The 57,671-nt window shown below is 31.4% G+C and carries 52 protein-coding genes (2 of these 52 only partly in view); 12 read left to right on the forward strand and 40 right to left on the reverse strand.

What is annotated here, in order from left to right; genetic code table 11:
- On the forward strand, positions 1-37 hold the final stretch of the coding sequence (gene obgE / locus J8L88_RS11215) for a GTPase ObgE (protein ID WP_027392603.1). Its footprint begins 962 nt before the window's first position; only the last 37 of its 999 coding nucleotides appear in the window; the start codon falls outside the window, past its left edge; its stop codon occupies positions 35-37.
- Positions 38-43: 6 nt separating this feature from the next.
- Here the strand turns inward: obgE and J8L88_RS11220 are convergent, their stop codons facing one another.
- From J8L88_RS11220 to J8L88_RS11245, 6 genes are all read right to left on the reverse strand, one after another.
- Complete coding sequence (locus tag J8L88_RS11220) at positions 44-367, reverse strand: GNAT family N-acetyltransferase (RefSeq protein WP_027392602.1); 324 nt, start codon at positions 365-367, stop codon at positions 44-46.
- A gap of 99 nt (positions 368-466) precedes the next feature.
- Positions 467-883 (reverse strand): hypothetical protein, encoded by a 417-nt coding sequence (locus tag J8L88_RS11225; RefSeq protein WP_027392601.1) that lies wholly within the window; start codon positions 881-883, stop codon positions 467-469.
- Between the two features lie 21 nt (positions 884-904).
- On the reverse strand, positions 905-1,357 hold the full coding sequence (locus J8L88_RS11230) for a carboxymuconolactone decarboxylase family protein (RefSeq protein ID WP_118387207.1): 453 nt from the start codon (positions 1,355-1,357) through the stop codon (positions 905-907).
- 76 nt (positions 1,358-1,433) lie between these two features.
- A complete protein-coding gene (locus J8L88_RS11235; protein ID WP_027392599.1) occupies positions 1,434-2,009 on the reverse strand; it encodes a Crp/Fnr family transcriptional regulator in 576 nt (191 codons plus the stop codon).
- A 38-nt stretch (positions 2,010-2,047) separates the two neighbouring features.
- Positions 2,048-3,097, reverse strand: coding sequence for an SMP-30/gluconolactonase/LRE family protein (locus J8L88_RS11240; RefSeq protein WP_027392598.1), 1,050 nt, complete (start codon positions 3,095-3,097; stop codon positions 2,048-2,050).
- Positions 3,098-3,112: 15 nt separating this feature from the next.
- Complete coding sequence (locus J8L88_RS11245) at positions 3,113-4,561, reverse strand: amidohydrolase (RefSeq protein ID WP_211060777.1); 1,449 nt, start codon at positions 4,559-4,561, stop codon at positions 3,113-3,115.
- Positions 4,562-4,865: 304 nt separating this feature from the next.
- On the opposite strand from J8L88_RS11245, the gene J8L88_RS11250 reads away from it, so the two are divergent.
- Positions 4,866-5,462 (forward strand): fasciclin domain-containing protein, encoded by a 597-nt coding sequence (locus J8L88_RS11250; protein ID WP_027392596.1) that lies wholly within the window; start codon positions 4,866-4,868, stop codon positions 5,460-5,462.
- A gap of 71 nt (positions 5,463-5,533) precedes the next feature.
- On the opposite strand, the gene J8L88_RS11255 is transcribed toward J8L88_RS11250, so the two are convergent.
- From J8L88_RS11255 to J8L88_RS11365, 23 genes are all read right to left on the reverse strand, one after another.
- Entirely contained in the window at positions 5,534-6,469 is a 936-nt protein-coding gene (locus J8L88_RS11255) for a hypothetical protein (protein ID WP_118387201.1), read from the reverse strand.
- Positions 6,470-7,015: 546 nt separating this feature from the next.
- Positions 7,016-8,026 carry a transglutaminase domain-containing protein gene (locus J8L88_RS11260; RefSeq protein ID WP_027392594.1) on the reverse strand — a complete coding sequence of 337 codons (1,011 nt, stop codon included), beginning with the start codon at positions 8,024-8,026 and terminating at the stop codon, positions 7,016-7,018.
- A gap of 15 nt (positions 8,027-8,041) precedes the next feature.
- Entirely contained in the window at positions 8,042-8,719 is a 678-nt protein-coding gene (locus tag J8L88_RS11265) for a carboxypeptidase-like regulatory domain-containing protein (RefSeq protein ID WP_211060778.1), read from the reverse strand.
- Between the two features lie 581 nt (positions 8,720-9,300).
- Complete coding sequence (locus J8L88_RS11270) at positions 9,301-9,951, reverse strand: CPBP family intramembrane glutamic endopeptidase (protein WP_027392592.1); 651 nt, start codon at positions 9,949-9,951, stop codon at positions 9,301-9,303.
- Between the two features lie 115 nt (positions 9,952-10,066).
- Positions 10,067-10,906, reverse strand: a complete 840-nt coding sequence (locus tag J8L88_RS11275) for a LytTR family DNA-binding domain-containing protein (protein WP_027392591.1) — start codon at positions 10,904-10,906, stop codon at positions 10,067-10,069.
- Positions 10,907-10,956: 50 nt separating this feature from the next.
- Positions 10,957-11,718: a DJ-1/PfpI family protein gene (locus J8L88_RS11280; protein WP_118387190.1), complete on the reverse strand. Its 762-nt coding sequence runs from the start codon at positions 11,716-11,718 to the stop codon at positions 10,957-10,959.
- 194 nt (positions 11,719-11,912) lie between these two features.
- Entirely contained in the window at positions 11,913-12,488 is a 576-nt protein-coding gene (locus J8L88_RS11285) for a hypothetical protein (RefSeq protein ID WP_035084928.1), read from the reverse strand.
- A 306-nt stretch (positions 12,489-12,794) separates the two neighbouring features.
- Complete coding sequence (locus tag J8L88_RS11290; RefSeq protein WP_118387188.1) at positions 12,795-14,042, reverse strand: hypothetical protein; 1,248 nt, start codon at positions 14,040-14,042, stop codon at positions 12,795-12,797.
- Between the two features lie 151 nt (positions 14,043-14,193).
- Entirely contained in the window at positions 14,194-15,702 is a 1,509-nt protein-coding gene (locus tag J8L88_RS11295) for a serine hydrolase (RefSeq protein WP_162897361.1), read from the reverse strand.
- Positions 15,703-15,809: 107 nt separating this feature from the next.
- Complete coding sequence (locus J8L88_RS11300) at positions 15,810-16,334, reverse strand: helix-turn-helix domain-containing protein (RefSeq protein WP_118389965.1); 525 nt, start codon at positions 16,332-16,334, stop codon at positions 15,810-15,812.
- 653 nt (positions 16,335-16,987) lie between these two features.
- A complete protein-coding gene (locus J8L88_RS11305; RefSeq protein WP_118387184.1) occupies positions 16,988-18,202 on the reverse strand; it encodes an alpha/beta hydrolase-fold protein in 1,215 nt (404 codons plus the stop codon).
- 123 nt (positions 18,203-18,325) lie between these two features.
- A complete protein-coding gene (locus J8L88_RS11310) occupies positions 18,326-19,063 on the reverse strand; it encodes a LytTR family DNA-binding domain-containing protein (RefSeq protein ID WP_118387182.1) in 738 nt (245 codons plus the stop codon).
- Between the two features lie 357 nt (positions 19,064-19,420).
- Positions 19,421-19,861 carry a hypothetical protein gene (locus J8L88_RS11315; protein WP_120650534.1) on the reverse strand — a complete coding sequence of 147 codons (441 nt, stop codon included), beginning with the start codon at positions 19,859-19,861 and terminating at the stop codon, positions 19,421-19,423.
- A gap of 102 nt (positions 19,862-19,963) precedes the next feature.
- Positions 19,964-20,524, reverse strand: a complete 561-nt coding sequence (locus tag J8L88_RS11320; protein ID WP_118387178.1) for a DUF2004 domain-containing protein — start codon at positions 20,522-20,524, stop codon at positions 19,964-19,966.
- 233 nt (positions 20,525-20,757) lie between these two features.
- Positions 20,758-21,273: a hypothetical protein gene (locus J8L88_RS11325; protein ID WP_118387176.1), complete on the reverse strand. Its 516-nt coding sequence runs from the start codon at positions 21,271-21,273 to the stop codon at positions 20,758-20,760.
- 400 nt (positions 21,274-21,673) lie between these two features.
- Positions 21,674-22,609, reverse strand: coding sequence for a transglutaminase domain-containing protein (locus J8L88_RS11330; RefSeq protein WP_211060779.1), 936 nt, complete (start codon positions 22,607-22,609; stop codon positions 21,674-21,676).
- Between the two features lie 199 nt (positions 22,610-22,808).
- Positions 22,809-23,243, reverse strand: a complete 435-nt coding sequence (locus tag J8L88_RS11335) for a cupin domain-containing protein (protein ID WP_027392581.1) — start codon at positions 23,241-23,243, stop codon at positions 22,809-22,811.
- A 15-nt stretch (positions 23,244-23,258) separates the two neighbouring features.
- On the reverse strand, positions 23,259-23,792 hold the full coding sequence (locus tag J8L88_RS11340) for a cytochrome b/b6 domain-containing protein (RefSeq protein ID WP_211060780.1): 534 nt from the start codon (positions 23,790-23,792) through the stop codon (positions 23,259-23,261).
- A 5-nt stretch (positions 23,793-23,797) separates the two neighbouring features.
- Positions 23,798-24,415, reverse strand: coding sequence for an O-methyltransferase (locus J8L88_RS11345; protein WP_211060781.1), 618 nt, complete (start codon positions 24,413-24,415; stop codon positions 23,798-23,800).
- Positions 24,416-24,526: 111 nt separating this feature from the next.
- Positions 24,527-25,063: a hypothetical protein gene (locus J8L88_RS11350; protein ID WP_155839640.1), complete on the reverse strand. Its 537-nt coding sequence runs from the start codon at positions 25,061-25,063 to the stop codon at positions 24,527-24,529.
- Between the two features lie 61 nt (positions 25,064-25,124).
- The gene (locus tag J8L88_RS23540) at positions 25,125-26,579 is read right to left on the reverse strand and encodes a nuclear transport factor 2 family protein (protein WP_247666467.1); all 1,455 of its coding nucleotides are present in this window, start codon (positions 26,577-26,579) and stop codon (positions 25,125-25,127) included.
- A 105-nt stretch (positions 26,580-26,684) separates the two neighbouring features.
- Positions 26,685-27,563 carry a helix-turn-helix domain-containing protein gene (locus tag J8L88_RS23770; RefSeq protein ID WP_211060782.1) on the reverse strand — a complete coding sequence of 293 codons (879 nt, stop codon included), beginning with the start codon at positions 27,561-27,563 and terminating at the stop codon, positions 26,685-26,687.
- 62 nt (positions 27,564-27,625) lie between these two features.
- Positions 27,626-28,720, reverse strand: coding sequence for a serine hydrolase (locus J8L88_RS11365; RefSeq protein ID WP_211060783.1), 1,095 nt, complete (start codon positions 28,718-28,720; stop codon positions 27,626-27,628).
- Positions 28,721-28,858: 138 nt separating this feature from the next.
- Between J8L88_RS11365 and J8L88_RS11370 the strand changes: the two genes are divergently transcribed.
- A complete protein-coding gene (locus tag J8L88_RS11370) occupies positions 28,859-29,446 on the forward strand; it encodes a hypothetical protein (protein WP_211060784.1) in 588 nt (195 codons plus the stop codon).
- Between the two features lie 54 nt (positions 29,447-29,500).
- Here J8L88_RS11370 and J8L88_RS11375 read toward each other — a convergent pair whose 3' ends face one another.
- A complete protein-coding gene (locus tag J8L88_RS11375) occupies positions 29,501-30,223 on the reverse strand; it encodes a hypothetical protein (protein ID WP_211060785.1) in 723 nt (240 codons plus the stop codon).
- Positions 30,224-30,264: 41 nt separating this feature from the next.
- Positions 30,265-36,378 (reverse strand): alpha-2-macroglobulin, encoded by a 6,114-nt coding sequence (locus J8L88_RS11380; RefSeq protein ID WP_211060786.1) that lies wholly within the window; start codon positions 36,376-36,378, stop codon positions 30,265-30,267.
- A 482-nt stretch (positions 36,379-36,860) separates the two neighbouring features.
- On the opposite strand from J8L88_RS11380, the gene J8L88_RS11385 reads away from it, so the two are divergent.
- On the forward strand, positions 36,861-37,559 hold the full coding sequence (locus J8L88_RS11385; protein WP_118387156.1) for a peptidoglycan-binding protein: 699 nt from the start codon (positions 36,861-36,863) through the stop codon (positions 37,557-37,559).
- Between the two features lie 119 nt (positions 37,560-37,678).
- Positions 37,679-39,031, forward strand: coding sequence for a UDP-N-acetylmuramate--L-alanine ligase (gene murC, locus J8L88_RS11390; RefSeq protein ID WP_211060787.1), 1,353 nt, complete (start codon positions 37,679-37,681; stop codon positions 39,029-39,031).
- Position 39,032: 1 nt separating this feature from the next.
- On the opposite strand, the gene J8L88_RS11395 is transcribed toward murC, so the two are convergent.
- From J8L88_RS11395 to J8L88_RS11405, 3 genes are all read right to left on the reverse strand, one after another.
- Complete coding sequence (locus J8L88_RS11395; RefSeq protein WP_211060788.1) at positions 39,033-39,632, reverse strand: FMN-binding negative transcriptional regulator; 600 nt, start codon at positions 39,630-39,632, stop codon at positions 39,033-39,035.
- Positions 39,633-39,635: 3 nt separating this feature from the next.
- Positions 39,636-40,079 carry a DUF1569 domain-containing protein gene (locus tag J8L88_RS11400; protein ID WP_027392569.1) on the reverse strand — a complete coding sequence of 148 codons (444 nt, stop codon included), beginning with the start codon at positions 40,077-40,079 and terminating at the stop codon, positions 39,636-39,638.
- Between the two features lie 125 nt (positions 40,080-40,204).
- The gene (locus tag J8L88_RS11405; RefSeq protein ID WP_027392568.1) at positions 40,205-40,651 is read right to left on the reverse strand and encodes a hypothetical protein; all 447 of its coding nucleotides are present in this window, start codon (positions 40,649-40,651) and stop codon (positions 40,205-40,207) included.
- A gap of 228 nt (positions 40,652-40,879) precedes the next feature.
- On the opposite strand from J8L88_RS11405, the gene radC reads away from it, so the two are divergent.
- The 6 genes from radC to J8L88_RS11435 are packed head-to-tail and all read left to right on the forward strand — an operon-like array spanning position 40,880 to position 46,456.
- The gene (radC, locus tag J8L88_RS11410) at positions 40,880-41,578 is read left to right on the forward strand and encodes a DNA repair protein RadC (protein ID WP_211060789.1); all 699 of its coding nucleotides are present in this window, start codon (positions 40,880-40,882) and stop codon (positions 41,576-41,578) included.
- A gap of 8 nt (positions 41,579-41,586) precedes the next feature.
- Entirely contained in the window at positions 41,587-42,897 is a 1,311-nt protein-coding gene (locus J8L88_RS11415) for a polysaccharide deacetylase family protein (protein WP_118387148.1), read from the forward strand.
- The gene (locus J8L88_RS11420) at positions 42,878-43,567 is read left to right on the forward strand and encodes a YjjG family noncanonical pyrimidine nucleotidase (protein ID WP_027392565.1); all 690 of its coding nucleotides are present in this window, start codon (positions 42,878-42,880) and stop codon (positions 43,565-43,567) included. Before J8L88_RS11415 ends, J8L88_RS11420 begins: the two co-directional genes overlap by 20 nt.
- A gap of 47 nt (positions 43,568-43,614) precedes the next feature.
- The gene (locus J8L88_RS11425; protein WP_027392564.1) at positions 43,615-44,205 is read left to right on the forward strand and encodes a hypothetical protein; all 591 of its coding nucleotides are present in this window, start codon (positions 43,615-43,617) and stop codon (positions 44,203-44,205) included.
- A complete protein-coding gene (locus J8L88_RS11430) occupies positions 44,202-45,602 on the forward strand; it encodes a DUF5723 family protein (protein WP_211060790.1) in 1,401 nt (466 codons plus the stop codon). Before J8L88_RS11425 ends, J8L88_RS11430 begins: the two co-directional genes overlap by 4 nt.
- Positions 45,602-46,456 carry a hypothetical protein gene (locus tag J8L88_RS11435; protein WP_211060791.1) on the forward strand — a complete coding sequence of 285 codons (855 nt, stop codon included), beginning with the start codon at positions 45,602-45,604 and terminating at the stop codon, positions 46,454-46,456. The genes J8L88_RS11430 and J8L88_RS11435 overlap by 1 nt, the downstream gene beginning before the upstream one ends.
- Positions 46,457-46,458: 2 nt before the next feature.
- Here the strand turns inward: J8L88_RS11435 and J8L88_RS11440 are convergent, their stop codons facing one another.
- The 3 genes from J8L88_RS11440 to J8L88_RS11450 form a co-directional block, all read right to left on the reverse strand.
- Entirely contained in the window at positions 46,459-47,736 is a 1,278-nt protein-coding gene (locus tag J8L88_RS11440; RefSeq protein ID WP_027392562.1) for a replication-associated recombination protein A, read from the reverse strand.
- Between the two features lie 25 nt (positions 47,737-47,761).
- A complete protein-coding gene (locus J8L88_RS11445) occupies positions 47,762-49,414 on the reverse strand; it encodes an aryl-sulfate sulfotransferase (RefSeq protein WP_211060792.1) in 1,653 nt (550 codons plus the stop codon).
- Between the two features lie 181 nt (positions 49,415-49,595).
- The gene (locus J8L88_RS11450; protein WP_211060793.1) at positions 49,596-53,633 is read right to left on the reverse strand and encodes an FG-GAP-like repeat-containing protein; all 4,038 of its coding nucleotides are present in this window, start codon (positions 53,631-53,633) and stop codon (positions 49,596-49,598) included.
- A gap of 353 nt (positions 53,634-53,986) precedes the next feature.
- On the opposite strand from J8L88_RS11450, the gene J8L88_RS11455 reads away from it, so the two are divergent.
- Positions 53,987-54,712 carry a rhomboid family intramembrane serine protease gene (locus J8L88_RS11455; RefSeq protein ID WP_211060794.1) on the forward strand — a complete coding sequence of 242 codons (726 nt, stop codon included), beginning with the start codon at positions 53,987-53,989 and terminating at the stop codon, positions 54,710-54,712.
- A gap of 33 nt (positions 54,713-54,745) precedes the next feature.
- On the opposite strand, the gene rlmB is transcribed toward J8L88_RS11455, so the two are convergent.
- From rlmB to J8L88_RS11470, 3 genes are all read right to left on the reverse strand, one after another.
- Positions 54,746-55,480, reverse strand: a complete 735-nt coding sequence (gene rlmB, locus J8L88_RS11460; RefSeq protein ID WP_108802980.1) for a 23S rRNA (guanosine(2251)-2'-O)-methyltransferase RlmB — start codon at positions 55,478-55,480, stop codon at positions 54,746-54,748.
- A 112-nt stretch (positions 55,481-55,592) separates the two neighbouring features.
- Positions 55,593-56,474, reverse strand: a complete 882-nt coding sequence (locus J8L88_RS11465) for a hypothetical protein (protein ID WP_211060795.1) — start codon at positions 56,472-56,474, stop codon at positions 55,593-55,595.
- Between the two features lie 24 nt (positions 56,475-56,498).
- Positions 56,499-57,671 carry the 3' portion of a SusD/RagB family nutrient-binding outer membrane lipoprotein gene (locus tag J8L88_RS11470; RefSeq protein WP_211060796.1) on the reverse strand. It continues 459 nt past the right edge of the window, so the window shows 1,173 of its 1,632 coding nt (coding positions 460-1,632); its start codon lies off the right edge, out of view; its stop codon occupies positions 56,499-56,501.

Genomic DNA, 57,671 nt, shown 5'->3' on the forward strand with positions numbered 1-57,671 from the left:
GCTTAAAGATAGACTTTGGCAAATGCTAAATGACTGATATTTCTTATTTAATAGAATATCCATCTTTTAATATTCCATCTGCTTCTTTTGGATGCTTTTTAATATAAGCAGCTACGAATGGACAAAGTGGTATCATTTTATATTTTTTTTCTTGTATATATTGTAATGTCTTCTTTACAATAGTACTCCCTAACCCTTTTCCTTCCATTGATACAGGGACTTCAGTGTGGGTAAGGTATATAGAATTATCACTAGTAAGTATATATTCAATAAATATAGTTTCATTTTCGACCTTGAGTTCGAATCTCTTTTTAGGGTGATCAGTATTATTTATTAACTCTAGTTGTGACCAGTTATTCTTTTTCATAATTAATGATTGTAGTTATATTGTAAAGCTAAAATATAAAAAGACATCAATGACTTAATTAATGGTTAAAGCTACAATACCAAATTTTAATGTACTTCTTTAAAACAACTGATCAATTTCTAGATATTTTTCTTTTATTAAACTTAAACCAAATGCTGCTGCAGATGCAGAAAATACTGAGTAATCTAAAGGAGCCTTAATACCTAATGTAATTGTCATAGAAATTCCAAAGATTAGTAATAAAACTCCACTAACTTTAGCAAATAATGAAGTTTTGAATCCTATAAGTAAGAAGATTGACAATAATACCTCTGCTAGCGTGGCTATGATACCAATAACATTAATAATAGATTCGGGAGCCCAAGGATTTAGCAGTTTAGTGTATTCTAGAAAATTACCCCAAGTTCCCCAGGCAGAATTTTCTTTTGACCAAAATCCAAATCGGTCTGCTACTGCAGAAATAAAACCAATAGCGATACTAACTCTTAAAAAGAGTTTGATATAAATGATTTTCATAAGAAAATAACTAACGATTTTTTATTCTTGTGATGGTGCAGGGGTTAGCAATGTAGCAACTCCAATTCTATTCCAAGCATTGATTCCGCATATAGCCATAATGATATCGATTACTTTTTCTTCTCCAAATGTATTGATCGCTTTTTGATATAAGGTTTCTGATAATCCATTATTAGAAATAAGAGTAATTTCTTCAGTCATTGCTATAATGATTTGCTCTTCGGATGTAAAAAATGGAGAATCTCGCCATACAGGTAACGCGTGGATACGATATTGTTTTTCACCTTTTTCGATAGCTTCTTTTATGTGCATTTGTATACAATATGCACAACCATTGATTTGAGAAGCTCTTATTTCGATCAATAAAAACTCTAGATCTGTTAAGGTACTTTTTTTGCAATTTTTATGTAAATCAAACAATGGTTGGTACGCACTTGGTTTAATCTTACCGATATCTATTCTATCTGCTTTCATAAGTATGTTGTTATTTGTTTAAAGCAAAATTCAACATATGAAATGATGAAAAACTTAATCTAGATTAAGAAACATATTAAGAACGCTTTTTTGCTCTTATTTTACTTAAAAATTCTGGAGTAAATCCTAAATAAGAAGCTAACATGTACTGTGGAACTCGCTGTACAAACTCTGGATTATATTTATAAAAGGTGTTATATAATTCTTCTCCTGATAGGTTGAACATATATTGTATTCTTTTTTGATCGGCTATTCTAACTCGTTCTTGAATAATTCTAAAATATTTATTGATTTCCAAAGAGTTTTGTAATATACTATCTAGGTTAGATCTACTGATTTTTAAAATTACAGCATCTTCGGTAGCTTGGATATTAAGTTGTGTTTGAGTTTTATTAATAAAACTATCAAAATCCGTTAACCACCAATCTTCTATGCCGAAATTCACTGTTTTTTCTACCCCTTTTTTATTGACGAAAAATGATCTAAAACAGCCTTTTACAATGAAATGATTATGATTACAATGATTTCCTTCTTTTAAAATAAATTGTTTGGGAGCAATATTTTCAATTTCAACAAGGTTTATGAAATTAGTTATTTCTTTTTCTGATGGATGTACAAACCTTAGGATGTGATTTTTTAAAGATGCTGTCATTGTAGTGAATAAATAAATACATTGTTTAATGGAGTGATCTATTTTTTTACTTTTAAAATTAGAAAATGGTCGTCCATAACATTCCCAGTAATGATAAGATTTTTATAAGGTGTAGCCACAGTGGATCCAGACATTCCCGTTCCGTCATCTGTATATTGTTGTTTAATGGTATAGTCATTCTTTCCGTTGTAGGTGATTTTTATAATTTCTGAAGGAGAGGTTTCTTTTTTACCTTTAGCATAAGATCCAAAGCGCAATAGATTAGGATGGGCTCCTATCCACAGATTTCCTTCAGAATCAATTTCAATATTATCTACTCCTGTATTACAAGGAATGTCTTCTATGAATTCTAGCGTACCATCATCTTTTTTAGTATATGCTTTGACCAAAAAAGCTCTTGGAGACGCTACATATAATAAGTTACGCTTACGGTCAAAATTAATTCCGTTGGCATAGGCAATTCCGTCTGCAACTTCTATATAGTTTTCTCCATCATAGTACAAAACATTAGAAATAGAAAGTCCCAGATACTCCTCTAATATTTTACCAAATCCATCCGTATATTTATGATCGTTTGTTATATAGAATCGGTTTTCATCAATAAGAACTAGATCGTTTGGACTAATTAGTGAAGGATGCTTAAGAGTTTTTTTGTGAATCAGGTTTTTATCCTGCATAGAAAAAACTTCTATAGAATGCCCTTTTGGAGTATGATTAATAGCCATAATTGTATAGGTGCTATCTTTTTTAATCATCGATATACCGTGTGGAGCAAAAGGTTTATTAAAAGAAGAGGTAAGATTAGTTAAATTAAAACTATTGTCTTTGAGATCCATAAAATATAAAGCTCCTTTTTCTTCCATAATAGGAGGGTAGATTTCTCTATTGGTAGATGAAATTAGCGCAAAACCTTCTGATATATTTACCGTAATATCTTCGGCACCTTTGATAGAAATCTCTTTTAAAACTGTTCCTTCAAAATTGTTTTCTACAGACCTAAAAAAACCAGTTGATATTAGTATATGTACTACAAAAATTAGTAGTATTAGTAAAAGCGATAGTGTGATTCTTTTTGTCAAAAGTTTCATATGTTACCAGTCATATTATTTTTTACTGTTACTTGGCACCGGAGGAGGACCTTCGGGAACAATAGCTTCATAGACTTCATCTCCTTTACGTTCTTTGTATTCTGCTTTTACCTTTTCTAATGCTTCTGGATTTTCATAAAGATCTGTCATGGTCATTGCCATTGCTTTTGATGCATAAAGCATTCCTTTATGACCTATACTCATTCCGCCGCAAGCGACCACTGCCCACGAATGCCAAGGCGTGTCTTTTGGAGCAGTAGTTACTCCTAGATTAATATTAGGAACGTTCCAGCTTACATCTCCTACATCTGTAGAACCGCCTCCTGGATGTTCTTTAGTCTCTTCAAGAGGATTAATGGCACTGTCCATTCCTACTTGTTCTTTTTTAGTAACGTCTTGAATCTTTTTTCCAAAAGCAATTTCATCATTAGTATAAGTAATAGGCCCAAGAAGTTCTAGATTGTTTTGCATTAATTTCCCGCCTTCACGATTTACTAATACTTCATAAATACCTGATATTAAAGAGATTTTGTAGTCTACATTTGCCATAATTGCTGCACCTTCTGCCATTTTCTTTACTCGCTCATATACAGGCATCATTCCAGAACGCTTCGTGTCACGTACTCGCATCCATAACCTAGAATAATCGGGGACAACATTAACTACTTGTCCTCCATCCTGGATATGATAGTGCATACGAACTGTTGGTTTTACATGTTCTCTATAATAATTAATTCCAGTCGTATAAATTTCTAAGGCATCAGAAGCACTTCTACCATTCCATGGATCTGCAGATGCATGGGCTGCTTGTCCAAAAAATTCAATTTTAAAGTCTACAAGTGCTAATGAACTTTGCACATCTGCTTTGGTAGATGCAGAAGGGTGCCAGCTAATATTAGCGTCTACATCATTCCACAATCCTTCTCTTACCATCCATATCTTTCCAAAGTATTTTTCTTCACTTGGCGTACCAAAAAATTTCACGGTTCCTTTAATTTTTCCACTTTCTATCAATTCCTTTACAGCAATAGCTGCACCAAGACTTCCTGCTCCAAAAAGATTATGCCCGCAACCATGTCCTCCAGCTCCTTCTTTCAGTGGAGATTTGGTTGGTTGCGCTTTTTGTGAGATACCCGGTAATGCGTCAAATTCTCCTAACACACTTATTACAGGTTTTCCTGATCCATAAGTGGCAACAAAAGCTGTAGGCATTCCTGCTACTCCACGTTCTACAGTAAATCCTTGCTTTTCTGCATAATCAGCTAGTAGCTTGGAAGATTGATTTTCTTCGAAAGCAGTTTCTGCTAATGCCCAGATCTCATCGCTGATTTTAGTAAGCTCTTCTTGATGTTTTTCTATAGATTTTATAATAGCCTTTTTATTGTTGGAGAGTTTTTTTTGACTATAAATCGGAATAAATAATATAGAACATAAGAGAAGACTTAAAAAGTTATTTGGTTTCATAATGGCTTGAATTAAATGAGTTTGCTTAAGATGATCATGTTAAAAATAACATTTTTTAAGTTGATAGTATATTTTAGATTGTACTTATTAGCATTCATTTTAATTAGAAAACACTGGTTTTTATACTAATTACGGTACAACCACAAGGGTGTGAAAACGCATACTAATTAGCTTCTTACGAATACTCATTTATTAACATTTGTTAACGTTAATTACAATAGTTTTAACCCGTTATCAAGTAATACTTTGATTATAAAATTGTTATCAATAACTAATAATTACTCCATTAAAATCAATTTAGAACATGAAGATTAAAAGTCTATTTAACGTTTTTTCACTTATCTTAATAATCACGTTTGTTTCCTGTGAAGGACTTGTGGTTAAGAAAGAATCTAAATCCTTAGATGATAAGTTAATTGCGCAAGCGGATATTCCTACTGTAGAAACGAATACTTCAACAATTAAGGAATTGATATCTTATGATATCGCTTTTGAGGAATTGAATAAAATAGTTCAGTCTTCTGAATATGCTACGAAATTTAACGGAACCAAATCATATACTGTTTTTGCTCCATTAAATGGTGCTTTTAAAAAATTGCCTGAAGGAATAATAGAAAAGCTTATCGAAGAAAAAAATGAAGAAAAGCTTTCTGCTATTATGAATTGTCACATCATTTCTGGGACAATAAATGAAGAAGACATCATTAAGGCTATTAATGATGGTGGCGGAAGTGTAAAATTAAGAACTCTTGGAGGGACTAGATTAATAGCGAGTAGAAAAAGAGGAAAAATTTATTTAATAGATAAAAATGGTAATGCCGGTAGGTTAATGAAAACCGATATAGAGGCTTCTAACGGTATGATTCATACATTAGAAACTGTAATGTTACCAAAAAAATAGGAAGAGCATAATTTCAATGTGTTTGTTTAAAACCGGAAAACCTCACAAGAGATAGAGTTGTGAGGTTTTTTTTATGAAGCATCACTAAATGGTACTTCGGATAGCGAATTTTTAATAAGATACATAGTATTATTCCTGAAATCAAAAACGGTATTAAACCTTTTTAGTAATTCATTTCCTAAAATATGAGTTTTGATTCCTGCCGGGTTTTCTCTGTTTAAAAGTTGTGTCGGTAATTTATGTATGTGTTGTCCAGCAATCTTTAGAGTAGGAATCTCAACTACTTTGGTTATGAATATATCTCCAGCGCCATTTCTTAACTGATTGGTTTTGATAAGATTTAAGTCCTTAGGGAATGATTGCTCACTTAATATGATACTGTCTAGGAGTAAGGCTTTTTGATATCCTGTGTCGAATAAAAAACGACTGTTATACTTTTTGTTTCTAATAGAAATTTCTCCGTTAAGACATAATATAGTTTTTACAACTTCGAGTTTCGTTTTTGTGTATCCTTTTAGATCGGGTAATTCATTGTGTACAGTCAAAAGATTTTTATCATAATCTAAGGATATTATTTTGTCTTTAAATAGATCCCAACCAAAACGGCCATCCGTTCCTTGACCAGAATGTTTTACAGGATATACTTCTAGATTATCCCATACTAATTCTCCTATTTGTAACGAGGCTGGAGTTTTGAGCTTTACATAGTTTTGTGTTGGAGTTATTTCTTTTTTGTGGTCCAATAAATTAGTTTTTTCTTTTATGGCTTCGTGAGTAAGTAGAAGACCCGTTGTTCCTGAATCAAATTTTAGAAATAATGTATCTCTACTGTTTAGGACCGTTTTTATTTTGATATTGTTATATGGAGTTAATTCAAATGGAATTTTTATGTTTTTAGTGTCTACAGTTTCCGAAATCTTCTTCTCTTGATTTTTGCAACCACAGAGTATAACGATCAGAGTTGCCATTAATAATAATGATCTAGGTATAATCTTTTTAGGTTTCATAGAATTGTTTTATGCTGTTTGTTTCTCCAAAAAATAAGATAAGATATCTTGTTCTAGGATTTAGCAACTGTTAGTTCTAAATTAATCAATACAAATATGATCAATATTTCTATGATAAAGTAAAGCAACCCGATAACAGTTAAATTTTCGTAAAAGTAGTATAGATATCCAATTGTAATAAAGCAGTATAAAAGATTAGCGTAAGCTATTATTTTTAGCAAAATATTCCAATTAACGGGTTTTAAGAAATAACAAGTCATAGAATACACCGAAAAAAACAAAGCAAAGATGGATAAAAAATAGAGTTCTTTTTTAGGCATCCCAATATACTCCTGAAACTTTGTTAATACCACAGCTAAAAAAAATAATGTAACTAGCGCTCCCAATCCATCAATTAGAAAAAGTCGTTTAGGTTCTTTTCTTAAGGGTTCAAGGAATGAAGAGAGTTTAGAGATCACTTTTTTTATTCTTGTTATTAAGATTTAACGTTTTTTCTGCAATAAAAGATACTAAATTTTGAGTGAATTTAACCTGTTGATTAGATGCCTAACTTTTAGTAACATTAATAGTATAGGTTGCTACAATATCACCGTTGATTTTTAAATGAGTATCATAAATGCCTTTGTTTTTAAATGTATGTTTAAACGACTGGATATCATCAGATTTTTCTTTGTTGTAAATTTCTAATGTTCTTTCTTCAATGCCTATATAGTAAACTAATGCAATGTTTTTATCCGAAACAATTTTATTCGATTTAAAACTAAATATAACCTCTTGATCTTTATTTATTGATAGGTCCATATTTTGTGGATAAATAGGAGTGATGTTATTTTCAAATGTTTCTCCGTAGACTAATGGTGCATTTACAAAACTAATCGCTGTAATGTTTTCAGTCAATAACCATTTTTGTTTTATGGGGAAATGATTTTTTCCAAATAGTAGAGGATCTGTTAAAAAATAACCATCATTATATGCTCTTACAAAAACGTTATATTCATTTAGATAACCACTAGACCAAGTAGCATCGCATAAATACCATTTGCTATTTAGTAAAACTGCATTCCAAGAATGGTTTGCCATTTCTAATGTTTTGATGTTAGATTCCACAGATCTACCATATCCATCCACAATTTCTGCGGTTATATTAGACAAATGGCATAATTCTTTAATTAAATATGCATATCCTGTGCACATTGTCTTTTTGCGTTTTAATAATTTTTTAAAAGCAGTTTTTTTATATTCATGGTTCCACCTCATAAATGAAATGGAATCTTGTCTTAGTTTCTTTCTTTTTTTATTCACTTTAGTAAACTGCGTATTATCGCCTTTTATATTTTGACAAACCCACACATAGATCGCTCTAAATTTTTCGACTTCTGTAGGCAGTGAATTCGTAAGCTCGTGTGCTAATAGTGGTAGATTCTCTAAAGAAGCTCCTTTGTGTAGTTTAGCAATATTGTCCGCTCTAGTGAAATCGATATGCTTAAAGTCCGATACTTGAGCATTTAAGTAATTACCAAAAAAAATGAATAAAAAAAGATAGAGACTAGTTTTCATAACAATGCAATTTGATTAATTTCTTTTTGAGCTATATACTTTTTTTACCGCAACTTTACCCATTAATACACAACCATCCATTTTCAAGTTTACTTTTAGAGCTATATCATTTGCGGATTTTTGATCTCTTATTACTACTTTTTTAGAGGTAAATCCTATATAACTAAATACTAAGACATCTCCTTTTTTAAGTGCTATTGGAAATTCGAAATTTCCATCAAAATCGGTAGATGTGCCTATGGTTGTTCCTTGTAAAACAATATTGGCACCAGGTAAAGGAACTCCGCTTTCTGATACGATACCTTTTACGGTAATGTTGTTTTGAGCACTAGCGACCTTAAGTTCTGAAGGATTATTATCGGAGATTCTTGTTTTATTTTTTAGATCTTGTCCTTGTGTTTTAGTAAATGAAAACAAGGTTAAGAAAGCAAATGCGATACCGCTGATGTAACTGATACTTTTTCTCTTTACGCTATAGTTGTATGTTTTTAGTTGACTACTATTAAATCTACCACACGTATTTTTTGTAGAATTAGTTTTAAAATAATTAATGATCTCTGTAGAATTCATCTTAGAGAAATCGATGACTTCTCTGGTACAAGAATTACAAAATCCACCTTTTCTTGTTGAAGAAAAGTCGTTAAAATTTTCAGTACATGGAGTTTTGATGTTTAAGCTAAATTGATTCTTCATAGTATTGTTCTTTATAGTTAATACCTCAAACCTAGGATATCAATAGCTTTTATGAAACGTAGAATTAGCGAAAGCATCTTTACAGTAACTAAAGTGCTTGTTTTGGTTAGGGAGTATGGTATTGACTATATATGTAATAGGACGTAAGAATTGATATAGGCTTCTTTTATAATCTAGATCAATAGTTAGTGCAGATCACTTTTATCTAGGCGGCTTTGCCGTTTTTGATTGATATACTAAAATTAATAAAGAATATTATTAAAGTGATAAATACAGAATACGACAATTAAAAACATTTTTTTTGATTAAATCCTTCGATCTTATTTTATGTTATTTGCCTTTATTGCAATAATCGTAGGGCGGATGATAAACGATACGTTTCGGATGTGTACTTAGCCAAATATAAATATTTTACTCTTATGATTTCTGCAAATGCCTATCGCAGGACTGCAATTTTAAAAATATAGGATAAGACATTAGTAGTAAATTTTATATTTGGCGATTTTGTAAATAACCGTAAACACTTCCGTTAAATATAAAAACCTTGTGTTTCTTTATACATAGATTTTATTATTTAACTATTAAAGCCAACCATAATACATATATACTAATGCAACAGTATCAATAAATCCGTGAACAGCAATATTGAACCACAAATCGCTCTTGCGGATATGAAAAATAACAGCTAAAAGCATACCTGTAATACCTGATAAGATCTGTCCACTTATTCCTTGATATGCGTGTAGCCAGCCAAAAATAAATCCAAATAGTAGAATATTAATGACAAGGCTGATCTTACTTGATCCAAAAAACTTAGTGAATTGTCTCATTAGATACCCTCTAAATACAATTTCTTCGCCGAACGCAGCCGAAGCCCAAATAAGAGCAAGTAAGCTTAATGAAGCAGGCAAGTTCCCTTCATAGGATTCAAATTCAGAAAAGTCTATAGGTTTCCCTGTTAGATAGGTAACGCCTGGCATCAAGACATAGCCATAAAATAAGAAGATAGCTATACCCAAAAGTGGTGCTACAATTAACAGCCTTTTTATATTTAAATTTTTACGCTGAAAACCTAAAGAGCTAAAAAGTTCCTTTTTGTATTCAACCGCACTTGCTATTATTAATAATAAAGCGGCTATCATCATTTGAAAGGATCCTGATAGGTATAAAATATAACAAATGATTATTGCGATTACCGGTGTCAATTTTGTTGTAAAAAAGCTTTTGTTCATTTTTTTATCGTTTTTAATTTTAAGCGAAGTAATAACGATAAAGCAATATAAACAGTGATCTACGGCTTGTTTTTACTGAATGGTATCAAAATAACAGCTGAATAATCATTACATTTTATAGCTTACTCTTAAACCAGTTCATAAATTCTTGTTTTTTATATCTACTGATATTTATTTGAAAAGCTTTTTCATCAGAAATTGTGGGTTTGAGTAAGACTGATAACTTACCGTTTTCTATAGATTTTATTTGTTCAACAGCACGAGTGTGAAGTATAGTTTGTCTATTGGCTCTATAGAAACTTTGTTTGTTGACTTCATTTTCGACTTCGTTGAGGGTAAAATCTGTTATAATGGAGGTTCCATCAGTTTTTGTTACATACACTATTTTGTTTTCACTATATATGAATGCAATTTCAGAATAGTTAACCAAGGTTGTTTTACCTCCTTGTTGCACTTTAAGAACGCCTTTTATCGAGGTAAGCTTGTGAAGGTTATAAATATCGGTAGAAAATAAAAGGGCAATTCCTAGCGTACAAACTAGTAGAGAGAGTGAAAGTCCTGTTAGTAAATGATAAATACTGTATGATTCAATTCCATTAATCAAACCGTTTAAACCAAAATAAAAGAAGAAATAGAGTATAGTGATATACCCTAAAGTTGAAAATAGGAAACGTAAAAGTAGTTGTATACTAATATTTTTAGTGAAGTATTTTTTTTTAAAATATATAAAATTAAAGCGAGCGATAAGGATCATTAGACCTCCACCAATAATAGAAACCACTATAGGAAATAAAGGAAATTCATAATCTTCATTAAATGGAAAATGTTTTGGTTCGAAAAGATGATTTAATACAATTGAAATTACTAAAAGTATAACACCATTTCTAACCCAGAAATTTGAAAAATTAATGTTTTTTGTAAAAAAAATAACTATTGTTTTTATGAAAGATTTCAATCTGTCGTTCTAATTTTTAAAGTTTTATACACCTTGTTGTAAGCCGTTTCTTATTCGACTGGATTAATGAACTTAAGAACTTCATCTGCTACAAATTTTCCACTATTTGCGAAAGATGCTGTTATTAATCTATTTTGGGAATCAACAATTTCATAATTTATTTTCTTTTCGTGATTATATATTTTCAAATTAGCTCCTCTTTTTTTTAATTCAATTTCCATATCATAAGGTAATAATTTTCCAAAATCAGACTGTTTCATTATATTTTTTTCATTCCATGTAGGGAAACTGGTCATTGTTTTGTCTTTGACCAGATATTGACCCGATTTTAATTTCACATCGATAAGTGTAGCAGTTCCGTGACCAATTGTTCCGATAATCCCTCCTGAATCATATATTTCCGATATTGTATGAAGAACATCTGTATTTTTATGAGTGTCCCAAAATTGCCCATACCCACCAGGGATTATGACAGCTAAATATTCCTCTGAATTTACTTCTGACGGTTTTAAACTATTTTCTGTTTTATTTTTGAATAGTTCACTTTTGATAATTTTTTTGACTAAATCCGTAGTATCTCCGTTATGATAGATTGGGATTTTTCCACCTTTTGGTGATACAATATCAATTTCTATATTTTTTTCAGAAAATTTATTGAAGGGGATTGCCAATTCAATCAGATACGTTCCATTTGGTTCATTTTTCATCTTATCTACATTGGTTGTAATGAAAAGAATTTTCTTTTTTTCGATATTCCGTGTACAGGAAATACTTAAAATAAAGATTAATAAAAATGCCAAAATTTTATTCATAGTTCTGTTTTTACAAATTGCTTAGATTGTTTAATATATATGTCGTAGCAAGGCAAAATGTTACCTAATTTTTCGAATTAACACAGAGCCGAACTTTTGTTTTTAACTTTTCTGTTCTAAAAGTCAAATTTAAAAATTTAACGGTTTTTATAAGTAAGTACAAATCTATCGGTTTAGAATTTATTAGCTAGGTTTTATATATCCTGTTGTGCAACGTTTTCATTTGTGTTTATTTTACTAAGTATTAGAATTAAACCTAAAGAAAAAATTGATACACCCAATGCAGTATAGATTAAATTATTCCACAAGAAGTAGCCTAATCCCATGAAAATGGCTCCAAATACCGTTAGGATGTATCCAATAAGGTTTGACTTGATAAAATTTATAGCGTGAATTGTAAGTCCTAAAAAAAGTAAAGATGGACCAACATAAACAAATGGAAAAGCTATCGCTGGTGTGCTAGCTAATTGGTTTAAAAAGATATTTCTTGCATTATTATCATTTCCAAAACTCCACGAAATAAAGTCGATTGTATTTAGTCCAATAAATGCGACTACTCCTATGAATGTTAGTACAGAAGCGATTTTTCCGATTTTATTTTTTGGAAATACTTTATTGAAATTCAAGAGTAAAACTGCTCCAATCAAATTTAGCCAATGAGCAAAATCAATTGGTTTTTGACTGTGAGCAAATTCATTACCTTTTGTAAATATCCAATAACTTATAACGAATAAGCAAAGTCCGATTATGCAAATGATTTTTGATTTCATCGTAGTATTTGATTGATTAATATTTTCAAAAATTACATTTTTTTTAATATTTAAATACTTTATAAAGCTGAATTGTTGGATAATGGTGTTGAGTCGTCGTAATGAGATATAGTGCCGAATATATGCGATCATGCCTACTTATATTCTAGTAATCTGGGTTAAGAATAAGTACTGTTTATATTCGTTATTACGAATATATCACTTTATCTTAATCATGCAAATGCAGTAGTATATATTGCTGATATTTTGGTCATCAATATTAAACCATCATCCCAGTATTACATATATATAAAGTACTAGACAATATTAATTTTCTTCTTCTTCAATATCAGGAATATCGTTTCGATGATCACTTTCCATTTCCTTCCTTAGCTTTTTTAATCTTTTTTCATAATTTGGATCACAAAAAAATATAGCATTTGTTTTATTGATTGTTTCATTTGAAGCAGAGTTGTGATAATCAATTTTTCTTAATGTTGTTTTTACGGGTTCATTATCAAGGCAATTACATTTTATAATCCAATTAGCATTTTTATCATATTTATACTTAAATTTTTCATTTATACTAGAAACAGTTTCTGAATCGAAAGAAGTTTCCTTGTAACTTAAGATATTATTATGCTTATCATATGAATATGTTTTGAAATTTTTATATACAATGCTATCTCCTTTTTTATTAATCATTGTACGAGAAAGCAAATTACCTTTTAAATCATATTCATTAATTTTTTTTCTGATAGTATTGTCTGTGGGGTTAGTAATAATAGTACTTAATTTTTTGAAATTAGTATAAATTACCTCTATAACTAAATGGATTTTATCATTTTTATATTCTTCTGTATATTCTTTGGTTACAATTCCTTTGTTATTAAAAAAAGATGTAGTTTCTTTTTTTAATTCCTGATTGTTATATACCTTATATTTCTCTTTTAAAATTTTATTTTTCTCGTCATAAGAATATTCCCTCTTAAAAAATATTTTTTCATTACTGTCATAACAATCTATTGATTTCAAATTACTGCCATCATATGAAAAGTTACAGTTAGAAATCTTTTTGTTGTTGTATGATTTGTATTGGTAGTATACTTTTGAAATCCTACCTTTCGAATCATAAAAATTTTTCATGGGTAATGATGTAGATTTATAGCTCTTTAGAATTCCCGTATGGGTCATCATTTCTTTTCCGAAATGTGCGCTAATTTTATTTAATCTTCTATTTAAAGACGATTGTTGGTTATATTTAATGTCTATTAACGAGTCATTTTTGTCATAAATGTATTGGCACTTAACAACGTCTCCATATTTATTTTTCTCATATTCGTCAATAAGCATATTCTTTTTATTAAAAGACAAAACCCTGTGATCTTCTAGTTTAGATTGCTCTGCTAGTTTACCATTTGCTTCGAGTATAGCTATAAATATTAAAGAATATGACTTTTCTTCTACCTTTTTAACATCTCCTAATAAATCAAAATCACTTGTATAATCGATTAAATTTTGTCCAAATATTGAGCTATAACAAATAACAAAAAGTATAAATAGTATAGGTTTCATAAAATTATTTAACAGCGGTTTTGTATATAAAAAGTAGCAGATTTGTTTGCTAATTTTCCGTTGGCAAACAAAGATAGAAGAAAAGAACTAATCCATAATTTTGGCTTTTAATAGTTGTTTTTATATATGTTATTATGTGCCGTACTTTTTCTTATTGTTCTAAATTTCTTCTAACAATTTCTTCTCCAATAGCTCCGAAATATTCAGATATAATTTTTTGCCATAAAACCATTCCGTTCTCTGAATTTGAAAATAGTACTAAACCATCTTTAGAGTTTTTAAGGATTATTGCAATAGTTTTTATGCCATAATCTCCACCTGTATGCATAAATGCAGTTTCATTATTAGGTAAGTTAGTTAACATTTGCATTCCTAAACTCCAATCAATTCCTACTTTTTCGTTTGCTTGGACTTTTAGAAAATCATTATAAGTTTTTTCAGACAAACCTGCTCCGTTCAATATATACCCTAAAAATTTAGCGTAATCTTCTACTGTAGTTAATAAATTTGCCGAAGCATTTGCAACAGTATGTTTTTCGTAATTTATTGGTTTTCCGTTTTCATCGTGCTCAACCGCATATTGTTTATCATCAATCTTATCTGTCCAATAAAAATAGGTGCTATTCATTCTTAATGGATTAAATAATTTTTCTTGGGCAATTTCTTCAAAAGGGCGGTTAAACTTCTTTTCAATCGCTTTACGTAAGTACTCAAAACCTTCTCCAGAATATTGCCATTTTGATCCAGGTTTAAATTGAAATGATAATTTTTTGTTATCCGTCAAATATCGCCAATTAGGAAAACCAGATTGATGCGATAAAATATGTCTTGTAGTTAGTTTGTTTACATATTTACTATACTTTACATCTTCATCTATAAAATATTTTGAAACAGGTTTGTCCAAATTCCAAACCCCTTCATCAATTAATTTTAAAGTCACAAAAGCAGTAATGGGTTTGGTTAAAGATGCAACTTTATATATACTGTTCTTTGAAATGGATTCACCTGGTTTTTTATCCCCAAATGTTCTTATTTGTTGAATTTTTCCCTTCTTTATTAGTCCTATTGCGATGGATGGAATATTATGTTTTTTTAATAATTTCTCTATTTCTTTATCATTATCAAATAGTTTATAAGCATAATCAGCATCGAATTTAGCTCCATAATTTTTTTTGGGTGGTTTATGTTCATAACTTAAAATTCGTTTCACTTTCCATTGTCCATTTTCTAAAATCCAAGTGTGAATAAATCTACCTCGCTCGGTAGCATATAGCTTTTTATTAGGCTCTTTAATAAAAAAAACATGATCACCTGTTTGTACTGCGCCATATATTTCTCCATTATTTTTTAAAGGAAATACTTTTAATGTTTCTTTTACCAATTTTCTAATGGGTTTAAAATTAGGATTCGAGCAAATACTGCTGGTAAATGATTTATAAAAATCTTCTAAATTTGAACTACCATTTTGATCGTGAAAAAATTCTAAATCTTTATGAAGTACTTTTTTTAGAGCTAAGTAATTACATTTATTAAACCCTTCTTTAAAAATTAAGCTATCTGCTTCTTTTAACTCAATAAACAAGTTTGAATTATTTGATACTTGAGCAAAACTGTTTTTTGCTGTTAGAGTTAATACGATTACAAAAATTAGTCTGTACATTTTCATTTTAAATTTTGATTGATATTTGAAGTTTCAAATCTCCAAATACCAATCAAAAAAACAGCAAAAAGTTATCTGACAATGAGGTGACAATTATCTGACACTATTTATATGATGTTGAAATTCAGTTTAATGTATAGCTTCTTGTTTTTGTCAAGCTCTACTGCATTTCTTAAAATTATAAAGATGTTAAACAGAATGGTACAACTTAAGAATAAAATGATTTTACCATTTTCGGTAAAAAGTACGATTAAAAAAAAGAGAACTATAGAAAGAATAAACCAAAGAATTTGCAAAGAAATTATTTGCTTGGTCAGAGGATTGAATTGTTTTTTTATACCTATGATAAGTAGGGGTAAAACAATACTTCCTAGAGGGATCATAATAAGGGGTAGGGACGAAAGATTAATGTATTTTATAAGTTGATAATTGATACTCTCAGATTTAATTTGATTTTCTTTTAAATCATTTTCGTTAATTTCTAAAGCCTTGGCCAAGACTTTTAGGGTGTGTCCTTTGGGTTCAATACCTTTTTCTATTCGCTGAATCGTTCTTGTAGAAATACCCGCTTTTTCAGCTAGTTCTTCTTGAGTGAGGTTTAATTTTTCGCGATATTTTAAAAGTTTGTTCAATCTATAAAATGTTTTTTCAAATGGCACACAAAGTTGTGTACTGTTTTATTTAGATCAAAATTAATAATAAATAAAGGTATTGTTGTTCAGGTTTTATAACAATTTATAATCCCAACTTTTTCGGAGGTATTCAAACTTATGGAATATACATATCCTGTATGATCCGTTGGTAAAGGAAACTGATATTTCATTTCCCTTAGATTAACACATCACAACTCCGCTTCAAATTTGAATTTATAAAAAATTATCACGACCATGATCTGGTATTTAATAGCGTGCTAACGTTTGGATAGCGTAACTCTCCACGATACCATCGTAAAATATTTGGGCAATTCCTTTTTGCAAAGTATTTGTCTGTTTTGTTAATCAGAAGAAAACTCCATACTCTCAGCATATCCCTCCTAAAAAGTTGTCCGATCAAAAGTGAATAATTGCCTGTAACTGTTTGTATACGATTAGTCGGATTGTTTAAACAACTAAGTTAGCAAATAGAAACAGAACATAATATTTGGAAAGATTTTCAGAATTAGATCTAGATAAGTAATTAATTTTATGCTGTGTTGTTATTTTGTTGATTTTTTAAATTTAAATTATTCAACAATATCTTAACATTTTAGTTATCTATAAAGCTGTACTGTTCTAGGTTACAATTTTTATTTAGTTAGTTTTTTTAGCTTTTTTTGAGCATCTTTATTACCATCAATTTCAATAGCTTTTTGATATTGTTCTATGGCTTTTTGGTTTTCTTTTGTTTTTGAATAGAAATCACCCATTGCTACATAACTTCTAGATTCTTCTGGATAAAAATGTAGGTTAATATCCAGATAGGCTTTGGCTTTTTTGGGTAAGTCGTGTACGTCTAGCATAAAGAACCCTAAATCATTTACAAATTCCCATTTTGGTTTCATATCACGTTTAAACCGAATGCTAAGTTTATTAAAGTGAGTATAAAAAGGTTGTGTTAGCTCTTCTTTACTATATCTTTTTGGAGTATTAAAGCGCCATCTTTCTTTAAATTTATACCATTTATATACAGATCGTAAACCATTGTACATTCCCAGTGTTACAATACCTCCGTGATCTTCTTCTGGATAATATTTCCAAGATGTTTCAAGATGTTTTTGATTTTCTACCAGTATATCATGAAATTTAAGATTGGCTCTTAACCCTTCGGTGGGTTCATCATCCATTCTTCTTACTTTAACAGTATCTACTTTATAACTATTTGCTACAGCAAGATGTAAAGATTTGTTTTGATAATTGTCTTTTTTAAGTAATTTTTTAGATTGCTTTACTAGATTTTCTTTATCCCACCAAAGGCTTGGATCTATAGCCAGATAATTGTCAAAAACATCTGGGTGATTTACATAGGCATATACCGTAAAAAGTCCTGCTATAGAATGCCCTACAATGGTACTCAACTTATCTGTAGGATATTTGTTTTCGAGATATGGAGCAAGTTCGCATTGCATAAATTCTAGAAAATTAGAAGCACCGCCAGAAGTTTCGACAGAATTTCCTTGTCGTCCTATAAGAACATTTGTAGGAGTAAAATCTCTAGTGCTATCTGTATTAGTAATTCCCACAACAATAGACTTTGGAATATCAAAATCTTCTAATAGTTTTAACATGCCTGTAACGGGATAAAAATGCCTGGGAGAATTCAATACATATATTACAGGGTATTTTTTTTCTTCTTCTATTTCTTCTGGAAGATGTACCCAAATATCACGTTGTTCTTTAAGTACATGAGAATATAAAGAATCTGCTGTTCCAATAACTATTTCATTTTTTTCGTTTTTACAAAACTGGGCATTCATCTGAAAATGTATGCTTATAAGAACGAGTAATAATGATATGTTTTTCATTTATGAAGCTTTTTTGAAGAATCGTTAGTAATAAATATCACGGGATAAAAATACATTTAAAAAAGCTTCAAACCGTTAAATAATATGGGCTTGGGACGAAAGATGATTTTTCAGGTACGAAAATTATAAGGCTAGAATACTATCTTTATAATTTTTAGAAACACTAACCTCCATTTGGGTAAGGAAAATCGTGTTTTGGTTTTTCCAGGACTTAAAATGTGTTGGATTTATAAAGTGAGAACGATGCACTTGTACCAAAAAAGGGATCTCTTGATGCAACTTTTTTAATGAAGAACGAATAAGTTTTGAACTTAATTCTCCATTATCTAAATAGAAAATCTCTACATAGTTTTGGGAGCTAGATGCACTTACTAGATCTGAAGGGTATACTTTAAGAATATCTAGTTTATTATCACCTCGTATAGTGAGTAAGGCCTCTTTAGGAGGAATAAGTCTTACAACATATAGTCTAGAGAATATTAATAATGGGACTAATACAATAGATGTCTTAGCAAATAGAAAAGAAAAGAAAGAAAAGTTATAGACACTATTTATAATTGAACTTTTAGAATACTTATAGAAAACAATATTTAAAATCAAACATAAACATAGAATAGTTATAATCTCAAAAACTACATTCCATCTTACTATCTTTTTATAGATCCTGTTTTGTATCACAGCTACAATAGCGTAACACAAAAATGTAAGAAAGGAAAACCCAATTCCGAGACCTACCCAATTGGTGTTTGAAAAGAATTCAATCTCAAATGGTCTTATAAAGTAAACGAAACAGAACATCCAAATTCCTATAAATACACCTATTAATAAATGATGTTTTATAGAGGGATTAAGTTTATTCATTTGTTAATACTATTTGAGTTTGGGACTAATTTAAGCATTTAATAAATTATATAAACGTAGTGGTGATTTGGTTGATATTTGTAGAATGAGCAGAGTTTCTTTAGCTAGTTGTTTTGATGTTAATGCTGTACAGAGGTTCTTTTCTAGTAAAATGGAAGAATGTGTCGTGTAGGCTTCTATTTGTGATTTTCATTCCGATAGTGCTCTGGAATTAGATACAACGGTTTTGTGTATGAAACGTGGAGTGTAAAAGACACTAACTTTTCGGATTAACACAGCCTTTTTTTATATTTACTTACCTCCGTTTTAGCGATTAAACCGCTATTATTTTTTATACATTGTTGTAGCCAGTTATTTTTAGTTCCGAAATAAATCATTAGGCTGAATTACATCAACTCGAATAACTTTTCCATTTTCAAAAGTAAAAATCTCAACAATATTTTGCCCTATTTTATCAGATTCATCTAGCCAAACTTTGTCGTGCATAATTACTTTATTGTCTATTTCAACTAGATGTTGTATTTCCGAGCGAACGTTTGGATGACTTTCAAAGTGTATAGCTCTGTTATTAATTAAGTTTTCTTTTCCGTCAACTTTTAAATCCGATTCGACATACACTTGTACTTTATCCGCAAAACCTTTCACGTATTCTTTAGCGTTTTTTTTGTTTACTGCATCTATCATTTCCTTTATGATAATACTTTGTTTTCCACTTAGCTCGTATTTCTGATTTTGTTTAGTTTCACATCCAGTGATAAATATGGAAATCAGAATTATGATTTGAATTACTCTTTTCATTTCTATTGTCTTTAACGGACTTTCTAAATATACACAAACCTTTCGGTTAAGCACTTATTAGCTATGTTTTATACACCGTGTTAGCTGTAGTTATTTTTGCTCTCAACTTTCCCAAGTTATATGGTCTAAAGTTCCATCTTTATTAATATTAACAACTAAAAGTTGATTACAAGGCTCTCCATCAATGTCAATCGAATAGTCAAAAGTTCCGAAATAAGAAGCTTGCGGATAAATACCTACTCTTATTAAGTTCAGTTGTTCCATTAAAAGACTATTTCTTGATTTTTTTCGATTTTTTATGTTAATAATTCCAGCCAATTCACTTTCGTCAAGTTCTTCAAGATAGAAATTCAAATAATCAGATGTCATACTTACGTCTTGTTCAAAATCTGATTTTATAAAAGTCCGATTTTGATTATCAAGTTCGGGTATTTTATTCACGAACTCTTGAATTTGTTCTAACTCAGATTGATTAGTCGATTTCGTCTCAAAATTGAAATCTAAATTCAGTTCTCGCTTTCCAAACTTTAGGTTCCAATTATAATAATCCTTTAAGTTCTCTAATTCAATTTCTTTAAAGTCGGGTTTTTCCAAAATTAGAATTTCCTCTTTTTCGTTTTCTGTTTCTTCTTTTTTTCTTTTAAAAAGGTCAAATATTCCCATTTTATGGTTTTTCAGAATTGAGTGAGTTAATTACAGCTAACGGTTAGGCTATGATTAGTACGGGATTAAAAAGCGATTAATTTTCAATTAAGCACTTAGCCAAAACTTTTTATTTTGTTTTATCTTTTCTGTTCTAAAGCCAAATCAAAAGATTTGGCGGACTTTATAAAAATACACTAAACTTTGAGTTAAGCACCAAAACCTGTATTAATTATAGTCAATGTTGTGTGCAATTATTTTTTTATTTCATTTTTTAAGTCCAACAATTTCAATTCTTTGTGGTAGTTCTCAATTCTTGAGTGTGCATTTCCATCAATTAATAAAATGACAATTAAAATTGAAATGGTAGTAATACTAATTGCTCTCCAAGTTGGTGTATTAATAAATAGAATTAATAATGCTGCTGCGATAATTAATATTGGAACTAATTTAAATACAAATTTAAATTGCTTTATAGTGCTTTCAGAACGTTCAATTTCTGACTGATAAAAGGCAGTTTTATCGGTATTAAAATCCTTTTCAAATTGTTTAAGTCTTTGAACATTGGTGTAGTTAGTACCACTACCAATTACTAATAGTAATATACCTGCAACTAAGGTTGGAATGATATAAGCCTTTGCTAAATCTGTTTTTCCGAATTGCCAAAATCCAACACTTGCGATTAAAAATCCAATTGCGAAGAAAATAAAGAAACGTGTTGAGAATACTTCGGCTTTTGCCCATTCGATTGCTAGTTTTATTACGTCCATAGTTTCATTTTTTAATCTTGACTAACGTCAAAAAATGACACTAAAATTCAAGTGTTTATATTTTTCAAAATTATCATTTTTAACTCATTTTTGCTATCCGTTTTTACATTAGCTTAAGGAATTAATAAGCTCTGTATAAATAGATATTTTAAAATTCCACATCTATTTTGAAAGTGTCCTGACGTGGGGAATTACAGCTAACGGTTTGTGTATGAAACGTAGCGTGTAAAAAGATACTACCTTTCGGATTAAACACATAGCCGAATTATTATATTTTGATTTAATTTTTCACTTTTAAAAGCCAAATTAAAAATTTGGCGGTCTTTGCAAATAAGCACGAACCTTTTGGTAAAGCATTTATTAGCTATGTTTTATACACCGTGTTACCACCTGTTATTTTTTAAAGAGTAAAATACCCGACATTTTCATAAGTCTGCATTGATTGATTACTTTCATTAAAATCGGTCAAGTCCATTTTTATAATTGAACCTTTAGGAATTCTATCTTTTTCAAATTTATATGTAAAACCGTTTTCGTTTTTTACGTATTCAGGCTCGACAGATTTAAACTCTGAATTTTCAAAGCTGTAGGTCAATTTGACAAGCCAGTTTTTATTAGGGTTTTTCTTAAATTCTAAATAATAATAGTTTTCGTCACTTCTCAAGATTGGTTTTTCAGGAAATCCCGTTTGGAAATAGAAAGAATGAATATATGGCTGAGAATTAAACTCTTTAAGAGTTAGGGGTTTTTCTAATAACTGCCAATTATCGTCATTGGGATAATGGTCTAGAATTAGTTTTTCAGGGTTGATATTAAAATAAAAGCCTAATTGTGTATTTTCGGTTTCGTTTAACCAAGTAGCGTCAATAAGTTGCCATTTATTATCAATTTTCACAGCATTCCACGAATGATAAAAATCTAAATCCAAATCTGGTTCAACCGTTAAGTTTTTTTCATCTCTAGCATAGCCGAAAATAATTTCATTTTCTATGTCGAATTTATCCATAAAGTATTGATAAAGTACAGAATAACCATTACAGGTTCCTTTTCTTTCGTTAAATATTACAATCGGATTTGACAGGTTTTCTATCTCGTCAATTGTTTTATCTTTTTCTAAAACTTCTTGGTTATATTTAATATTTAAACCAATCCAGTAATAGAAAAACTCAGCTACCTGTTCTTTTTCTTTTATGTTTTTCGATACATAACTTTCCAATGTACTAATGGTCAAATCCATTCCGCTATTCTCACGAACCATTTCAAGTGTAGATTTGTTTTGAGCCAGAGAATTGGTCAAAACAAAACAAAGTAAAATGTAAAGCAGGATGTTCTTCATAATTGGTGGTAACATGCGTGTATAGGTATTGCGTATAGTACCGTTTGTAATTACTTGTAAGCGTTTACAAACGTATTATACCTCGTTAACTTTACAGGCATTTTTGTTTTATGGATCTAAAAATAGTGTAAAATTCCCCACAAAACAAAACCACATATGAATTCATATGTGGTCTAGGTGCATTGTTATGTAGTATTCCTTATTCTTCGTAGATATCAAATTCTGCAGCTATAGCTTTCATAAGTTCAGCATCTTCAAAATCACTATCAGACATCTTTGATAGCTTTTCTAGGTATAAATCAAATTGACCATTTTTAAATATACTAAGCATTTTTCCACCTTCTGCACAACCTGCAGCATGCCATACGTTTGGTGGCACAGTAACCGTGTCTCCTGGTTTTGCGATAATCGTTTCATCATCAAAAATTAGTTCTACTTCTCCTTCTAATATATAAAATACTTCGGTCATGATTTTATGATGATGTCTAGCTAGATAGAATCCAGGTTTTAAGGTGTCTTCTACAAAACATAACTCTCCTTGTGTGCTATCAGAAGAAAGTTTGATAAAGCAATGATCCTGAGAATAATTGTAGTTGTCACCTTGTCCGTTTCTTATAATCTCTTTTTCTTTCATTTATATATATATATATTAATTAAACCAAATTCTCTTTAACGTGTTTTCTTTTTTCTGTATCAAGTGCAATACAAATCCAGAAATATGAAATAATAATAAAAGGAATATCATTTTGGCCATTATGTGATGCGATAACATAATGGGATGAAAACCATCTACACTTATTTCTGGTAAATCTTGCCAATTACTAGATTGTAATGAGTGAATAATTCCTTCTAAAAAAAGAGATGCTAATCCAGACACGCACATCCAGATGATACTAATATAGAAGCCATAGTAAACGCATTTTCTAACCCTTTCTCTTACAGAATTTTTGGGATATAAATTCTTGGGTTTCCTATCTGTACATAAAGCAATGATCCTAATGATCGTTAATAGAAATACTAAAACCCCTAATGAGAAGTGTATTTGGTACAGTATAAATTTACGCTCACTGACAGCTTGATGCTCCATATTAATTCCTGTATAGATTAATCCAAAAATTAGTACTGTAGAAACCCAATGAATCCAAATAGTACGTTTGCTATATGTTATAGATGGCTGTTGCATTGTAATTATAGCATGCTAATTAAGAATACCTTACCATTATATAGAGGTTGTAATCTGTATTTTGGTTGTTGACTAATAACGTCTAAAAACTGCTGCGTTTCTTTCATATTGGCGTTGTCTACATAAATGGTAGTGTTGGTATGAAAATTGGATTCTAGCATTTTAAACAATGGGAGATACACATCTTTCCAACCATCTAAAAACAATAGATCTATAGGTGTTTTATGATTTTCTAAAGTTTTCATAGCATCCCCAATTCTTAGATCAATAAGATTGTCTACTCCTGCTTTTTTGAACGTTTCTTTTGCTTTATTAGCTTTAGAGGTAATTAACTCAGTTGTGATAATGTGCCCATTAGTTTCTATCACGCCTAAGGCTAAGTATAAGGTTGATATCCCGAATGAGGTTCCAAATTCGACAATGTTTTTATACTTATTTTGTATAATTAATTTTGTAAGATCTTCTCCTTGTTCTTTAGATATCGAAAGATATACATCTTTAAAATCTTCTGGCTTTAATGGACGGACTACACTTTTAGAAACAGCCTTAATCATTTTAAAAAAATCACCTTTAGAATCACGAAACAATTCGTCTATAATCATGTTGGTTTTTTCTTTACTCATAGTATTTTTCTTATATATAAAATTTGATTAAAAGAATAAGACTGCTTTTTTTAGAGAGAACTGTATGTACCCATTGATAGTACATACAGTTAGTTAAGTGTATGTTCTAAATTAATTTAGTGTTATAGTAAAACTAGCTCCTGGATTAAAATTAAATCCTGCTCCAATTTCTACTACTAGAACACTATTAGAATCGATTCTAAGAGTAACAGAATCGTTATCAGAAGTAAACCCAGATACATTTTGCGGTTCATCGAATGTAAAATAATATCGATCAAAAGTTCCTGTTTCTAATGTTCTAAATAAATCTCCATAGGTTGCATCTCCAGTTTGTGCAACCAATTCAAAAGAAATGGTGTTTTGATCAATGTCTATATCATATAAACCTAGCAAGTAAGCAGGAAATTCAACAGCATTTTCAATAGTTGCTGTTGCTTCTAATGATCCTGCTGGTTGCATGAATAAATCTTCTATGGCAGTTTCAACCCCGCTTGTAATGGTAGTTGATTGAAATGTATTAGCTACAGTTACACTGACTCCGGGTGTTATTGGAGGAGTGGTGTTATCATCATCACTATCGCAAGAGGTAAATGAACTTAATGCCAAGGATAGTATTAGGTAGCAACTAATTGATTTTAGAGTTTTCATAGTAAGGGTTTTAAAAAAGTTTACGTTCGTTTTAAAATAAATTATGTGCTCTGGAGATTGTTTAGAACTTTCCATTCTCATTCTTCCATTCGGATTTAGGCGGAATTGTTGTAATTACATCCCAATGCTCTACGATCAATCCATTTTCTAGCCTAAATAGATCATAAAACGCAGTTTGATCTCCTTTGCCAAATTTTCCTTCGCTTATTGTAAGAACAAAGTTTCCTTGTCCCAAGACTTTGTGCAGTGCTGTATATTCCATAACCAAACCATTTTTGGCAAAGTATTTCATAGCCTCTCCAAAGCCTTCTAATCCATCTGCTACAGCAGGATTGTGTTGCACATATTTTTTAGGATTTATATAATTAGTGATCTTATCCATTTCGCCGTTTAGAAGTATTTTTTCAATAAAATCTTTTACTTTGGTTTTGTTTACTAATGTTTTATCTAAATCGGTAATTTTAGTAGCACCGTCGAATTGGGTGTGTCCACTTGGATTTGGTTTTTGTACTTCTAATAGGTTATCCCAATGTTCTACAATTTTTCCATTCTCGAAACGGAAAACGTCAAACCCGGCTTTTGGCCCAAAAAAGTCATATTCTGTATGCGTAAATACATAATCTCCGTCTTCGAAAGCTCGTACTACATTTGCTTTAAACCCGCCTTCTGGGGCATTTTTCATTACTTCGCCAAAACCTGCTAATCCATCTCCAACGTCTAAGTTGTGTTGAATATATTTTTGTGGATTGATATATGAAATTGGAGTTTGATCACCTGTGTTAAAACTATTTAGCAATGCAACTACTTTTTCTTTTTTGGTTACGTGTGCTGGTAAAGATTCATAGCGTCCCATGAACATGCTAGACTGATCCATTTTTGCCATAAATTCCTTTGCTGTTGGATTTGCCATAAAACCATTTAAAGAAGCATCAGAAGCGGTTTTGTTGGTCCAATAAACAGCAACTGCTTGTGTACCTTTTTCATTTACACCGGTAAGTCTTTGTAAGAACCCATCTCTTTTTCCGGTAAAATCAGTTTCTACCTTTTGATTAAGTTTACGGAATTTTTCTAAATCTGTATCTGGTTTTAAATCAAATGTCATTACCTCTACAAATTCACTTTGGTTTGCATTAAATACTTTATCCATGCTATAACGCTCCATCTTCATGGTAGCGCCATTGATCATTTGTGCATAATCTGCAACGGATGTATCGCTCATAAACTTATTCATAGATGCTTTGGCGTTTGCTGTATTCTCCCAGTAAACAATTACTACATACGCTCCGTTTTCATCAATAGCACTTTGTCTTTTTATAAAACCTGGTTGTTTGCTTGTAAAGTCTTTTTCTATAAGTTGATCTCTGGTTTTAAATGCTATTGGGTCTACATTTTCATTGATATTGAAAGTAGTCACCTCCATAATGGTTTTACTTTCTTTTGATGTTTCTTTGGTTTTAGCACAATGACTTAGAGATAAAGTCATTAAAACGAGGGTAAGTTTGATTGCGTGTTTCATTTTACTGTATTTGATAATAATAGAAATTGTATTATCAAAAGTAGTTCAGTATCAAAACAATAAAGTGGTTGATATTATCCCAATTAGTGTCAAAATAGGAAAATATTACTGATGCGATCGTCTAAAAGCTTCTGGAGAGCTTCCTACAAATTTTTTAAAATATTTAAAAAAATTGGCTGGATCGTCGAACCCAGATGTATATGCTATTTCCTTAACCGATTCGTTCGTACCAATAAGTAATCTTTTTATTTGCGTAATGGCGATCTCATCAATAAAATTTTTGGCAGGTTTATTAATTATTGCTTGTACAATATTGTTCAGTGTTTTGGTAGAACAGCCCATGTTTTGAGCATAATACATCACTTTTTTATTGGCAAAGCAATTTTTTTCTACCATATCCTGAAGCAATAAGAATTCCGTTAAATATTTCTTTTTGTTTGGCAATTGTCCGTTGTTAAACTTGATACGGAATAATTTGGTAATTAGTATGTGTAATGCGCTACGGGTGATACTAATGGAGTATTCATCTTTTAATTTATACTCGGATACTATTTGTTCCATTAAAGAGTAAAAATCGGAAAATTCAAGTTCTTTTACCTGCAACTCAATCTTAGGAAAGCTTATTAATTCATTAAATAATTGAAATGATTTCAGAGCCTCTAACTTATTGATGTGGCTAACTATAAACTCTTCAGTAAAGATTAGTAAATACCCTTTTGCAGTAGCGCTTTTAGAAAATTTTTGAATTTGATCTTTTCTAACTAATAGAACAGAACCTTTTTGGTATTTATAATCTACAAAATCAATAGTATGATATCCATTTCCTTCTGTGATAAAAATGATAATATAAAATTTTACAATATGGTTTTTACATATATCGTGATCTAATTTTCTGTTTAGTAATTCTTCAAGTTGTACAACCTCGAAGTATGATTTAGGATTGGTTTTATTGTCAAATTTTATATGTTTAATTTTTTCTTTCACTGAGATGCGTACTTGGAATTTATATGGAACTAAGTTCTTGTTTTAGGTTGCTTTATTAAGAATTAATATTCTTTTTCGAAATAATCCCATAGTTCATTGCCTAATTTTTCTCCAAACATGGAATTAGTAAATACTACATATCCCCATTTTTTTTCGACATCCATCATGTACCAACATGTAAAACCATCATTAGATCCACCATGAAAATAAGTATTGTGATGAGGGGAATCCGCTGTGATGAACCCTAAACTATAATAAACATTAACTCCGGTAGATAATGTTGTTATTTTAGAATGATGTTTAAATAGTTCTTTGTAACTAGTTTCGGATAAGATTTTCTTATTCATAACACCAATCATCCATTTAGAAAAATCAATAGGTTCGGAACGAATAGATGAAGAAGAAACGAATATGCCTTTGTCCTTTTTGTACCAATACTCATTTTTCCAATCGATCCAATTACCTTCTTTATCATAAGGTTCTGCTTTATGTTTTAGGGCGTAAGAATCTTCAATAAAAGTAGTATGTTCTAATCCTAGAGGTTTTGCTATTTCTTTCTGAAAATAAGTTTCTAAACCATTCCAATCAGTTCCCAAGATATGTTTTAAGACCATTGCTAAATATTGATATCCTTCTCCAGAATATTCGTAATCTGTATCAGGATCAAATTTGATTTTTAGTTTTTTGTCATCTTCATTTTCTCTCCAATTAGGAAATCCAGACCGATGACTCAAAATCATTCTGGCGGTTATTTTTTTATAACGCTCATCGTATGTAATATCCTCGTAAGGTAGGTATTCATACATAGGTTTATCCAGATCTAGTTTTCCATCTTCTACAAACTTCATTACAAATGTTGAAAAAACCGATTTAGACATAGAAGCTCCTTCAAAAATTGTTTCGACAGTAACCGGTAGTTTTTTTTCGAGATTGGCGTACCCTAATGTTTTATGATAAACAACGTTACTATTATTTATTACCGCTATAGAAAGCCCAGGAATATGTAAAGAATCCATACGTGTCTTAAGGAACGTATTAATGGAATCAGGCGAAATATCAAACCCCTTTAGATTTTGGATTTTATTTTGCGCATAGCAATTAGCTAATAAGTTGATTAACAATAGTAAGATGGATTGTTTTAGCAGGTTTCTTTTCATTGGTTTTAAGTTTCGCGAACTATACGGGATAAGATTTTTTAGATGTAAGTGTTACAAATTGTCTTTTTGGTTATCCTTAATGTAAAGATACATCTTTTGATATCTAAAATGTATCTGTAATTAGAAGGGCTTTGCAATATGAAAACGCAAGAATATTTTATCAAAAAGATTGATCGATTTAGAGATGAACTTTATTCAGAAATAAACGAATTCGCTTCTATATATCTAAAATACGATGATAAACGTTTAATTTATCCAAAAACAAATTCTGAAATAGGATTTTGCAATATAGCTTCTGAAAAAATTGAAGCTCAAGAAATACAGGACATTTTAATAGATGAAAAAGGGATTTGCATTTACCCAAAATCGGATGCCTTTTTATCATATGATTTAATGGACGTGGTTAATATTTATGATCTAATGATTTTAAGATCGGTTGTTGAAAATGACGGACCTAGGCAAAATGTATACTTAGAAATACGAGAATTGATAGGTAATCAAAAGTTTTCTTTTACCGTTAGAGAGGGAAAGATTCAGTTTTTTCTTAAATCTTCTGAAGCATTTGCACTTGATAAAATAAAAAATATAATTATTAATGAGTTCGAAGTTTTTATCTACCCGCAATCAAGTGATTTTGATCCCTTTTCTTTATCAGATGTTATAAGTGAAAATGATCTAAAAGTTTTGAAAACTATTATTGAAAAAGAGCTAAAACAAAACACTTAAAAAACAACTAGTATTATAAAGCTTTTGTTTTAGCTATTTAGTTTAAATAGTTTATTAGAGAGGATTGTACTCTTTAGCCTTCCAATTTTTATTATCTAAATTTAAATATTGATAATGTATAACGTCCGTTTTGTCAAATTCTCCATCCTTATTAATGTCTTCAACAGTTTTAAAATACAATCTATTTTTGGATACTAATATTTTCCAATTGACTAATTCTTGATACTCTGGGGTTATCTTAGTAAAATTTGACCCATCGATATTGCTGATGTATAAAGATTTTAAATCTTGATAATCTAGAATTTGATCTTGATTAGTGTCTTTATCTATCACCTTGTACAGTAAATATTTTGATTTAGTTCGATCGAATATTTCTTTTAGAAAAGTTACCGATTGAATATTAATTGTCTCTTCTGTTAGTGGAACTAGTTTTTCAGAATCGATATGTTGAAACTTTAAATTTGTTAAGTTTCCAGTAATCTGATATTTAGATTGATTGGATACAGAAAAATTGGTATTCTTATAATCCGAAGATCTGTAAGATGTTTTAGACCAAGATTTGCTAATTTTTAAAAAACCAATCGGGTGTATTAAATAATCTGTACTATCCATCCGAATCGGCAGATCTGCCGCCTCGATTAAGGTAGTATCTTTTTTTAATTCTGTTGTTTCTTTGTTTTTACCGCTGTTATCATATACTATTTTAGGCTTTTTACCATCAGTACAACTTGCTAGTACACAAATTAAAAGTATAAGTATTAAACTATTTTTTATCATTATATTCTAGTAATCAAATTAATTAGATTCGAGCTTAAAGTCTATTTTACTTTTACTCTTATTCCTTCAGAATGGCTGCTAAACTCCGGTGCATACATACTTTGTATTGTAGTGATGCCATTAGAGAAATCTCCTTTATTATTCACACGTAAATCATATTCAAAGACATAAACTCCTTTTGGTAAATAGTCAAAGAAAAAGTTGGTAGAAGCATCTTTAGTACTTTCATAATAACCTAATCCATCTTGGTATTTGTATCGTGAGATAACATTAATAGGTTCCAATCCAGAAGCACGCATATCTTTCATGTGTACAAATTCCATAGCGCGATCAGATCGTAACTCGATACGAACTCTAACTAAATCCCCTAATTCTAATTGTGTCTTATCTGTGATTTCTGTAATCTCTTCACCAGTATCCGTATTCTTTTTTAAGAATAATTTTTTCTTCAACTTTAAAGGGGTTTCTGCTGAGGTAATTTTATCCAGATTTTCAAAATATTGCCAGTACAATGCTCCCCAAGCGATCCCTTTTCCTTTTTTGGTGATTTTGGCAGTTGCCATATCTTTCTGTATCTCATTCCCATTCCAGGATGTTTTGAAATATCCTGTTCCTGCTTCTACTTTTACATCTTCCATGGTACTAGGATCAATTTTTTGATTTCCTAATACGATTTCTACCATATCAGTTACAGATAACCAGTCGCTACCTTGTAATAATAATGCATACACTGCCTCTGTAGTAGCTTTGGTAGTTTTCCATTGATTAGTTTGTTTGTTTTTAAGTAACCAAACTTTAAGATTGTCTACAATTTCAGTCTTTTTGGGTTCTTGTTCGATTTCTGCAAAAACTTCAATCATCAAGGCTTGTGTTTCTATAGGAGCCTGATACCAAAACCAACTAGCAGTATTAGATTTCCAGTACATTCCTAGTTCTTCGCTAGTGATGCTTTTTTCGTCTAATGATCTAATGATTTTAGTGGCAGTATTGGTGTCGTTATTTCGGTGTAATATTAAAGCCAATAAGCCTTGTGGATATAAACCTCTTTTTAACCAATATTTTTTGGATTGTCCTAAATAATAATCCCAAGCTTCATTAGTATTATTTGCTCTTTTAATATCTGTAAAGAAGCTACGCATATATAGATAATGCATTTGCGTGTAACTAAGATGGTCTTCATTAATATCTATCTTGTTGCGCTTACAATATCTTTTAAGCTCTTCATATTCTTTTATAAATTCTTTATCTAGATAACGAACTGCTTTTTGAAGCATATTCTGAGTTTTGTTGTCATATTTTGTAACACCTAGTTTTTTAAGATGTCCAAAACCTGAAGCTATGTGCTGAGTGATATAACGATTTTCTCTTCCTTCTTTAAACCAAGGGAAAGCTCCAGAACCATACTGCATTTGCTGTAGTTTGTTAATAGCACTTTGCAATTCATTATTCATCTTATTAAGATCGAAAAGTAATGCAATGCGTTTCTTTTGTTCTGTTTCACTTTGTGCATCTCTTAACCAAGGTGTCTCTTGTATGATTAGCGATTTTAATTCTTGATTTTTCTCTAGATTGCTAAGTAAAGCATCCGTGTTTTTCCACTGATTGAATACTTCCTGAATTCTTGGGTTAGAATTAGCAATATGACTTGCTAAAGAATTTGCATAATATCTAGAGAATGTTTGTTCTGCACATTCGTATGGATACTCCATTAAGTAGGGTAGTGCTTGCACAGCATACCAAGCTGGATTAGATGTCATCTCTAATGTGAGCTTATGATTTTTTAATGTAGTGGATGTGTTTTCTTTTAATTTATCTAATGTAAATGTCTTGGTCTGATTAGAACGGATCCACATAGGTAATGTTTCTATAACCAGCATTCGGTTTGATAACACAGGTAATACATTCTGTTCTCCATCAGAAAACTCACCAGCTTTTGCTATAATTTTATATTGTACCGTTTGTACAGTAGAGGGAATCGAAAGTTCCCACGATACATTAGTATTTCCAGCTGCTTTTACAGAAAAATCTTTGCGAATACTAGTGTTCTGTAAATCGGTGTCAATTGATTTACCGGTCAAAGCATCTGTTAATTGTAACTCGATAACTCCACTAAGATCTTTAGAAGAAATATTAGAGACTTTAGAACTCAGAATAATCTTATCACCTTCTCTAAGAAATCTTGGAGGATTTGGTAAAATCATTAGTTCCTTTTGGGTAATAGTTTCTAATAGTTGTGTTCCAGCATTTAGCTTTTTAGTATGTGCCAATAGTTGCACTTTCCATTTAGTCAATGCCTCTGGAGCAGTAAAATTAAAACTTATGTTACCTTCTGCATCCGTAGTTAACTTCGGAAAGAAAAATGCGGTTTCCTGAAGATTTTTACGAATCTTAACTCCTTCTAGGGATGGTTCTTTTCCTCCATAAACTCCTTTCAAGGAATCTGTTATTTTATCGGTAAGTGCGTTAAGAGATTTTTGTTCAATCTGAGACTCATTGGCAACTACAGCAACTTCTTCTAGTTCTGCATCATCCGCGGCCATTTCCATAGATGCCATGGGAGCAGAAGCTAATTTTCTGCTTTTTTTACCTCTTACACCAGAGGCGAAAGAGTCCATTCGGTAATTGTATGAATTTCCAAAATATAATCCAAACCAATTTAGTTGATCATATCCCTGATGTTGGAAACTGGCGATCCATAGTTGTTGATCATAGATATTAAAATTCCCTTTAGCAAAACTTTTGGTTGCATTTCGTTGTGAGTACGAATAGTAAATAGGTCGATTGATAGGATTAAAATACCATTGATGCGGCTTAAATTGATCTAAAGAAGCATCATACATACTGGCTAGTAGCTCTGCAGTTACTTTATCTCCTTTAGGTCCTTTTACAGTAAAACTCCAAGTTTCTTGTTGTCCTGGTTGTAACTTATCTCTAAAGGTGTTAGTTTCTATAGTAAGCGCTGTCGGTTCATACGGAACTGCAATCGGTATAGTACCACTTTGATATGCATTATAATTTGCAAAACTATATGTAACGGCAAAACCACCTAGATCTTCTTTATTTACGGGTATTTTGATAGTCTTACTATTGTTAGATAATTTAATCAGTTTAGTTTCAATTACCTTTTGATTTTTCTCAATATCTAAAGTGACTGTAATATCTTCTGAGGCAGAACTTAGTTTTAGTATAACTTCATCTCCAATTGCGTATTCACCTTTGTCCGTAGTAATTTCAAACAGTTTATTGTCGGCTATAGTTTTATCAGATTGGTCATAGATATTAATATATTTAATATCCTTTACTTCTTGTCCAAATCGATCTTTAGTTAAAAGTTCAATTACATACTTGCCAGTTTGCCATTTCTTAATAGTTTTTAGTAATATGTCCTTAGTTCCTTTTGCATTTTCTTTAGTTTCCTTAGTGTCATACATTCTTTCTAAAACAAGATTTCCTTTTTCCCAATTCCTATAATCATCTTCGTTTTTATAAGCATCATGCGGGAATAATTTCTTGAATTCTTCTTTACTCATATTACTGTAATCAGGAGCTTTCCAAGGGCGAACTCGTAAAGGGCATTCAGGAGCTTGTAGTCTGTAAATTTTAAGACTTCCTGTATTTGCTATAAATTCATTGTTCAGATTTTGAGTAGTAATATTTAGGATATTGCCTTTTTTGGTTTTATCAATTTCGGAATCAATATTAATAGATGCTGTTAATGCATGATATCCCACGTTTACATAGGTTGTAGTGCTTCTGGTTTCTCCATTAATATCTGTAACATCCGCTATTATTTTATAAGTAAAAGTAGGTTGATTATCTTTTGAAACACTTTTGTCTGGTAAAGCAGCGAATGTAATGTTGTATTCTCCTATATCATTGGTCGTGGTCTCACCGTGTGTAATTTCTTGTTCTTCACTGTTTCTAGGATACCAATAACACCAACGAGGATACTGTATTTGTCTATATACTCGGTATACTACTTTAGCGTCTGTAATATTGCTACCGGCATAGGCAGTAGCAGTTGCTGTGAGTTTAATATTATCATTAACTCTATAGGTTTCTGTAACTGGATTAAAATTTGTTTCGAATTTAGGGCGCTTGTATTCTTCTACAGAAATATAGGTGCTATTGTAATTATCTGTTTGGATTGTATAATTACCTGTTAACCCAGAAAAAGGTAGAATAAATTCTCCAGCAAATGATCCATATTCATTGGTAGTGAATTTAAGTAGTTTAATTTCTTGCCCATTTACATCAATAAGTTTTGCAAAGGTTGGTCTATTAGCTACTACTTTAGGATCTTCTTTTCCTTTGGTAGCCATCATAATCCCTTTGAAATATACGGTTTGTCCAGGTCTGTAAATACTTCGGTCTGTAAAAAGAAAAGTAGAATATCTGGTGCTATTATCTGGTTGACTATCACCACCATATTGATTAAGATATATTCCTTTAAAATTTGCTTTATCTGTACCCTTAGTAACAGTTGCTAATACATTGTAGTAATAACCTTCTTGAGAAAAGAACGCTTCTCCTTTTTCGTTAGTTGTTAGCGTTTTATTTAAACTATTTCTTCTACTATCTGCAAAGAGTTTAATCGAGGCATTAGGTATTGGTATTCCATTATTTCTATCAATAACCTGAAACTTAGTTTCTTTTGTTGTTTTGTTTTCTAAAAGAGTCAGGTTAGTAACTTGTAAATCTCCAAAAGTGAATGTATGATCTGCGCTTAAATCTTTGGTAATTGATCCAACAATAATATATGATCCTTGCCCTAATGAAGGAACGGCAATTTCCATGTTATGGTTTTGGTAATCTTTTTTGTCAATAAATTTTGATTCCCATGAATGAACTTCTGATAATTTGTTTAGAAATGCTACTTTCTTTTTTGGCTCATATATTTTCTGTAAAGATTGTATTTGATTTTGATTTGCTTTTAATACTTTAAAATATAGAAGTTCAAGGTTTTTATAGTTTACTAGAAGCCTAGATGGTTTGTTAATTGGGATGTAACTTTCTAACTTTATAGAATTAACTTGCGCATCAAGAATTTGTTCTTTTTGATATGCACAATTAATAGCTCCTCTGGATTTAGGATATTGCGAAATAGCTGCTTCACAAACTTCCAAGGCTTTTTTAAGTGCCCAACGATGAGTTTCATTCTCTGCAGGAATATAAGTAGCGGCTTGTGTCTGATAAAGAGTAACTATTTCATAGTCGTATAGGGTGGAGGATGGGCTGTTTTTATGTTTTTCTTTTTCTGAAAGTAAGGTAGCTAGTAAAAGTTCTTGTTTATCATTAAACACAGCATTGTCATGAATGAATTTTAAACGTTCAATGTTTACTTCGATTAATGCATCAGGTTCCTTATCTCTCTTATGAAAATTGATAAGACTTTGGTATATTTTTAAAGCATGGAACTGTAAGGATAAAGAATCCTTAGTGTTAAGTTTGATTATAGAAAAAGGTTCGTGATCTTTTAAGTAATCAGGGGAGTCAATTTCAAAAGCATATGCTGGTTTAGTAATGCTTGTTTCTGAGGTTTTATAAAAAGCTAAAGCATTATGCGATAGAAAATCAAAAAGTGTAGGTCGATATATTTTAGAACCTGTAGACTCTGATAAAATGTCATTGAATCTTATTAGATCTGTCTGTTGAGCTAATAAGCCATTTTCTAGTGATTTCTGATAATACAGATGGATTTCTGCAAATAACGTTTCTAAATCCCATGTTCTGAAATCTTCTTTATCTACTTTTTCAGAAGTTTTAGTACGATCATAAAATTGCCATCTATGTTCTTGGAAATATTGCCAATATAAATTGGCTAAAATACTTTCTAAGATATTTCTGCTAGGGAATTTACTGTTAGAAATTTCACTTTTAAATTCCTTAATGATATTTAGCTGAGCATTTTCTTCTAAAACTAAATTGTATTTAGCTTTGTAAATCAAAGCTTTAGTGATTTGATTTGTGTTGTTTGCTTTTTTTGCCTTACTATGGATCGTTTCTATAATTTCTAGAGCGGATTTAGGAAGACCTTGTTGGTCAAACTCTTCTACTTTTTTCCAATCGTCTTGATAATTGTAGTCGTTCTGAGCCATCATATAATTTAGGTTTGTAATAAAGAGTATGAAAACAAGAATGATGTGTTTTTTCATCTGTTTGGTTTTTTTGTGTTTGTTAAAACAATAGTACAAGTCTTATACCACATATTTTAGATAAAGATTTGTAAATAGTAAATAACTATATAAAGCTACATAATTGCAACGATAAATTAGGGAAAAGCTTGTTTTGATTAGTGTAGTATTTAATTGAATGAGTATTTAGAGCTCTATTAAGTGGTGATTTTAGTGATTTATGTTCAGGAAATAGACCTAGATTTAATTTGAAAGTATGCCTATTAGTCACATTTTATTTTTGATTTTAGCTGTTGGTGTTAATACTCCATACAGTACATTCTGAAATAATTGAGGGTCGTAGACTTAATAGTTTCTGTTTTTATGACTATATTTATAAGTAATAATAAAAGTTGATTTTTCCCCAAAAAAAGGTTCGTATCCGTTTCGAGCCAACTATACTCACTGTGCTTATATATAGCAGATGATCATTTATATTTTTACTATAAACCAAATTTTAAATTATGAAGGGTATTATTATTTTTCTATTAGTTATTATAACATTAGTTATGGGGTATAATCAGTATCACAAATACCAAAGATTTCATCCTAAAAATGTGAATTATGTATCCAAAGATACCGTGGATAATTCCTATTACGATCAAAATGTTGTGATGGATTATTATGAAGCAATTGAGATGTTAAATGGATTTGTTATATCCCAATGGTCTACAAACCGTATAGATGTTAGAAATCCAAAAAAAGACAATGCCGCGACTCAATATGCTGTAAATGAGTACCAAAAAAAAATAGGGAAAGTGAAGTATTATGAAGCTATTTTGCTTCAATCTACGGCATATAAATCTAAAGGATTATCTAATGAAGAGATTCGATTACTAGAGAATAATCAACGGTCTAGCGAAGATCTTTCGAAACAAAAACAAAAAGATGAGTTTTATAATGTTTTCGAAAAGGTAATTTTACAGAAAACACTACAAATTGGAGACCGAGGACCTTTCGTATATGAGTTGCAAAAACAACTTACTATAGATGGATATGTTATAGCGGTTGATGGGAATTTTAAAATTGAAACACAAACTGCATTAAAGGATTTTGAATTAAAAAATCAATTGTATCCAGATGGAATATTAGATGTTTTAACGCTTCGTGAACTTCTGAAATCTCCAAATGAGAAGACACGACCATTAATTGCTACTCAATAATCTATTCATTTATGATCGTTTATAAATACGAACAAAACCTTTTACTTATTTTAGGTTTTACTTTCTTTTATAATTAAATGTAGATTGTATCTTTACTTTTTTGAATTAAGAATATAATTATGCGTGTACATTTTATTGCTATAGGAGGTAGTGCTATGCACAATCTAGCTATGGCGTTGCATCAAAAAGGAGATGAGGTAACAGGGAGTGATGATGTAATTTTTGAGCCTTCAAAATCTAGATTAGATAGATTTGGACTATTGCCACAAGCTTTCGGTTGGTATCCTGAAAAAATTACTTCTAATATTGATGCGATCATCCTTGGAATGCATGCAAAAGAAGATAATCCAGAGTTGCTTAAAGCGCAAGAGTTAGGATTAACAATATATTCATATCCAGAATTTCTGTATGAACAGTCTAAGAGTAAAACACGAGTGGTGATAGGAGGTTCTCATGGTAAGACTACGATTACTTCTATGATTCTTCATGTATTGCATTATCACGATAAAGAAGTAGATTATATGGTTGGAGCCCAGTTAGAAGGGTTTGATACGATGGTTCATTTAACTGAAGAAAATGATTTTATGGTTTTGGAAGGTGATGAATATCTTTCTTCGCCTATAGATCGAAGGCCCAAATTTCATCTATATAAGCCTAATATAGCATTGCTTAGTGGTATTGCTTGGGATCATATTAATGTATTTCCAACATTCGAAAATTATGTAGAACAGTTTCAGATTTTTGTGGATAGTATAGTTCGTGGAGGAAGTATAAACTATAATTCTGAGGATCCAGAGGTTGTTAAAGTAGTGGAGAATTCTGAAAACCAAATTCGAAAAATAGCTTACAATACTCCAGAATATAGGGTGGAGAATGGAGAGACTCTTCTGCAAACTCCAGAAGGAGAGATGCCTATAGAAGTTTTTGGGGCTCATAACTTGAGTAATTTGGCTGGTGCAAAATGGATTTGTCAACATATGGGTGTTGATGAGGATGAATTCTATGAAGCCATAGCTTCTTTTACGGGAGCTTCTAAAAGGTTAGAAAAAATTGCAGAAAGTGATACTGCGGTTGCTTATAAAGATTTTGCACATAGTCCATCTAAAGTAAGTGCAACTACTAAGGCAGTTAAAGAGCAATATAAGGATAGAAAGGTTGTCGCTTGTTTGGAGTTGCATACATATAGTAGTCTTAATGCAGAATTTTTAAAGGAATATGAAGGTGCACTGGATTTTGCAGATGAAGCTGTAGTTTTTTATTCGCCTAATGCAGTAAAAATAAAACAACTGGAAGAAGTATCAGCGGATCAAATAGCAAAAGCATTTAATAGAAAAGATCTTATTATTTATACAAATCCCGAAGAGTTTAAAGCATACTTGCACCAAAAAGATTTTACTAATGCTGCTTTGTTACTGATGAGCAGTGGTAATTATGGCGGGTTAGATTTTGATGAGATAAAAGGAATGATGTAATCTAAAAATGCTTTTTAAATAATCCATTTACAAAATCAGCAACGCTTTTTTGATTGTTTTTAATCAATTCCTGTTTTGCATTTTCGATATCTTCAGGTATTTTGTCCTGGCTTAGTTTAAATTTTCCTTCCCAGTCTTGTACTTCAATTTCGAAAGTATGTATATAAGGAATTAAGCGATCCATTCTGGGGTCCTCTATGGATAGTTTAAAATTTTGATCAGGGTTTTCTAAAAAATCAGTCATAATAACCATGGATTTTTTTATTAATTCTGGATCTTTAATTTCTTTAACAGTTCCTGTGGCATGTGCAATTATATAATTCCAAGTCGGCAATTGGTTTGTTGTGTATATAGATGGCGAGATATATGTCTGAGGCCCCTGAAAAACTGTTGTGATAGGATAATTATCTTTTAGTAAACTTATATGAGGATTGTTTGCGTCAATATGGCCAACCAGTTTGTCTCCATGAAATATAAGAGGAGCGTGTGTAATAAAAGGTTTTGTTTCTTGAGCTGAGACTAATGTAGCAAAAGGGTAGGTAGTCGCTACGCTTTTGATGTTTTCTAAATTATAGTCTTGATGGTGTTTTGGTGGATACACAGACTATACGTTAAATTGTTGTAAATGATGATCTAAATGCTTGTACTGCATTTTTCCCCATTGATCTTTTGTGAATTTTCCGAACATAGGATGTGGATCCCATTCTGAAACGGTTCTTTTTTCAGAGAATTCATTAACAAGCGCTACAAGATGTTTTTTCTCCTGATCAAAAACTTTAGCGTCTACAACTTTTAATTTGGGATGAGTAGGTAAACTCCTTTTCCAAGGTTTGTCGTTATACAAAGATTTTTTAAAGAATAATTTAGCCAGTAAGCTAGGTTTCATTGATGGATACTCCTTTTTAAGAGCTATTTTAAGAGGAAACTGACAATGATAAAACATTTGAGAAATATCCATTTTACCCCAAGAAGGAGTACTCGTGTTAGATAGTCTATGAATACGTTCTTCTATTTCGTTTTTCGTAGTTTCGTCAAAAAGAGATTTCATATCAATGTAGTTTAGTATTCACTACTCAAAAATAATAGAATTATTTTAAAAATAGTATATAAGAATACTAAGCTATTGCTAAATAACTTCTTAATCAATATTTATGAAATAAAAAAGATTTGGTATTAACCTACTTTCTCGAAAACAAGTTTTAGAATTCCTTCTAAATCTCCATTGGCAGAAATATCTTGAGGTGTTCCGAGATTAATCATTAACGGTTGCTCTTTAATTTTTCCCATTAAGAAATATTGAAAAGTCGTACCTGATTTAAATTTGAAACCTGTTAGTTGAGATCCAAAAGAAGTAAAAGTTACTGCTGTTTTTGAAGTGTTATCAGCTCCAAATGCGTCTATAGTAGCATCAAAAACAGCGGTTAACATATCATCACTGTAATAGTCCCATTTAATAGAGGTTCCATTACAAGCCTGTAGTTCATATTCTGATTGTGCTTGACATCCTCTTGGTACTTGTATGTGGTTTCCTACTAGATTTAGAAAGCTAATACGTTTTCTGTCTTGTCCATAAAAACTAATAGTAGCCAATAATAATACGAAAGTAAAAATGTTCTTCATAAATAGGTTAATTTGAAGTTGTTAAATTCTTTGTTTTTAGATTATGGGTGGTCAAATATAGTAAAACTTTCATTTTCAAACAAATATATGTATGATGAATATTTAAATATCGACAAGATATTCCGTTTTCATTTGTATTTTTTAGGCAATAATATCTTGTATTTGAGATAAATAGTTTATACTTATAGGTTGAAAGTTATAGGGAATAAAACTGCATAAAAAAATTGTATGAGTGAGCTTAATTCGTCATTTTCTATTAGGAAATGGAGTGAAAATGATCGACCAAGAGAGAAATTGTTGGTTAAAGGGAAGAATTCGTTAACTGATTCAGAGCTGATAGCAATTTTGATTGGTTCTGGAAACCGTGACGAAAGCGCTGTAGCATTAAGTAAACGAATTTTGGCAAGTGTTGATCATCAAATTAATTCGTTAGGAAAATTATCTATCAAACAGTTGATGAGTTTTAAAGGAATAGGAGAAGCTAAGGCAATATCGATAGTAGCAGGTTTAGAACTAGGGAGAAGAAGAAAGGAAGAGATTGTTCCGGTTATACCCAAGATTAGTACAAGTAAAGATGTTTTTGATATACTAAGTCCTCTTATAGGAGATTTAGAACATGAGGAGTTTTGGGTATTGTATCTTAATAATTCGAATAAAGTATTACAAAAGAAACAAATAAGTGTAGGAGGAAAAACCGGTACATTGGTGGATCCTAGAATTGTATTTAGATATGCGTTAGAATTTAATGCAACTTCGATAATATTAGCTCATAATCATCCGAGTGGCTCATTAACCCCGAGTCAGTCTGACAAATCATTAACTCAAAAACTAAAACAAGCCGGACTTAGTTTAGATATTAAATTATTAGACCATTTGATAATAACAGAAAAGGAGTATTTTAGCTTTGCAGATCAAGTAATACTATAATTGAGAATATGTTATTAGTTTATGTTCAAAAAATAACTCCGAGGGTATCTTATACTTTTAAGCATATTTGTAAGCGAATTTTGGGATTGGAAGTAGGCTTTACTTCTAAAATAGAGTCTTTTATTGCTCATGATGGACCTAAACTTTCTTATGGTAAACAGCCCTTAGGTAAAGAACTTTACTTTCAGAGTGTAGATTTACTTTTTGAACATGGATTTAATGAGGTGGATATTCAAGTGATTCCTTGGGGAGAAACCCAATGTTTCTTTCAGGTTAAACATCCTGATACTGCTTTGCCTTTTGATATTTTTGCAGCTAGTTTTTACTTATTAACCAGGTACGAGGAATATCTTCCGCACGTAAAAGATGAACTTGGTCGATTTACAGCTACAGAAAGTATAGCTTACCAACATGGATTTTTGCAAGAACCAGTGGTTGATATATGGGCGTTTGAATTTAAGAATATTCTAAAAGAAAAGTATTCGGATATAGCATTTCAAGAAAAAGAATTTAGAATATATCCCATATTGTATATCAATCAAACTTTTGCTTATTGGCAAAAAGGAATTTTAAGATCAATTGGTGGCGGTTTACGTGATTTATGGCAGTTAAAAATAAGTGATGTCACGGATAGGTTTAAAGTAATGTTAGGGATAAAGAAAGACCCTTATAATACATTTGATTTTGTAATTAATTTACAAAAAAATAAAATAAGAGACTGTCTTGTATTTTTTGGTTTAGGTGATTATACTAACCTTGAAAAAAACATTAGTCATAGTAATCCAGAACACCGAAAAGTTATCAAGCACGTTTCTGATTATGTAAACGTAGGACTTAAAGTGTCGTATGATGCTATCTCGGATTTAGAAATGTTAAAAGAAGAGAAAACTAGAATAGAGAATATTGTGAATAGGCAGATGCTGTATTCTCTATGTTCATTTTATAAAATAAAACTACCAGAAGCCTATAGAAATTTTATTGAATTAGAGATAAAGGAAGATTTTTCTATGGGTTATCCTGAGCAAGCAGGGTTTAGAGCAGGAACGTGTACCCCGTTTATGTTTTATGATTTAGATTACGAGGTGCAAACTCCTTTAGTGATACATTCTTTTTGTTGCACTGCTAAAAGTTTTGATAAGGCGGAAAATGAGTTTACAGTAAAGCAAGAATTACTAGATTATATTAAAAAGATAAAAAAAGTAAACGGATTATTTATTCCTGTTTTTAGCAATGGCTTGTTTAGTGATCTTAATGAGCAGAGTTTTTGGGAATCAATATTTGAGTTTATTTGGAATCAAGATGAAGATAAAAAAGATTGATCATGTGTTTTTTGACTTAGATCATACGCTATGGGATTTTGATAAAAATTCTACTTTGGCTTTTGAGTTGATGTTTACTAAATTCCAAATATCAGTTCCCGTAAATGATTTTTTAGTTGTTTATCAACCTATAAATTTGCACTATTGGAAACTCTATAGAGAAGAACAGGTTACTAAAACAGAACTTAGAAGAGGTCGTTTAATAGAAGCTTTTGCTGCTTTTGAGATGCAATTTCCTTTAGAGATTATCGATGCTTTATCAGATGATTATATTAATTTTTTACCATTGAATAATTACCTTATTGCTGGTGCAAGAGAGCTGTTGACATATTTAATGCCTAAATATCAATTGCATATCATTACCAATGGTTTTAGAGAGGTCCAAAATACAAAGCTTTCTAACTCCGAAATCAATCATTATTTTAACACAGTTACAAATAGTGAAGATGTGGGAGTTAAGAAACCAAATCCAATAATATTTGAACATGCAATTAGGGTTTCTGGCGCGAATATTGTTAATAGTTTAATGATTGGAGATAATTACGAAGCTGATATTGTTGGTGCCGAATCATTGGGAATTAAAGCAATATGTTTTAATTATCATAAAGAAAAGTTACCAGAATCCGCAATACAAGTTTCTGAATTAAATGAAATAAAAAGATATATTTAGTAATAAATATTTGTATATTTTCGTTAATACTAAACAACTCCCCCCAGATGAAAACAAAAAAAGCCAGTTTATTACTGCTACTTTTTAGTGCAGTTTTAACAACAGTTTCCTGCGTAAAGGAACTAGATTTTGAGCAACTCGAAGATGTTGTTCTCACACCTGTAATTGAAGCAGATTTTATTTATTCAGAATTTGATGTGTCCGATTATATACCTGATGGCCTTCCTTCGGATACAGATTTTACAATTCCTCCGGATGTTCTAAGAGATACTATTAATTACGATTTAGTTGGGACTGATTTTGCAATCGATAATTTAGATAGAGTAGAGCTAACTATAGAGGTTCGCAATACAATTCAAAGATCTTTTACGCTTCAGTTTCAGTTTTTAACAGAAGGTGAACAACCATTAGGCCAATTATATAGTGTTCCTGTACAAGCTGGGATGGGGGAAGGTACAGAGCCTGTAGTGTCGTTCTCTGTTCCTAATCCAATTGTATTGGATAATGCTACGTTAAATCAATTATCATCTGCCCAAAAAATTGCAACAGAGATTATTGTACCAACTCTTAATACTGATTTAAGAGGTGTTTTAAATATAAGGTCTAAAGCTAGTTATTATGTAAATTACGAATTATGAGAATCTTATTATGCCTTTGCTTAGGTTTATTGGGATACTCGGGATATTCTCAGAACAAGGAAACCTTATATGATTTTACAGATTTGCCGCAATCATTAATGCTTAATCCTGGTGCGGATGTAAATTTTAAATACCATGCTGGAGTACCGTTTTTATCGCAAATTCATTTCAATGTTGGATTTAGGGGAACCTCTCTTTATGATGTTTTCGCTGATGATGGTAGGGATATTAATGATAAGATAGAGAATACTATAAATACATTAACAAGTAAAGATTACTTTACATTTACCCAGCAATTGGATATTATTAATTTTGGTTGGAGAAGTAAGCGTAATAAAGATTTATATTACTCTGCTGGTTTATATCAAGAGCTAGACCTGATTGTATATTTTCCTAAAGATTTTGCAGTATTGGCTTATCAAGGAAATCAAGATTTTATAAATGTACCGTTTCGATTTTCTAATGTAAGCGCTACTGGAGAGTTACTCACAGTATATCATTTTGGTTATAATAAAAAAGTAAATAAAAAACTCACTTTCGGTGCAAGAGCAAAATTGTATTCTAGCATATTTAATTTTAGAAGTACCAAAAATAGAGGTACGTTTACTACTATAGAAACTCCACAAGGAAATAATATATACCAACATGTAATTAGTAATGCAGATGTAAGTGTTCAAACGGCGGGATATGCTTCTTTGAGGGATATCGAATCGGAAGATAACTCGGATGGATCAAAACAAGTTCTAAATAAATTTTTGGGTAGAGCATTTCTTGGAGGTAACTTGGGGGTTGGTGTCGATGTTGGGTTTACCTATAAGTTAGAGGATCAATGGACCATTACGGGTAGTGCAACTGATTTAGGGATGATTTTTTATACTAAGGATGTTGAAACATATCAGGCAAGAGGTAATTTTGTTTTTGAAGGATTCGAAACTCCAATTACAGATGATAATGGCCAGGATATTTTAGATGAGTTAGAAGAGGCGATCCCAATTGATACTTTAAATACTAGTTATGCTGCTTTACGTCCTGTAAAACTTAATGGTTCTATTAAATATTCTTTTAATAGATATGATGATGGGACTTGTAATTGCTTTATAGAAGGCGAGGATCCTCCTTATCAAGATGCTTTTGGTTTGCAACTGTTTTCTCAATTTAGACCTAAAAGACCGCAATACGCTGCTTCTTTATTTTATTACAAACGCTTATCTAATTTTTTAAAAGCGAAAGTTACTTATACAGTCGACGATTACTCTTATAAAAACGTTGGATTTTTAATGTCTACTCATATTAACAAAATTAATTTCTATATTTCGGCAAATAATCTTTTAGAATATTCTAATCTTGCAGATGCCAGGGGGGCATCTATTCAATTAGGATTTAATGTAATAATGTGATGAATATAATACGTGTTTTATTTTTTGGGCTTTCTTTTTTCTTTACAATTAATTTTTCAGCGCAGAGTACTGTGAATGATTATAAATATGTTATAGTGCCTGAAGGATATGTTTTTTTAAGGGAAAACGATGATTATCAATTAAATTCATTAACCAAATTTTTATTTGAAAAATATGGATTTACAGCATTTATTAGAGGAGAAGATTTGCCAGAAGATTTAAGAATGAATGGTTGTAAAGGGCTAAGAGCAGATGTGAGGAAAAATTCAGGATTATTAAAGACAAAACTTATAGTCGATTTAATTGATTGTAATGGGATTGTCGTATTCAGTACAAAAGAAGGAACTAGTAGAGAGAAAGAGTTTAAAAAATCATACCATGAAGCTCTTAGAGATGCTTTTAAGGATATAGAAGCTCTCAACTATAAGTATAATGGTAAAAAGGAGAATAATCCCGCTAAAAGCGATATTGTTGTTAAAGATAAATTACCTTCTGTTAATCAGACCGTACCTTCTAAAGATGCAATTGCTAAAAATAGTGAGGAGATAATTAAGAAAGCCGAAAGTAAGGTTTCTAAAGGAGATGTGTCCAAGGCTAAATCTTTGTCATATGTTTATAATGAGAGTATATATGCATTTGAGAAAAAAACATATGGTTTTGAATTGTTAACAAAGAATGCTGATGGATCCGTTTCTATTGGTAAAATATATAAATCTAGTAGAGATAATAATTATATAGTAAGAGCAGGAGATTTAAGCGGTGTTGGCTATTTTGATTCGTATGGAAATTTTATTCTTGATCGAGTTAATCCTGCAACTAGTAGGTTGATAACGGATACTTTTGCTCGTCAATAATATTAGTAGTTATATTTTTCTCCCCATCGGGATTTAAGAAAAGATCTAAATGCATTTTCTCGCTGGTTATCTCCAGGTTCATAGAGCTTAGTGTTTTCTATTGACTCAGGAAGAAACTCTTGGTTAATAAAGTTGTTTTCGTGATTGTGCGCGTATTTATAATCTTCTCCATACCCTAATTCTTTCATTAATTTGGTTGGCGCATTTCTTATGTGTAATGGTACGGATAAGTCACCAGTTTGTTTTACTAACTGTTGCGCTTTGTTAATAGCCATATAGGAAGCGTTACTTTTTGCAGAAGTAGCAAGGTACACTGCGCATTGACTTAAAATAATTCTTGCTTCGGGATATCCAACTGTAGTTACTGCCTGAAACGTATTGTTAGCCATTATTAAGGCTGTTGGGTTAGCATTGCCAATATCTTCAGATGCTAATATTATCATTCTACGGGCAAGAAATTTAAGGTCTTCTCCTCCTTCTATCATTCTTGCTAACCAATAAACCGCTGCATTGGGGTCGCTACCACGAACAGATTTAATAAAAGCAGAGATGATGTCATAATGTTGTTCTCCTGTTTTGTCATATCTGACAGTATTTTGCTGTACAAGTTTTAAAACAAGATCATTAGTTATTATAATTTTGTCTTGATCTTGACTAGAGACTATAAGCTCAAAAATATTTAATAGTTTTCTTGCATCTCCACCACTTAATCTTAATAAGGCATCTGTTTCGTTTAGTTTTATGTCTTTGGATGAAAGGTGTTCGTCTTGTTGCATTGCCCGCTCTAGCAATGCTTCTAATTCTTCTTTTCCAAAGGCGTTAAGAACATACACTTGGCAACGAGATAACAATGCTGGAATTACTTCGAAACTAGGATTCTCTGTAGTTGCACCAATTAACGTGATCCAACCTTTTTCTACAGCTCCTAGTAGAGAATCCTGCTGAGATTTGCTAAAACGATGAATCTCATCTATAAATAGTATAGGGTTTTTAGAAGTAAATAATCCACCACTTTGTTTAGCTTTGTCAATAACTTCTCTTACTTCTTTTACTCCGCTATTAATTGCACTTAGTGTATAAAACGGTCTATCCGATTCGTTGGCTATAATATTAGCTAAAGTGGTTTTTCCCACACCAGGAGGACCCCAAAGAATCAGAGAAGGTATAATTCCTCTTTTTATTTGTTTAGTCAAAGAACCATTGTCTCCAATTAAATGTTCTTGACTCAAATATTCCTCCAGAGATTTAGGACGTATTCTTTCAGCTAATGGTTTGTTCATACCTAATAGTATGTCTTTTATTTGATCATTTTTTAACAATCTTTTTGATAAAGCTACTGTCTCCAACATTGATTTTTAACATGTATAAGCCAGAGTTCAATGAAGAAGTATTGAGAATATTACTGTTAAGCTGAATATCTATTTTTTGTCCAGTTAAAGTAAACAACTCAACATTATATATATCATTTTTTTTGTTGATTATGTTTATAACGTCATTTATTGGATTCGGGTAAACATCAAAATTAATACTAAGATCAAATTCATCTGTCGATAAGGTGGTAAAAAGAGAGCAATTTTCAGGAATTGGATTTTGCTCAAGATAGCCAGAAGGGGTTAGATCTTTTCCTGTAAACCCAACATAGTCAAAAGTATATCTTTTTCCTCTAAAAATCCAAGAAGCTGCAGCACCGGTATTGGTGTCACCTTGTGATAAAATAATGTCGTTTCTATATGGAGATATATATTCCCATACGATTTCTTTTTGAGGATTTATTTCAAACATTTTGGATTTAGTACCTTCTGTTACTAAAATATTGCCATTATCTAACCGATAAGCCGAAGATATTAAAGGCGAAAAGAATTCTTCTGGATTACTCTCGTTGGTATAGGACCATTCTGGCTCAGAAGGCATAAATGATGTATTACTGGTATATGAGTAATTTCCGTTTTGGTCAACGGGTGGATTAAGAATGTCTACAGATGAAAAATCTCTACCTGAACCATTGTTAAAAAGCATAAATTTTCCAGCATCTGTAAGACCGTTCGGAACCCAATGTACAGTATGTTGTCCAAATAATTTTTTATCATCAGCAGTTCCTTGATCGTATATTTGTGGGTTACCCCATCTATATAAAATATCTCCTCCCATACCACTATTTCCTCCTAAGCTAGTAGCTGCTTCAGCCGTAGTAGTAGAGTGATCAATAACATAAAATTCACTAAGCCTTGGTGAGCTAAAAAGAATTTGGTCAAGTTCACTGTTGTAATCTATGGAGCTAATATGTAACCAATCTGCATCAGAATTAGAGCTTCCAGTAAAATTGATATCGATTAACTCTGGATGGTCAGCAAGAACACCAAAGTTGTTTTTAGCAAAATCAAAATCCTGAATAAGATGATCCCATAACCTCCACTCCCAAACAATTTGCGCACCATCTGTTCCAATTGGTTGGATTTCAATTATTCTTTCATCATAAAGCTCTCCTTCATCTAATGTAGAAGGGTTTCTACCACTTGCAATCGCTTCTTCTAATGTTTTCCTATAAGCAACTACCATTAAAATGTTACCATTAGGTAAGGGTAAGTAGTCGTGGTGAAAACTAAAATCAGTATCCGAGTAGGTTAAACCCCATAACAAATTGTTGTCCCAGTCCTTTTTTTCGATTCTACCTGTATTTCCTCTTATATTCAATGTAGATTGATTATCAACATGAGCACTATATAAATCTCCGTCTTCTGTTATATAATCAACTCCCCAAGCTTTGAAATTACTACTCCACTCATTAACAATTTCGCCACAATTATTAATTAAAAAAGTTTTACTTGGGATTATAGAAGAATTAGGAGAAAATAATGTATAACCATTTAATGATTTTTCTGTGTTCGCAATGGTGCCTATAGTGTTTTGTGAGTACGAGTATGAAGAAACTAGCAATAAACAAAAAAGAAAATTTCTCATGTTGCAATAGGGTTTTTTTATAAAGTGTAAAATGTGTGTTTTTTGTCGTAAATATATGTCATAAATTACACATAAATTTAGGTTTAATTAATATTTATAGAATTATCGAAATATAAATGGTAAGTCAATAGGAAAAAATGCTTTTTCCGCAATAATTTGAATTTAGAATAAAGAATGATTTTTATTTATTGATAATGATCTTTTTGGTTGTGTTATTAATTCTTAGTAAATAAATTCCAGAAGTTATTGTCTGCGGAATTATTAACCTGGTCGTTTTAGAAAAAGGAGCATATTGCTTATCCGTTAAATAAACCTTTTTGCCAGTAATATCAAATAGTTCAAAACTATCTTCAATTGCGGTATTTGAAACAAAGATATTTCCATTTACACTGGGATTCGGAAAGATAATATTATCTGTCAATGTAGGGGTCGGATTTAAATCTTTACCACTGAAATATGGGACAGCAAAGTCATACGTTTCCTTTCCTATTTTTTCTCCAATAAATCTACCAGGTAAATCATCTGCAGGAGGATGAATACCACCCCAAATTCTAGATAGTGAGCACTGATCAGAAGCATCTCTGTAAGTTGCCCATTGTAACTTAATATCTACAGAAGGTCCTTGCTCAAAAACCAAGAACTCATCTTTCTTTGCAATGAATTCGCCATATCCCCCAGGAAAAAATTCATTTCCTGTAAGTAAGGTTAGCGTTTCTGCAGCTGCTCTAGAATACGTTGAATGACCTGAAACATACCCTGCGAATGGTGGTGTAACAAAAGAAGGACGTTGATAAGGCCAAAAATTTTCTGCTAGTATCCAACCAACACCTGCTTGATCTTCTTCCGGATTACTTATATAATCAGGTCCTTTCCAGGTATATAATTTTATTTTATCCACGTGCTGATCATTTATTCCTGAAAGAGGATCTTCGGGAGTTACTAGTTCAATGTAGCCGGGCACTAATGGAATACCTTCCTCTAAATTATAATTTGGTAATGAACTGTCCGAGCTTTGTCCTTTACTAGCCATGTAACGAACTGCTGATATAGGTCTTATATAATCATACCATCCTTTAATGCTCCAAGCAGAAATTGCAGCATCATGCATGGTTCCTCCTAATATAAAATAAGCTTTTACATCCCACTCCAGCGAATTTAATACATTTCCTTCTCCTCCTATTTTTTTTATCAATAAAGGGTTGTCATTTATATAATTTAAAATAGTAAACCAATGTCCTGGAGGAGTTTCTGAGTCAGGGCCATCTGCCCAAAATTCAGCTAATACTCTAGCATAATCTCCTCTGGGAACTATTTGTGATTCATATGGGGCATTGGTATACGGGTTTAAGTTATAACCTTTACTCTGATCTCCTCCTTCAATATAATTATAGAAAGTATCAAAATCGTTAAATGAAGTTGGAAATGAATTTATTGATTGATTTCCTAAAGAGTTTGGAGAAATATCCAACATCACACCATCTTTTTGATCTAAGTGAGCACCCCAAACGGATACCATAGAGAATCCCCATTTATAGTTTTCACTAGATTCGGTATTCAAGTAGGGTGGAGCTGATGGATCGTGATAAACGGTGTATTGATTTCCTGATCGCTCATATTGAGTTCTATTTTGATCGTTTAAGGCAAAAGGTAATACATTACCCCATTCTGGACTTAAAAAGGTTGGTGTGGTTCCTTCGATTAAATTACCACTTTGATCAATAAATGTATCTAGGCTAAGCGGTTGCCAACGATTTGGATCTTCTAAAACAGGATTTCCTGATATTATTGGGGCTAGAGGTGTATTTATGGGCAAATAAAATTGATTTCCATACTCATTAATTTCATTTGAATTATCTGTATTGCCATAGCTTAAAACGATTTCTCCAATATAATTTCCAAGTGCAGCAGCATCTCCATCTTGATAATTGGTGGATGTAATATTAATATCATAACCTAATTGATTCATTAAAAGATCAAATTTTTCTTTTGTACTTATAGCACTAGGAGAATTTCTAAACCTAGATGTTAATACACGATACGCAGCATAACTTATTGCTTTGTTTCTGGAATCTTTAATGTCTTCATTTGGAAAAAATTGATCTAAGGAACTTACGAAATTATGAACAGTATTGCCAATTAAGTAAGGCTTTGCATTTTCATCATAGATAGCCCAGGCGTCATACATTGCAACACTAGTGTGAAATAAATTTCTCGCATGAACCGTAGGTCTAGCAAAATCTCCTCTAATAGCCGATAATAAGGTTTCATTCCATAATCTCGCAACCGAAATATCATCAGGAATGTCACTTCCGTTTAAGTTAATTTCTAAAGTGATTTCTCTACTGGAGCATTCATTAGATATTTCTACAGCATTAACTGTTGCTGTTGTTTCTAATCCCCAACGAACAGATATAGAATTCGTTCCTTGTCCATTCAGTAGTTCGCCGCCTTCAATTTCCCAATTAAAAGTAGATTCTGAAGACCCCATAAGAGTATATGTTTGCGTACTTAAAAAACTAGGGTTTGTTTCTCCAGATATATCGCTTGATGTAAGATATTCACAAGAACCGTCAGATGTTGTTGCTAGAGGGTTGTAATTACAAGAACTAGGGTCTGTACAACCTTTTATTTTAATACTAGGACTTATGCTTAGAGTTTGATAACCATTACCCTCGGTTGCTTTTATCGTTGTATTAATGGATAAATTCTCATATCTCTCTTCTAGGCCAGAAGGCCATTTTATAATTAATTCTAGAATTTCTGTAGATTCATTTAATCCAAAATGAATTGGTTTAATATTTTGTCCTAAAAACCCAATTCCATTATAATATCTAAGAAATGTATCATTGTTTGTTTTAATGGTTACAATTGTTCCAAATGCATCTCTATTAGATGTTGTGCCTTCTAACGAAACTTTAAACCAATTAAGCGGATTTTCTTCATCAAAATTTAAAATTTTATTTTCATAAAAGAAAGGGGCTGCGTCCGTATTGGTAACTAAAATATCTAGATCACCGTCATTATCATAATCAAAATCTAATCCTTCTGTGGAATAACCTATATCGCGCAAACCTACTTGCCTTGTGAGATCTCTGAACTCTTCTCTTCCTTCACTTAAAGTATTCTCAAAGTATACATTAAATTCTCTTTGATATCCAGGGTAATTATAACCGTTAACAATAAATAAATCTTCATCACCATCTAAGTCAAAATCAGCAAATTTATTACCCCAAGACCATCCAGTTCCTGTAATTCCATAGGAATCCGATGTGTTATTAAATGTATTATCCCCATTGTTAGTTAATAAAACGTTTTTCGATATGGCAGTGATTAAGAAGTCGAAATCTCCATTATTATTTATATCTCCAATACAAATACCCATGTCATCTAAAGAACTTGCTAAACCATATGATTGTGCAGCACCAATAAATGAAGTTCCTCCTTGATTTATTAAAAGAGTATTAGGTTTGATCAAATCGTTTGCAATATATAGATCCATCCATCCATCCTCATTGAAATCAAATGGAAACGCAGTGTAACTTGGAGAAGTGTTTAAATTATCTTCAGGAGCAATCATCGTTTGTGTTATATCTGTAAATGTTCCATCTCCATTATTTTTGAATAATTTATTTCCAGAACATAGCCTCCAGTCGCTTATAAATAAATCTAAAAAACTATCGTTATCAAAATCAAACCAAGCAGCATTTGTATTGCCGCAAGAATCATTCATTTCAAAACCAGCTATTTCAGTTACATCTGTGAAAGTTCCGTCACCATTATTATGAAATAGTTGAATTCTATTTAATTGCGTAAAAAAAATATCTGGATAACCATCGTTGTCATAATCTCCCCAGTATGCTCCAAATTTATCCCCTGTAAGACCATCAAATTCTGGAGTTTCTTGAGTTATAGGGATAAAACCTACTAAGCCAGATTCTATTGTGACATCATCAAAGGTTCCATCATTATTATTTCTAAATAGTCTGCTTTTGCTGTTTTCATTGTTAGGGTCATCTTTTTCAAGGGCAACCACGAAAATATCTAAGTCATTGTCTTGGTCATAATCTGCTACAGAAACACCATTGTTACGTCTTAAATTATCCAATCCAGATATAGTTTCTATTCTTTCAAAAAGTTGGGCTAATCCTGAAACAGGAATCATAATAAAAACTATTATAGAAACTATAAAAAAATCTTTTACGGGGTATTTATAATTCATATTCTTTAATCTTGTTGTGTTTTAAATATAGCGTAGCCTTTCCTTTAAAAAAGATTGTCAGTTTTTTATATTAATTTTAAGAGTATAGGTTGTTGGAAAACTGTTTATGAGATTTTATTTATAATTAAAAAAAAACATAAATGGTTATGCTGCAATATACTAACAAAAAAAGAACAAACCCAATAGACGTTTAGTTTTCATTTATTATGTATGATGTACTTGGATTTTGATATAGCCGTGTTGGTAATTTATAAGGTAATATGTAAACAGTAAGTTTGGTAATCCGAATTGTGAATTTCTGACAATTTAGCATATTTTGATGTTTTGGATACTTTTTTGTCAACTAATGTATTATGAATAAAGAGAATCATTTTAAGTTTGCTACTGGTGTTGTGGGATATCCAATTTTATTTGTTTTAATAATATGGTTTGTATTTTGGTTTGAAGTAAGATTTGGTTTTGATTTTAATAATTTTGGTATTTATCCCAGAGATTTGAAAGGCTTAAGGGGTATTGTTTTTTCTCCATTTATTCATGGAGATTTATCACATTTATGGCATAATACATTACCGTTGCTCATATTATCCATGGGACTTTTCTTTTTTTATTCTAATAATGCTTGGAAAGTACTGTTTCTGGGAGTAATCTTTACAGGTTGTCTGACTTGGTTATTTGGTAGGCAGGCAAACCATATAGGTGTTAGTGGGGTAATTTATATGCTTTTCGGTTTTCTTTTTTTTAAAGGAATATTAGCTAAACATTTTAGGTTAATAGCATTATCGTTTATAGTTGTTTTTATTTATGGTAGTATGATATGGTATATTTTGCCAGTGGATCCAAAGATATCTTGGGAAGGACATTTGTCAGGTTTACTAGTAGGCTCTATATTGGCTTTTTTAATTAAAAGGGGAGTGGCAAAGCCTAAGAAATATTATTGGGAATTACCAGATTATAATCCTGAAGATGATGAGTTTTTAAAGCATTTCGATGAAAATGGAAACTTTATAGAAAGTCTCCCTGAAGAAGAATTAGAAGGAGATATAGAAGTTGTTTATGATTATAAATCTAATGATGAATAGCACATACATGATATGATTTTTTGTGTTGTATGATTATAATCTTTGTCTTATAGATTCATATAAAAAAACACCACAAGCTACAGAAACATTCAATGAACCTATTTCACCATACATAGGTAATTTTGCCATATAATCTGCTATTTTTAAAACAGAATTTGATATTCCTTTTCCTTCACTACCCATTACTATAGCGGTAGGAATTGATAAGTTTATATCGTAAATTTTATCAGAAGCTTTTTCTGTTGCTGCTACTATTTGAATGCCTGATGCCTGTAGAAAAAACATAGCATCTTTAATATGATCTACTTTACAAATTGGAATTTTAAAAATAGCGCCAGCCGAAGTTTTAACTGTATCGGCGCTAACCGGGGCACCACCTTTTTTTTGAATAATAATACCATGTACTCCCGTACATTCTGCAGTCCTTATGATTGCTCCAAAATTTCTAACATCAGATAGTTGGTCTAGAATCAGGAAGAGGGGAGTTTCTCCAGATTCAATAACTTTAAGTGTTAGGTTTTCTAAATCATGAAATTCAATAGGAGCAATATATGCTACAACTCCTTGGTGATTTTTACGAGTTAATCTATTTAATTTTTCAATAGGTACGAGAGAAAAATTGATTCTCTGTTTTTTCAAAAGACCCATTAGATCTTTAGCTAATTCTCCTTGTAGCCCTTTTTGAATAAAAAGTTTATCTATTGTTTTGCCAGAGTTAATAGCTTCTATAATGGCTCTTATACCAAAGATTAAAGATTCATTTTTCATATCTTACAAAGATAGTTATATAAAGAAACATCCCGATGAAATTTCATCGGGATGTTGACACTAATTATTTTATTACTTATTGTGTTATTACAACAAGTAGTATAATATATGTTTAGTTTCTTGTTGCAACAAAAGCAGCTGGAGACCAACCACCAATTCCAACACTTGCTCTAGCTGTGATGTTAAGCGTTCCTGTACAAGAGAATAAGAATCCTGTTGCTCTTGTTTCGATAAAACCTTGTCCGTAAGGGCAACCAAAATTATCACAATGCCAAGCTTCTTGTCTGTCAATAGTAGCTATACCTGTATTAGGGTCTACATTGATAACAACATTATAGTCTTGCTCACCGGTTGCTGGGTTCACGTGCTCAAATGGGTTTACCATAATTAACTGGTTATCTTCTGGACCAGCAATCATTTCGAATTGACCGTCAGAACCTCCAGCTTCGTAACCCCATACATCATTTGTGATAGTATATGTTCCTACAGCATCTGCAGTTACAAAAGGACAAGAAATAAATGTTGTGTATGTTAATGCTTGAGCTAATCCAGGATTACTAATGTCTCCTAAAAATTGTAACTCATCCTCACCATCAAAAACAACACCGTCGTTATCTGTGATTTTTACAAAAAAGTCAAATTGATCACCAGGACCTAAATCCGGGACTGTAATACCTAAAGCCGTAGCTAGGTCAGCAGCTGTAACTGAAAGATCTGAAGGGAAATCAGTGATAGTTCTTAGAGGGAAAAAATCTCCCCCGTTTCTATTTACTCTGATTTCATACGATGCTATGTTATCAAAAGGTGCAACCAATTGAGCTTCAAACGCAGAACCATCAATATTTGTGACATCAATTACAGGAGAATCAATGCTTTCAAAATATACCCAAGGGGCATCAACGGTATCAGTTATTCTATTCTTCTCATCGTCTTCACAAGAGAAAAATACCGTAGTAGTAAGAACTACTAAAAATATTTTAAAGAAATTTTTCATTTTATAAGAATTTTTAATTTTTTATTAGTCAACAAATCCTTCTGGATTTGTGTCCCAGAAAACAGGGATAGCCTGATTAGCTTTTTGCTCTACATTATTGTTTCTGTCAACTAATGAACTTGGGTATAAGAAAGATCTTATGAATACACCTGGATTAGCTAACAAAGATGGCTGTAGGTTTTCTGGTTTTCCAGTTCTTCTATACGTGTTATACGCTTCAATACCATTACCAAATAAAGCGATAAAGTATTCTGTAACAATGATTTCTAATCTTGCATCATCATCAGCAGCAGCGTCATAATTCGCTAGTACTTCGTCAATGTAATCTGTAACATCAGCTGGTGTTGGAGCAACCGAAGCATCAGTAAGATCAGCTCTAAAGTTCATTACTTTATCAAATGACTTAGCCATACCATCAGCAAGATATGTTCTAGCATCACCTGTAGTCCCTAATTCTAAAGCAGACTCAGCTAACATGAAATCAACATAAGAACTTAGCATAATTGGAGATATACCAGCTCCTTGTGCACCAACAGTTCTATCGTTTGTTCCATCAAAGCTACTATCGTCAAATCTAGCTCCAATAGGATACACTCCCCAGTCACATCTATCATTTTCATCTGGTGGAATACCATCATTATCGTGATGATCTCTACCATTGTAACCAGAAGCAGCAACACAGAAAACTTCTCCAGCAGGATAATGTGCAGGAGCACTTTCTACGATACAAGGCAATGCATTTGGATCTGTAGAAGCATTTCCTCTATTTCTATAGAAGTAATATCTGATTCTTGGATCAGCAATGGATTTATCATTTAATAATAAGTCCATATAAGAGTTAGATTGATAGTCAGCAACACCGTTATCAAAATTTCTTGCAAAAACGGGATGTCTACTATCAGGGTTAGCATCAACAGCAGAATATTTAAATTCGAAATCTTGATCAGAAGAAACTATATAATCACCGCTAGCAATAATGCTGTTAATTCCAGCTGTAGAGGCTGCAGCATTTACTAAACGTGTTTGTAAGTATAACTTCAGCTTTAACGTATTGGCAAAACGAATCCATAGAGATTTGTCCCCATTATAGTAAAGATCAACTGCAGGCTCAAAACTTGGCGTTAAGTTAAGATTTGCAATTGCCTCATCAAGTAAAGTAAACATTTGATCATAAATTACTTGACCACTTTCTAAATT

Source organism: Aquimarina sp. MMG015 (assembly GCF_018100855.1).
GTDB classification, from domain to species: domain Bacteria; phylum Bacteroidota; class Bacteroidia; order Flavobacteriales; family Flavobacteriaceae; genus Aquimarina; species Aquimarina latercula.

Bases quoted from the DNA above. Each gene is read 5' to 3' on its own strand.
- J8L88_RS11240 (WP_027392598.1), bottom strand. From the start codon at position 3,097: ATGAAACTTTTGACAAAAAGAATCACACTATCGCTTTTACTAATACTA.
- J8L88_RS11285 (WP_035084928.1), bottom strand. From the start codon at position 12,488: ATGAAATCAAAAATCATTTGCATAATCGGACTTTGCTTATTCGTTATA.
- J8L88_RS11370 (WP_211060784.1), top strand. From the start codon at position 28,859: ATGAAAACGCAAGAATATTTTATCAAAAAGATTGATCGATTTAGAGAT.
- J8L88_RS11380 (WP_211060786.1), bottom strand. From the start codon at position 36,378: ATGAAAAAACACATCATTCTTGTTTTCATACTCTTTATTACAAACCTA.
- J8L88_RS11435 (WP_211060791.1), top strand. From the start codon at position 45,602: ATGAATATAATACGTGTTTTATTTTTTGGGCTTTCTTTTTTCTTTACA.
- J8L88_RS23540 (WP_247666467.1), bottom strand. From the start codon at position 26,579: ATGAAACACGCAATCAAACTTACCCTCGTTTTAATGACTTTATCTCTA.
- J8L88_RS11345 (WP_211060781.1), bottom strand. From the start codon at position 24,415: ATGAGTAAAGAAAAAACCAACATGATTATAGACGAATTGTTTCGTGAT.
- J8L88_RS11385 (WP_118387156.1), top strand. From the start codon at position 36,861: ATGAAGGGTATTATTATTTTTCTATTAGTTATTATAACATTAGTTATG.
- J8L88_RS11270 (WP_027392592.1), bottom strand. From the start codon at position 9,951: ATGAACAAAAGCTTTTTTACAACAAAATTGACACCGGTAATCGCAATA.
- J8L88_RS11415 (WP_118387148.1), top strand. From the start codon at position 41,587: ATGTTATTAGTTTATGTTCAAAAAATAACTCCGAGGGTATCTTATACT.
- J8L88_RS11265 (WP_211060778.1), bottom strand. From the start codon at position 8,719: ATGAAGAATCAATTTAGCTTAAACATCAAAACTCCATGTACTGAAAAT.
- J8L88_RS11295 (WP_162897361.1), bottom strand. From the start codon at position 15,702: ATGTACAGACTAATTTTTGTAATCGTATTAACTCTAACAGCAAAAAAC.
- J8L88_RS11305 (WP_118387184.1), bottom strand. From the start codon at position 18,202: ATGAAAAACATATCATTATTACTCGTTCTTATAAGCATACATTTTCAG.
- J8L88_RS11230 (WP_118387207.1), bottom strand. From the start codon at position 1,357: ATGAAAGCAGATAGAATAGATATCGGTAAGATTAAACCAAGTGCGTAC.
- radC (WP_211060789.1), top strand. From the start codon at position 40,880: ATGAGTGAGCTTAATTCGTCATTTTCTATTAGGAAATGGAGTGAAAAT.
- J8L88_RS11375 (WP_211060785.1), bottom strand. From the start codon at position 30,223: ATGATAAAAAATAGTTTAATACTTATACTTTTAATTTGTGTACTAGCA.
- J8L88_RS11255 (WP_118387201.1), bottom strand. From the start codon at position 6,469: ATGAAACCTAAAAAGATTATACCTAGATCATTATTATTAATGGCAACT.
- J8L88_RS11335 (WP_027392581.1), bottom strand. From the start codon at position 23,243: ATGAAAGAAAAAGAGATTATAAGAAACGGACAAGGTGACAACTACAAT.
- J8L88_RS11465 (WP_211060795.1), bottom strand. From the start codon at position 56,474: ATGAAAAATTTCTTTAAAATATTTTTAGTAGTTCTTACTACTACGGTA.
- J8L88_RS11290 (WP_118387188.1), bottom strand. From the start codon at position 14,042: ATGAAACCTATACTATTTATACTTTTTGTTATTTGTTATAGCTCAATA.
- J8L88_RS11430 (WP_211060790.1), top strand. From the start codon at position 44,202: ATGAGAATCTTATTATGCCTTTGCTTAGGTTTATTGGGATACTCGGGA.
- J8L88_RS11420 (WP_027392565.1), top strand. From the start codon at position 42,878: ATGAAGATAAAAAAGATTGATCATGTGTTTTTTGACTTAGATCATACG.
- rlmB (WP_108802980.1), bottom strand. From the start codon at position 55,480: ATGAAAAATGAATCTTTAATCTTTGGTATAAGAGCCATTATAGAAGCT.
- J8L88_RS11445 (WP_211060792.1), bottom strand. From the start codon at position 49,414: ATGAGAAATTTTCTTTTTTGTTTATTGCTAGTTTCTTCATACTCGTAC.
- J8L88_RS11425 (WP_027392564.1), top strand. From the start codon at position 43,615: ATGAAAACAAAAAAAGCCAGTTTATTACTGCTACTTTTTAGTGCAGTT.
- J8L88_RS11455 (WP_211060794.1), top strand. From the start codon at position 53,987: ATGAATAAAGAGAATCATTTTAAGTTTGCTACTGGTGTTGTGGGATAT.
- J8L88_RS11330 (WP_211060779.1), bottom strand. From the start codon at position 22,609: ATGAAGAACATCCTGCTTTACATTTTACTTTGTTTTGTTTTGACCAAT.
- J8L88_RS11405 (WP_027392568.1), bottom strand. From the start codon at position 40,651: ATGAAGAACATTTTTACTTTCGTATTATTATTGGCTACTATTAGTTTT.
- J8L88_RS11400 (WP_027392569.1), bottom strand. From the start codon at position 40,079: ATGAAATCTCTTTTTGACGAAACTACGAAAAACGAAATAGAAGAACGT.
- J8L88_RS11225 (WP_027392601.1), bottom strand. From the start codon at position 883: ATGAAAATCATTTATATCAAACTCTTTTTAAGAGTTAGTATCGCTATT.
- J8L88_RS11440 (WP_027392562.1), bottom strand. From the start codon at position 47,736: ATGAACAAACCATTAGCTGAAAGAATACGTCCTAAATCTCTGGAGGAA.
- J8L88_RS11280 (WP_118387190.1), bottom strand. From the start codon at position 11,718: ATGAATAAAATTTTGGCATTTTTATTAATCTTTATTTTAAGTATTTCC.
- J8L88_RS11325 (WP_118387176.1), bottom strand. From the start codon at position 21,273: ATGGACGTAATAAAACTAGCAATCGAATGGGCAAAAGCCGAAGTATTC.
- murC (WP_211060787.1), top strand. From the start codon at position 37,679: ATGCGTGTACATTTTATTGCTATAGGAGGTAGTGCTATGCACAATCTA.
- J8L88_RS11320 (WP_118387178.1), bottom strand. From the start codon at position 20,524: ATGGGAATATTTGACCTTTTTAAAAGAAAAAAAGAAGAAACAGAAAAC.
- J8L88_RS11350 (WP_155839640.1), bottom strand. From the start codon at position 25,063: ATGAAAACTCTAAAATCAATTAGTTGCTACCTAATACTATCCTTGGCA.
- J8L88_RS11365 (WP_211060783.1), bottom strand. From the start codon at position 28,720: ATGAAAAGAAACCTGCTAAAACAATCCATCTTACTATTGTTAATCAAC.
- J8L88_RS11315 (WP_120650534.1), bottom strand. From the start codon at position 19,861: ATGAAAAGAGTAATTCAAATCATAATTCTGATTTCCATATTTATCACT.
- J8L88_RS11260 (WP_027392594.1), bottom strand. From the start codon at position 8,026: ATGAAAACTAGTCTCTATCTTTTTTTATTCATTTTTTTTGGTAATTAC.
- J8L88_RS11310 (WP_118387182.1), bottom strand. From the start codon at position 19,063: ATGAATAAACTTAATCCCTCTATAAAACATCATTTATTAATAGGTGTA.
- J8L88_RS11245 (WP_211060777.1), bottom strand. From the start codon at position 4,561: ATGAAACCAAATAACTTTTTAAGTCTTCTCTTATGTTCTATATTATTT.
- J8L88_RS11340 (WP_211060780.1), bottom strand. From the start codon at position 23,792: ATGCAACAGCCATCTATAACATATAGCAAACGTACTATTTGGATTCAT.
- J8L88_RS11450 (WP_211060793.1), bottom strand. From the start codon at position 53,633: ATGAATTATAAATACCCCGTAAAAGATTTTTTTATAGTTTCTATAATA.
- J8L88_RS11250 (WP_027392596.1), top strand. From the start codon at position 4,866: ATGAAGATTAAAAGTCTATTTAACGTTTTTTCACTTATCTTAATAATC.
- J8L88_RS11235 (WP_027392599.1), bottom strand. From the start codon at position 2,009: ATGACAGCATCTTTAAAAAATCACATCCTAAGGTTTGTACATCCATCA.
- J8L88_RS11220 (WP_027392602.1), bottom strand. From the start codon at position 367: ATGAAAAAGAATAACTGGTCACAACTAGAGTTAATAAATAATACTGAT.